This window comes from Gordonia cholesterolivorans, from assembly GCF_039531975.1.
GTDB classification, from domain to species: Bacteria; Actinomycetota; Actinomycetes; order Mycobacteriales; family Mycobacteriaceae; genus Gordonia; species Gordonia sihwensis.
The window spans coordinates 1-57128 of the sequence record NZ_BAAARB010000017.1 but is presented as its reverse complement, the minus strand read 5'-3'; the positions used below and the strand labels follow the sequence as shown (position 1 = coordinate 57128).

Genomic DNA, 57128 nt, shown 5'->3' with positions numbered 1-57128 from the left:
GGCGATCTCGAGACACTTCTCATAGTCGCCGCTGATCATCGCCTCGCGGAAGGCCTTCGAGCCGTTCGAGTTGGTCCGTTCGGCGATCACCAGGAAGCTCGCGTCCTGGTGGAACGGCACCGCGGTGTACAGCGACGAGGTCTCCGACTCGTGCTGGGGGTGGCGGGGGGCCGGGGTGACGTCCTTGACCGCCTCGGCCACCTGGCGGATGTGCTCGGGAGTGCTGCCGCAGCACCCACCGACGAACTGCAGACCGTAGTCGGCGACGAATCCCGACAGCGCGGACGCCATGTCCTCCGGGGTCAGCGGATACTCGGCGCCGTTCTTGCCGAGAACGGGCAGGCCGGCGTTCGGCATCACCGAGACCGGGATCCGCGCGTGCTTGGACAGGTACCGCAGATGTTCGCTCATCTCGGTCGGACCGGTGGCGCAGTTGAGTCCGACGACGTCGACGCCGAGCGGCTCGATCGCCGCCAGCGCTGCACCGATCTCCGAGCCGATCAGCATGGTGCCGGTGGTCTCGACGGTCACGTGGGTGATGATCGGCAGGTGGCGGCCGAACTGCTCCATCGCGCGGCGTGCCGCGACGACGGCGGCCTTGAGCTGCAGCAGATCCTGGCTGGTCTCGACGAGGATGGCGTCGGCACCGCCCTCCAACATGCCGAGCACGCATTCGACGTACGCGTCGCGGATGGCGCCGAAGGTGGTGTGCCCGAGGCTGGGAAGCTTGGTGCCCGGACCGATCGAGCCGAGCACGAACCGGTCGGTCCCGTCGGCCGACGGCCCGAACTCGTCGGCCACCCCGCGGGCGATCGACACCCCTTTGTAAGCGAGTTCCCGGATCCGGTCGGCGATGTCGTAGTCGCCCAGGTTCGACAGGTTGCAGCCGAAGGTGTTGGTCTCGACGGCGTCGGCGCCCGCCTCGAAGTAGGCGCGGTGGATACCTGCCAGCACGTCGGGACGAGTGTCGTTGAGGATCTCGTTGCAGCCCTCGAGCTGCCGGAAATCGTCGAGCGTCAGATCGGCGGCCTGGAGCATCGTTCCCATCGCCCCGTCACCGATCAGCACCCGACGCGACATCGCCTGGAGGAAAGTCGAGTCGTAGTTATCATGTGCGGTGGAGTGCGATGCCATACCTAGCAGGTTAGTTCGCGGCGAATCGACGGCCGTCGTAGGCTCGGTGGAATGAACTCCACACCGGACGGAAACGCAGCTGAGCAGGACGATTCGGCCGACCGCGCGGGACTGCCCATTTTACGCACGCCGATTTTAATTGCGGCGTTCTCCGGGTGGAACGACGGCGCCGACGCCGCCACCGCGGCGGTCGAACACCTGGCGCTGGAGTGGGACGCCACCTCCATCTGGGAGATCGAACCCGACGACTTCTACGACTACCAGTCCACACGTCCCACGATTCGGCAGCGCGGCGGCGTCACCCGGCACATCGAGTGGCCGGTGACGAGCATGTCGGTGTGCGTCCTGTCCGCGCACGACCGCGACGTGGTCCTCGTCCTCGGTCCCGAGCCGAACTACCGCTGGCGGTCGTTCTGCGCCCGCATCGTCGAACTCGCCGAGGCACTGGAGGTCGAGATGACCGTGATGCTCGGTGCCCTGCTGGCCGACACCCCGCACACTCGTCCGGTGCCGGTCTCGGGGACCGCCGAGACCAGCGACGCCGCCAAGCGGCTGGGTCTGGAGCTCAGCCGATACGAGGGACCCACCGGAATCACCGGCGTACTGTCGGACGCCTTCGTCCAAGCGGGCATCCCGTCGGTCTCCCTGTGGGCGGCCGTCCCGCACTACGTGGCGCACACCACCAACCCCAAGGCCACACTCGCGCTCCTGACGAACGTCGCGTCGGTGACCGGTCTCCCGATCCCGCTGGGCACGCTGCCGCACCGGGCCGAGGAATGGGAGCAGTCGATCAGCGAGATGACCTCGGACGACGAGGACATGGCCGCGTACGTCCATGAACTCGAGCAGGCCTCCGACGAGGATCTGGACGACACCATGCTCCGGATCGACGGTGAACAGCTGGCGGCGGAGTTCGAGAAGTACCTTCGTCGGCGGGACGACGAGGACTGACCGGCTCCCCCACGGCGAGAGTGATCAGCCGATGCGCTCGATCTCGACGACGGGCGTCGTCACCCGCCAGGTGCGCACCTCCGGGTCGTCGGCGGCGCGCACCCAGAACTGGGCGGGCTCCCCGACGCGGCAGATCTTGACGTCCAGCAGCGGGATGTCCTCCGAATCGCGCCGGAGTTCACTGACCTCCCACCGGTGATCGTCGGTGCGCCCGACGCCGGGTGCGCGCAGGAGGGTCATCTCCCCGAAATCGATGACGTAGGTGGAGGTACGCGTGACGACCGTCCACACACCCTCGGGACCGTCGATCGGGATCTGCTGAGCACGAGCCACGAGCGAACCTTAGCCGACCGGTGCGATGTCGACACCCAGCAGCGCATCGACGGCGTCGGCGACCAGCCGCGGCGCCGTGGTCGACGCACCGATTCCCAGGATCGCGTCGGCCGCCCACGCGTCCACGGCGGCCAGCGCCTTCGGGGTGTCGAGATCGTCGGCCAGATGCTGACGCAGTCGTGCGACGGTGTCGGCGGCGTCGGGCGCGGTCGCGAGCTTGGCCGCCCGGCGCCACGTCGCCAGTCGGCGCTCACCGTCGGCGAGGATGTCGTCGGTCCACATGCGGTCGGCACGGTAGTGCTGCGAGATCAGACCGAGTCGGACGGCTCCCGGATCGACGCCCGCCGCCCGCAGCTTCGACACGAGCACGAGGTTCCCCAGGCTCTTGGACATCTTCTCGCCGTCGAGTCCGATCATCCCGGTGTGGACGTAGTGACGGGCGAAGCGACGCTCACCGGTGAGCGCTTCGGCGTGGGCCGCCGAGAACTCGTGATGCGGGAAGATCAGATCGCTGCCGCCGCCCTGGATGTCGAAACCCATGCCCAGCCGTCGCAGCGCGATGGCCGAACACTCGATATGCCAGCCGGGACGGCCCGGGCCCATCGGCGACTCCCACGACGGCTCGCCGTCGCGCGCGGCGCGCCACAGCAGCGCATCGAGCCGATTGCGCTTGCCCGGACGGTCGGGGTCGCCGCCGCGCTCGGCGAAGAACGTCGCCATCGTCTGCGCGTCGTATCCGGACTCGTACCCGAACTGCGGTGTCGCGTCGACGCTGAAATAGACGTCCGGGAACTCCTCGTCGTCCACCACGTAGGCCGCGCCCCGCGCCAGCAGCTCGCCGACGGCGTCGACCACCTCGCCGATCGACTCCACGGCGCCGACGTAGTCGCGCGGCGCCAGGACTCGCAGCGCCTCCATGTCGGCGCGGAACAGATTGATCTCACGCGAGCCGAGGTCGCGCCAGTCCACACCGTCGCGTTCGGCGCGCTCGAACAGCGGGTCGTCGACGTCGGTGATGTTCTGCACGTAGTGCACGTCGTGCCCGCCGTCCCGGAGAATCCGGTTGATCAGGTCGAAGGTCACGTAGGTGGCGGCGTGGCCGAGATGAGTGGCGTCGTACGGGGTGATGCCGCAGACGTACATCGTCGCGACCTCACCCGGGCTGACCGGCTTCACCTGGGCGTCGGAGGTGTCGTAGAGACGCAGCGGGACAGCGGGCCCCGGCACGGACGGAATCTTGGGCGACGGCCACGAATGCATGCCGTCAACTGTATGTGCCCGCGGCCGGTGCCCGGCAGTCCGGGTACCCGGTCAGAAGGGCGGCCACGGGATCGCGCGGCTGTGGGGCGGCAGCGGCATCACGCCCACATCGGCGAGCGACTTCGCACGCCGCAGCAGCGCGGCGATCTCCTCCGGGGTGATCAGCGTCGACAGACGCACATGCAGCACGCTGTCCACGTCCTCGAGCACGCCGCTCAGACGCGCCAGGTCGGCACGCTCGCCGGGCGGCACCGGGGTGCCCGCCCATCCCCACAGGATGGTCCGAAGCTTGTTCTCGCTGTGCAGGCAGATCCCGTGATCGATGCCGTACAGCCGGCCGTCGCCGTCGGTCAGGATGTGCCCGCCCTTGCGATCGGCGTTGTTGAGGACGGCGTCGAGCACCGCGAGGCGGCGCAGCCTGTCCTCCACCGAATGAACGAGGATCACTTCATCGCCTCGGTGGTCGTAGGCGTTGAGGACCCCGCGATACCCCTCCGGCACCTCGCCGGCGGGCACCAGATCCACCGGGTCGAGACGGCCGTCGTCCGACGGCGGCTGCTCGATCCACCGCTGGACCATGCCCGCACCCAGATCGATGTCGGTCGGACCGTCCTCGCGCAGCACGGTCTCGGGTATCAGATCCCATCCGAGTGCGTCGCTGATGAGATAGGACGCCACTTCGCGGCCGGCGAGGGTCCCGTCCGGGAAGTCCCACAGCGGTTCCTCACCGCGTACGGGCTTGTACACGCAGCGCATGGCCGTCCGTCCGTCCGACACGGCGCAGGCCACCGTGAGGTTGCTGGCCGAGGCGATGCGGCCCAAAACGGTGAGCTCGCCGGTGGCCAGCAGCTCCAGGCAGTCGGCGTTCACCGGTGCGTGTCGTCCCCGCCCCAGTCGCCGTCGTCCGCGCCGTCACCACGCTCGTCGGTGCCGTCGTCGTCGCTGTCGTCATCAGTGTCGTCGTCCAGTACGGCGTCCTCGTCCTCGACGGTGAACGACGAGTCGAATCCGGGCACCAGCCGACTCAGACTCGCGAGCACCTCCGGGTCGACGAACTCGAGTGACCGGCTGAACTCGGCGTCGCGTTTGTAGCCGTTGCTGCGTGCGCAGATGTGCCCCGACGGATCCAGCGGCTGGTTGCACAGGGGACACAGCGGGCGGCCGGCCGCGATCACGCGCATAGAGCGGGCACTGAACTCGCGCGCCTCGTCGGCGGTCAGGAAGACGCGGACGGTGTCCGGTCCCTCCTCGGTGTCGTCGAGGATCACCGACTCGTCCAACGGCTGTTCGGTGACCGCGAGCAGTTCGATCACCACCGCGGCCGCATCGGCGTCCCAGCCCAGACCCATCGAACCGACCCGGAACTCGGAATCGATCGGGCTCTCGAGCGGCGAGACGTCGCCGACGTCCTCGGCCTCCGGTGGAATCGGCGTGCCGAAGCGCCGGCGCACCTCGTCGAGCAGATAGCTGAGGCGGTCGGCCAGGATCAGCACCTGCTGCTTCTCCAGTTCGACGCTCATCAACCGAGAGTCCTGCGACACCTGAATGTAGAAGGTGCGATCCCCCGGCTGACCGACGGTGCCCGCGACGAAACGCCGCGGACTCCGGAATTCGTGGATCGTACGAGCCATGACTCAACGGTACCCGGACGGCGAGCCGTGCTCCCGACTATGCCCCGGTGGACCCGCCCACCGTGGCGCCGGCGGCCATCGGCGGCCGCGGGAGCTCGAGCACCCCGTTGTTGTTGACGGTCTGCACGTAGGGCCGGGCAGCCGAGTAATGGATCACGCTGATCGAACCCGGATCCACCACGATCCGCTGGAACTGGTCCAGATGCATGCCGAGTGCATCGGCGAGCACCGCTTTGATCACGTCGCCGTGCGAGCAGGCCACCCACACGCCCTTCCCGTCGGGACCGCCGTGTACCCGGTCGAGTTCCCGGATCGCCCTGGTCGCGCGGCGCGACACGTCGAGCAGGCCCTCGCCGCCCGGGAACACCACCGCCGACGGCTGCTGCTGCACCACCTTCCACAGCGGCTCGCCGAGCAGTTCGGAGATCTTGCGATTGCTCCAGTCGCCGTAATCGACCTCTTCCAGATTCGGGTCGGTCAGGTGCGGCAGCTCCGGGCGCGCCGCCACGAGCGGTGCGACCGTCTCCGCGCATCGCTGCAACGGCGAGCGGACGACGGCGGTGAGGTCGCCGAGGACGCTGCCGAGCCTGACCGGGAGTTCACCGGCCTGCGTGCGTCCGTGACCGTCGAGCCCCACACCCGGCGTCCGACCCGCGAGAAGTCCCGACGTGTTGGCCGTGGAGCGTCCGTGCCGGACCAGGATCACCGTCATGTCACACAGGTTACTGCCGCACGTGAATCGGGCCCGTCGACGCGGTCACGCCGCGATCGCGCCCACCTGCAGCAGGACGATGACGAGCAGGCCGAGCGCCACGCGGTAGGTCGCGAACCAGATCATCGAATGGTGCGAGACGAACTTGAGCAGCCACGCGATCGAGACGTAACCGAGCACGAAGGCGATGAGAGTGGCCACCGCGATCTGCGAGCCGCTCGCGGCCAGGCCCTCCCCCGCGGGTTCGAACACGTCCTTGAGGCTGAACAGTCCGGAGGCGAGAACCGCCGGAATCGCGATCAGGAAGGAGAATCGGAACGCCGCCTCGCGTTCGAGGCCGACGAACAGACCCGCGCTCGCCGTCGCACCCGACCGCGAGACTCCGGAGATCAGCGCCAGACACTGCGCCGCGCCCATCACGAGGGCGTCGCGCCGGGTGATCTTCTCGAGGGGCCGCTCGCGCGTTCCGACGTACTCGGCGGCGAGGAAGACGAAGGAGAACAGGATCAGCATGATCGCCACCAGCCAGAGGTTCCGGCCTGCGGTGCGGATCTGGTCCTTGAAGACGAATCCGAGCACACCGATCGGGATGGTGGCGAGAATCACGTACCAGCCCAGCCGGTAGTCCAGACCGCGCCTCGTCCGATCCCGCAGTCCCGCGAACCACGCACCGACGATCCGCCAGATGTCCTTGGCGAAGAAGATGAGAACCGCGAGTTCGGTGCCGAGCTGGGTGACCGCGGTGAACGAGGCACCGGCGTCGTCACCGAACCAGATCTCCGAGATGATGCGCAGGTGGGCCGAGGACGAGATCGGCAGGAACTCCGTCAGGCCCTGGACCGCTCCGAGGACGATCGCCTGGAGCCATGTCATGGTCTCAGTCATGGGGGCTGATGCTACCCATCGAACGGGTCACACATCGGCATCGCGCAAGATGGTGTCATGCGCGCGCGAACCCGACTCACCGCCCTGCTCGTGGCCGTGGCCACGGCCTCCGCCCTCACCGCCTGCGGTCAGTCCGACGACGGCTCCGCACAGAATGTGCCGACTGTCACACCCGCGACACCTGCCGAATCCCCGGCCGACGCCGCCCGCCCGGCGGGCGCGGTCGTCGCCGCGGACGCCGCACGCGCCGTGGTGGCCGGGCACGGTCAGCAGTCGCGGGTCGCGCTGCTGTCGAACGACGGCCGAACCGTGCAGATCTTCACCGATCCGGGCGCCCCGGGTGCGCCCGCGCCGACCTCGGTTCCGGTGCCCGGTCTCGCCGCGCTCACCGCCTCCGGCGACGGTTTCGTCGGTGCCGGAGAGAGCGGGATCGTCCGCATCGATCCCGCCGGCTCGGTGACTGTGACGAAGGCGGATCTGCCCGGCGCACTGTCGGTGGCGACCACCGAGGACGGCCGGACGCTGGTCGGCACCGACCGCGGCCACGTGCTGGTGCTCGACCGCGACGGACAACAACAGCGCGACATCGGCGGGTTCGTCCGCGTCGACGACATCACCGTGGCACCTGCGACCGCCGGCGATCGTGCCGGGCAGGTCGTGGTCCTCGATCGGGCGCAGTCGGCGGTCACCCCGGTCGACATCGACTCGGGGGAACTCAAGGCGGCGCTGCGCGCCGGCGACGGGGCGACCACCTCCATCGTCGATCGATACGGCCGGGTGCTGGTGGCCGGTACCCGCAACAACGAGGTGTACGCGTTCTACGGGCAGCCGATCGTGATGCGCATGCGGGCTCCGGTCGCCGACAGCCCGTACGCGCTGGCCTTCGACAACCGTCGCAACCTGCTGTGGGTCTCCAGCACTGCCACCAATGAGATCGCCGCCTATGACGTCTCCACCGGAGAGGTCATCGAGAAGCACCGGTTCGCGAGCGTCCCGCAGGTCACCTCGATGGACGTCGACCCGGTCAGTGGTTCACTTCTGGCGGCCTCGGGCCGCGACGGCTCACTCCAAGTGATCGCGGCCGATGCGGTCCGGTGACCGCCCCGTACCCGACCTCGCACTCACGACGAAGGCTCTCACGATGCTCAGCACACTGAACCGGATCCTCTACCCGCTGGTCTTGAAGGTCATGTTCCTGCTCGACCCCGAGCGGATCCACGCGATCACCGCTCAGGTGATCCGCCGCTGCGGCTACGCGCCGGGAGTGCGATCGCTGATGGCGAAGCTCTTCGCCACCGATGACCCGATTCTCCGCAACGAGGTCTTCGGGGTCTCGTTCCCCGCACCGATCGGACTGGCCGCCGGCTTCGACAAGAACGCGTCGAGCGTCAACGCGTGGGGGCAGATGGGCTTCGGATTCGCCGAGATCGGCACCATCACCGGTCAGGCGCAGCCGGGCAACCCCGCTCCCCGTCTGTTCCGGCTGCCCGCCGATCGGGCGCTGATCAACCGGATGGGCTTCAACAATCCCGGTGCGGACACCGCGGCCCGCGCGCTGGCTCAGCCCCGGCCCGGACCGGTCCGGGTCCCGATCGGCGCGAACATCGGCAAGACCAAGGTGGTTCCGGTCGAGGATGCCGTCGACGACTACCGGCACAGCGCCCGGACACTCGGGCCCCTGGCGGACTTCGTGGTCGTGAACGTCAGCTCGCCGAACACTCCTGGACTGCGCGACCTGCAGGCCGTCGACTCGCTGCGGCCGATCCTCGCGACGGTCCTGGATGTGGTCGACAAGCCGGTGCTGGTGAAGATCGCACCCGATCTGTCGGACGAGGACGTCGACGCCGTCGCCGACCTCGCCGTCGAGCTGGGCGTCGCCGGCATCGTCGCCACCAACACGACCATCCGGCGCGATTCCCTTGTGACTCCGCGGGCCGAGGTCGAGGCCTGCGGCGCGGGCGGACTCTCCGGACCGCCGGTCGCCGACCGGTCGCTGGAGGTGTTGCGCCGCCTGTACCGACGAGTGGGCGGCCGGGTGGCGCTGGTCAGCGTCGGCGGGATCGAGACCGTCGACCAGGCGTGGGAACGCATCTGCGCCGGCGCCGACCTGCTTCAGATGTACACCGGATTCATCTACGGCGGACCGGTCCGTCTCCGGGAACTGCACGAGGGCATCGCTGCGCGGCTGCGCGCGGGCGGCTACTCCTCGATCCGCGAAGCCGTCGGCTCCGCGGCGCAGTGAGCCGCCCGGCGGCGCGCCCTACTCGGCGGGCTGTTCGAAGACGCCGGTGAGGATCCCGCGCGCGATCGCGCGCGAGTAGAGGTTGAAGCCGAGGAAGGCCGGAGTCGCCTCGGCGGGCAGTTCCAACGATTCGGTGTCGACGGCGTGCACGGCGAACATGTAGCGGTGCGGACCGTGACCGGGAGGCGGACCGGCACCGATGAACTGCTTGAGGCTCGCATCGTTGTTGAGCGTCACGGCACCGGCGGGCAGATCCGCCGACCCCGGCGACCCGGCGCCCGTCGGCAGCGAGGTCACCGACGCCGGGATGTCGGCGACGGCCCAGTGCCAGAAGCCGGAAGCCGTGGGAGCGTCCGGATCGAAACACGTCACGACGAAGCTCTTGGTCTCGGCGGGGAAACCCGACCAGCTCAGCTGCGGGGAGACGTCGTCTCCGCCCGCGCCGAAGATCCCCGAGACCTGCGGCGTCGGGAGGGTCTGGCCCTCGGCGAAGTCGCTCGATGTCACCGTGATCGCCGGCAACTGGGGTAACGCGTCATACGGGTCGTATGTCGTCACTATCGCATCCTTTCGACTGTCCGCACCCGGCCGTTGTCGTCAGCAGTTGCGGAGAAAATGCTCGAAAACCTTGGTACCGAACACGATCGAGTCTACGGGCACGCGTTCGTCGACGCCGTGAAAGAGCGCGGCGAAATCGAGTTCGGGAGGCAGCCGAAGCGGAGCGAAGCCGAAGCACCGGATCCCGAGCTTCGCGAAGGCCTTCGCGTCGGTGCCGCCCGAGAGCATGTACGGCACCGTCCGGCCGTCCTCGTCGTGCGCGAGGATCGCATCGTTCATCGCGTCGACGAGATCGCCGTCGAACCGCGTCTCGTAGGGATCCAGGTGGGTGATCCACTCGCGCTTCACCTTGGGGCCGATCAACTCGTCGATCGTGCGCTCGAACTCGGCCTGCCTGCCGGGCAGCACGCGGCAGTCCACGACGGCCTCGGCGTGCTGGGGAATGACGTTCGCCTTGTAGCCGGCCGACAGCATCGTCGGGTTCGCGGTGTCCCGGAGGGTGGCGCCGATGATGCGGGCGATGTTCCCGATCTTGAACAGGGCGGACTCCAGATCCGGCGTCTCGGGACTGAAATCGAGGCCGGTCTCCTCCGACAGTGCCTCCAGGAACTCCCGGACCGACTCGGTCATCACCAGCGGGAAGCGGTGCGCGCCGATGCGGGCCACCGCGGTCGCGATCTCCGTGACCGCGTTCTCGGCGGCGAGGAACGAACCGTGGCCTGCCTGCGCGTCGCAGGTGAGCCGCATCCACGACAGTCCCTTCTCGGCCGTCTCCACGAGATACAGACGCCGCACACCTCCGTCCGGGCGGTCGACGGTGAGGGAGAACCCGCCGACCTCCCCGACGGCCTCGGTGATGCCCTCGAAGAGATCGGGGCGGTTCTGCACCAGCCAGTGCGATCCCCACGTGCCACCGGCCTCCTCGTCGGCCAGGAAGGCGAAGACGATGTCGCGCGGCGGAACGGTGCCCTCACGTTTGAACTGGCGCGCCAGTGCGAGCGCCATGCCGGCCATGTCCTTCATGTCGACCGCGCCTCGGCCCCAGACGTAGCCGTCGCGGACGGCGCCGGAGAACGGGTGGACGCTCCAGTCCTCCGCCTCCGCGGGCACCACGTCGAGATGCACGTGGATCAGCAGCGCACCGCGGTCCGGATCGGCGCCCGGCAACCGCGCGAACACGTTCCCGCGTCCGGGCATGCCCGACTCCACGTATTCGGTGGCGTAGCCGACCTCCTCGAGCCGCGCCGCCACCCATCTGGCGCACTCCGCCTCCCCCTTGGTGGTCTCCGGCTGTCCGGTGTTCGACGTGTCGAATCGGATCAGCGCACTCACCAGATCGACAACTTCATCGGTCGCTCGCAAGCCTGTCACCTCTTCATTCGTAGGCGATTTGGGATACGGGGGCAACCGTGGTTATTGTTATCCCGCGCAAAGCGGTGCGGAGCGCACGAACAACAGAACAAGTCCGAGTGGCGGAATGGCAGACGCGCTAGCTTGAGGTGCTAGTGTCCTATTAACGGACGTGGGGGTTCAAGTCCCCCCTCGGACACACTGTGATGAGTCGCGACATCGTTTACACACGATGTCGCGACTCATTGCTTTTCCGGGGGTTCGCGGGTTGTCGGTGTGTTCTTGTCTGGCGGCTGGTAGTCGCGGGTGTCGTCGATGTGGTGGGTGGCGATGATTGTGCCGGTCTCTGCGTGGGTGGTGATGACGTCGTGGTCGTGGATCAGCATGAGTACTGGCTGGCCGATGTTGGCTCGGCCCATTCCGAGGTGTCGTAGGCGGCCGGCGTAGCGGAGGCTGACTTTGCCGTGGTTGTCGATCCGGTCGGTCCGGGTGCGCCACTCTGGTTCAGTGGTGGTCTGCGGATGTGCCTTCGCCAGCGCGGTGTAGGCCTGGCAGGGTGTGCGGCGGCCTAGCGAACGGTGCGGACGGTCGGTGTTGTACCAGGTGCGGAAGTCGTTGAGATGTGCTTGTAGGTCCTCGATGGTGGTGGGTCGGGGGCGGGCGCGGAGCCACCGTTTGAGGGTTTGGTGGAAGCGTTCGATCTTGCCTTGTGTCTGCGGGTGTCCGGGTGAGCCGTTCTTCTGGGTGATGTGGTGGGCTTCGAGGAGTTTCTCGAAGCCGTTACGGCCGGCGTTGCGTGCGGTGAGTCGGGTGGTGAACACCATCCCGTTGTCGGTCAGGGTCGATGACGGTGCCCCGTACTGGTTGATCAGTGCGTTCATGACGGTGACGACATCTGTTCCGGTGTATGCGTTCTGCGTGCTGATGTGGAGCAGGAATCGAGAGTGATCATCGAGAAAGTCGAGGATCTCTACCCGGTCTCCGTGGGCGAGGTACCAGTGAGTGATGTCGGCTTGCCAGCATTCGTTGGGCAGGTCGGCTTCGAAGCGGATGTAGGAACTGCGGGGCCGTTTGCGGGGTTCTGGGGTGATCAGGCCCGCGGCGTGCAGGATGCGGCGGATCGTCGAGGCCGCAGGCACCTGCAGTCCTTCCCTGTGCAGGTGCCATCCGATGGTTGCTGGTCCGGCGTCTTTGCCTTCGGCGGTCAGTTGTCGGCGCAGTGCGATGATTCGGTCGGTGATCACTGCCGGGGTCGTTCCGGGGCGATGACGGGGAGCTCGTGAGCGCGGCACCAGACCTGCGGGTCCTTCGCGGTCGTATCGCTTGAGGAGTTCGTACACCCACTGCCGGGACACTCGGTAACGCGCGGCAGCCTGTGTCGGTGTGAGGTGTTGGTCGCGGACCGCGCGGACGATCACCAGTCGTTTGTCTTCGGTTGTCATGCCCGATCGTGGCATCGGCTCACCGTCGAGGTCACTGTCAACGATGTCGCGCTGCAGGTGTCAACGATGTCCGCGGCCAAAACGTCAACGATGTCGCGCCGCAGGTGTCAACGATGTGCGCGGAAAACCCCCGATGAGACGTGTCAACGATGTCGCAGTCTCACACACCCCCTCGGACACACTTATCCGGCGGCGGCGACATCGATCGAATCGATGTCGCCGCCGTCGTTTTCGACTTCGACGGTGGTCGCGCCCGCTGCGGTTCGGCGCGACCGCGAGCGGCCGGACGACGATACAGTCATGTGCGTGGACAGGGACCCGGCGAGCAAGACGGAAGACTCCGATTTTCCCGGCACCCGCGTTCTGGTGCTTCTCACGTGTGTCGCCCTCGTCGCCGGCGCGCTGACCGGGCTGGTCGGCGGGGCCTTCCGCTGGACTCTCTCGTGGGCCGAGGAGCGTCGCGCCGATCTGGTCGACTGGTCCGGTGATCACGGACTCGGCGGCGCGCTGATCGTCATCGCCGTGGCAGCGGCCTCCGCGGCCGCCGCGGTGGCGATCGTGCGACGGATCCCCCTCGCCGCGGGCAGCGGCATCCAGCAGGTGGAGGCCGTCGAGGACGATGAAGCGCCCGCCGCGCCGTGGTCGGTGATCCCCGCCCGGTTCGCCGGCGGCGTGCTCAGCATGGGCTTCGCGGGAATGGTGCTGGGCCGCGAGGGCCCCACCGTGCACATGGGCGCGGCGATCGGCGCGGCCGCCGCACGCCTGATCCGTGCGACGTCGGACGAGATCCGGGTGATGCAGACCGCCACCGCCGGCGCCGGACTCGCCGTGGCCTTCAACGCCCCGATCGGCGGTGCGCTCTTCGCCTTCGAGGAGGTCGCCAAGAAGATCCGGCTGCGCTACGCGGTGTGGACGCTCACCGCGGTGGCGGCTGCCGTCGCCTGCAGCCGTCTGATCCTCGGCGACGCTCCCGACTTCCGGGCGGGCGGGATCGACAATCCGTCGCCGGACCGTCTGTGGGTCTTCCTCGTCTTCGGTGTCCTCGTCGGCGCCCTCGGAGTGGTCTACAGTCGGCTGCTGCTCCTGTTCGTGGATCTCGCCGCGCGCATCAGAGTGCCAGCGGTGGTTCTCGGCGCCCTCGTCGGCGCGGGCATCGGCATCCTGGCGATCACCGTGCCCTCGGCGGTCGGTGGCGGCGACGACCTCGCCCAACGGCTGCTCGACGCCCAGCGGACGGCATTCTGGATGATCCTCGCGATCATCGCCATGCGGTTCGTGACCGGACCGGTCTCCTACGGCACCGGAGCGCCCGGCGGTCTCTTCGCCCCGATGCTCGCACTGGGAGCGCTGACGGGAGCCGGCTTCGGCCGGATCCTCGAAGCGCTGTACGCGCCCTTCGGCGATCTGACACCTGCGCTGGTGGTGGTCGGAATGAGCACCTTGTTCGCGGCGGTGGTCCGCGTACCCCTCACCGCGATCGTCCTGGTGATGGAGATGACCGCGGTGACGGCACTGACGGTGCCCATGGCGGTGGCGGTGACCGCCGGTGTCGCGACCGCCTCGCTGGCCGGGTCGAAGCCGGTCTACGACGCACTGCGCGAACGATACCTGCGCGACATCGGCGTCTCGGGCGTCGCCGTACGCCCGCACGACTGACAGCGGCGCGGACGCCACCGAAGATCGGTGACGCCCGCGCCGCGTGCCGGGTCTGCCGCGGTCAGCCCTGTCTGCTGCCGACCCCGGTTCCGAGCGTGATGTCGAGCGTGTTGTCGCCGTCGGCGGTCACCGTGGTCTGCACCGCGCGCGGCTCGTACATGCTCGCGACGACGGTGAACCTGTCGTCGGTGAGACCCTCGATGCGGTAGCGCCCGTCGGCGTCGGTCCGGGCCGTGGCGACGATGGTCCGATCCGAGCCGATCGCCGACACGGTCGCTCCGGCAAGCGGAGTGCCGTCCGCGGCGCGCACGTACCCCTGGACGCCGCCGATGGCGTCGAGCACGATGTCGATCGCCGCGGCGTCTCCGGCGGTCATCAACTCGCTGCTCGCCTGGTAGCCGGGCGCCGAGGCGGTCACCGCCACGGTGTCGCCGTCGGTGAGGCCGCCGATCGAGAACTCGCCGTCCGAGCCGGCCTGTGCGGTGGCCAGCACCGAACCGGTCTGATCGGTCACGACCAGCCGTGCGGGCAGCGGGCGCTGGGCGTCGCGGACGCGTCCGGTCAGCACGGCTGCGCCCGAGAGCGAGAAGTCCCGGCGCAGTCCCACGTCCCCGACAGTCGACACACCGACGGCCTTGGGGCCGCGTCCCGGCGCGGTGGCGATGACCGTGTACGCCCCGCTCTCCAGTCCGCCGACTCGGTACGAACCGTCCTCGGCGACGGTCGCGCCGCCGGCCTGCCGTCCTTCGCTGTCGGTGACCGTGATGGCCGCCCCGGCGAGCGGCGCACCGTCCGGACCGGTCACGGTTCCGGACAGCTGAGCGCCCGACGGGGAAGCGAAGCTCTCCGACGGCGTCTCGGCGACGAGGGCGACCGGCGATCCGACACCGGCGTCTCCGGCGACCGCGGCGATCTCGGCGCCGACCGTCTCATGGCTCGCCGTCAGCGGCTTCCGGGCGCCGGTGAACACCGACGCGATCGCACCGAGCACGCAGCAGATCAGGGCGAAGGTGAACGCGGCGGTGAGACCGTCCGCGAACGGATCGCTGATCAGGTGCGGGAAGAAGTCCAGTCCGGTCAGATGCTCGACGCTGGCCTGCGGCAGTCCGTTCAGCGCCTGGCCGCCGACCTGCTGGATCGGGTTGTAGCCGAGGAACGCGGCGAACAAGATGCCCACGGTCGGCAGACCGGCGATGGCCTGCGCGGGTTGCGCGGGCATGCCGTTGGCGGTGAGACCGTCGAACATCGCCGACGGCAGCGTGCTCGAGAGACCCGCGATCATCAGCGAGAAGAACAGACCGATCGACAGGACCATCGCCGCGTTCTGGAAGGTCGTCATCATCCCGGCACCGGAGCCACGCGAGGTGACCGGCAGGCTGTTCATCACTTCGGCACGGTTCGGGGAGGCGAACAGGCCCATGCCGATGCCGTTCACCACGAGGATCACGGCGAACACCCAGTAGTCGAAGTCGACGGGGATGGCGATGAGGGCCGCGAAGGTGCCCGCGGTGATCAGCAGACCGAGGGTGGTGAACCACTTGGTGCCCAGCTTGTCCGAGAGCGCGCCCGACACCGGCGCGGAGACCAGGAAGCCCACGGTCATCGGAACCATGTAGATGCCCGCCCACAGCGGTGTCTGCGAGTAGTCGTAGCCGTGCTGCGGCAGCCAGATGCCCTGCAGCCAGATAATGAGGATGAACTGCAGACCGCCGCGCCCGATGGACGCCATCAGGTTCGCGATGTTGCCGAAGGTGAACGACCGGTTGCGGAACAGCGACAGTTCGAACAGCGGGCTGTCGACGTGCATCTCGATGAACACGAAGACCGCGAGGACGAAGGCCCCGCCGACCAGCGCGGCGAGCACCCAGGGGTTGCTCCAGCCCATGTCCGATGAGCCGTACGGCTGGATGCCGTAGGTGATGCCGACGAGGATCGCGATCAAGCCGACGGCGAAGGTGAGGTTGCCCCACCAGTCCATCTTGGCCTTGCGGCGCTCGCCGGTGTCCCGCAGCTTCAGGTAGGCCCAGATGGTGCCCACGACGCCGAACGGAACGGAGACGAGGAAGATGTAGTGCCACTGGATCGGGGCCAGCACGCCGCCGATCAGGAGGCCGAGGAACGAGCCGGCGATCGCCGCGACACCGTTGATGCCCATCGCCAGACCGCGCTGGTTGGCCGGGAAGGCGTCGGTGAGGATGGCCGATGAGTTGGCCATCAGGAAGGCGCCGCCGACACCCTGGATGACGCGCCAGAAGATCAGCCAGATGGCGGCCTGCGACCCGTCGAACCAGGTGATCGCCAGGAAGATGGACGAGACGGTGAACACCGCGAAGCCCATGTTGTACATGCGCGCCCGGCCGAACATGTCGCCGAGCCGGCCGAAGCTCACCACCAGGACCGCGGTGACGACGAGGAAACCCATCATCATCCACAGCAGGTAGCTGGTGTTCTGGGGTTCGAGGGGATTGAGGTTGATGCCCTTGAAGATGTCGGGCAGGGCGATCAGCACGATGGAACTGTTGATCGTGGCGATCAACATGCCCAGGGTGGTGTTGGAGAGCGCGATCCACTTGTAGTTGGGACCGAGTTCTTCGAGGGTCTGCTGGCGGGCACCGCCGGCCGGGCCTGTGCCGCCGGCGGTGTCTGCAACTGTTTTGGTCGACATGCGAACCTTTCAGGACTAATGCGGTGAATCAGTGCTTGCGTTGAATCAGTGCTTGCGACGGTTACGCCGAAGATCGGGTGGGCCGTGCGCCGCGGAGGCGTCGATCACGTCTCCGGCGAGCGGACGGCCTGGATGTCGAGCCGGACGCGAGCGGTGTTGCCGATCTGCGCGGCTCCGCTGACGAGTTTGTCGTCGAAGCTGATCCCGAAGTCACGGCGCCGAAGGGTCGCCGTGGCTTGGAAGCCGGCGCGGACGCCGCCCCACGGGTCCTCGGTCTGCCCGAGGAATATCAGCTCGAGCGAGACCGGGACGGCGGTGTCACGCAGGGTCAGCGTTCCCTCGAGCGTCCAGGTCTCGTCGGACGCCGGGCGCACCCGCTCGGCGTGGAAGAGGGTCGTCGGGTAGCGCTCGGCGTCGAAGAACGCATTCGATCGCAGCACCTCGTCGCGCATCCGGTTGTCGGTGTCGATGCTGGCGGTCGAGATCTCCGCCGTCACCGACGACTGCTCCGGATCGTCGCCGACGACGATGGTGCCCGTGAACTCGGTGAAACGGCCGCGGACGGTCGCGATCCCGAGGTGACGGACGCTGATGTCGATGGTCGAATGCGAGCCGTCGATCTCCCAGCGGCCGGCCTCGGGGGTCGGCGATCCGCCGACCCGGGCGAGAGTGACCTCGCCCAGACCGACCGCGCCGGGACCGGACACGACGGCGGTGCGAGCGGCCGGCCGGAAGCCGTCCGCGGCGGCGACCACGGTGTACATCCCCGCGGCCAGGTCGTCGACGCGAATGTGTCCGTCGCCGTCGGACCTGACGATCGCCGCCTGCTGTCCCTCCTGCGACATGACGGTCACCACGGCGGTGTCGATGCCGCGGCCCGCCGGAGTCGCCACGCGTGCTGTGAGCTTTGCGGTCATGGTCACCGCCCCTGCACGCCGAGGACGAACTCGTGATTGACGAATCGTCCGGCCCGGACGTCGACGGTCGCGGCCACCGGCGCGTAACCGTTGGCCAGCACCGTGTAGTCGCCGGGGGTGAGATCGGTGAAGCTGTAGCGCCCGTCCTCGTCGCTGAACACACTGGCCGCCATTGAGCCGTCGGCGGCCAGCAGCGACACCTGGCTGTGGCCGATCACTCCCCCGTGCGCGTCGGTGACCAGACCGGACAGAGCGACGGCGGAGCGCATCTCGACGACCACCGGCTGCGAGGAACCCGCGGTGTGAGCGACGGTTCTGGCGGTCGCCTCGAACCCTGGCGCGTTCACCACCAGCGTGTATCCGCCCTCGGCCACGCCGCGCAGTTCCCATCGGCCGTCGGCGCCGGCGACCGCCGTCGCGACCACGTGCCCGGACGGGGCGGTCGCGGTCACCACGGCACCGGCGATCGGTGCGCCGTCGGCGGCGCGGACGAGACCGCCGAGCGCGGAATGGGCGGACAGCACGATCTGCGTCTGGATCGGGGCACCGGCAATCATCGCCGTCACCGCCGCCGGTTCGTGCCCGGTCGCCGACGCGGCGAGCACGTACTGGCCGTCGGCCGCGACGTGGGCGGTGAACGACCCGTCGTGCCGCGCTGACGCGACAGCGACCTGACTCCCCTGCTGGTCGATCACCGTGACGGTGGCATCCGGGACGGATCCGCCGCGCTCGTCTCGGACGGCGCCGCGAATCAGCCGAGAATGTCCATCGACTGCATTCCGCACAGAGTTCCTCCCTCGTTTCTCAGGCAGTCAACGATCGGCCGGGTGCGCGGACGGCTGGGCCGCACCGGCTGTGACCAGCTCACACATCGTGTCGGCGAACAGTGCGATCGACCGGACCACCGATTCCCGTTCGCACTCCGGCAGCCGATTCAGGGCGGTCTCGTACAACGAGATCCGCTCCGAGTTGGCGTCCCGGACGTATGCCTGCCCGGCCGGCGTCAGATCGAGCATGCTGACTCGACCGTCGTGCGGGTCGGGTGTACGCGACACCAGGCCCGCGCTCTCCAGCGAGGCGATGCTCTTCGACATCGACGCCGTGGTCACCTTCTCCCGCTCCGCGAGATCGGTGGGCCGCACCGGGGCGAGCTCGGCGATGGCCCACAGGGTGGCCGCCTGCGACGATGTCAGCTGCTGCTGACCGACACCGCGCCGCACGGCGCGGGTCAAGCGGATCACCGAGAGCGACATCAGCGCACCGTCGGCGATCCGGTGCTCACCGGCCTCACGGTCCGCGCCGTTGTCCGTCACTGTTCGCACGCTCCGACATTTAGATAGTTGACTGCAGTTAAGTAATACTCAGCCAGACTAGACCCGGAAGAGGTCTGTTCAAAAAGTTCAGCGCATGTGAGATCCGCAACAAAGGCTTGCGTGATCGGGCGATTCGGACGCACGTGACATCTCGGCGCCCGCCGTCGTCTAAGCGCAAGCTCAGAGACTTAAGTTGCCAGAGATCAAGCATTCAGGCTTGAACAGCGATGAGGGCGGTCTAACAATGAGGGAGTCTCACCTGAGAATAGGGTGCGACCGACGCGCGGCGCGGGTCAGAAACCCGCGGCCCCCGCGATCCGCTCGGCTCCGAGAGTCGGAGTCAGCGTGCCCGAGAGCACTCCGGCCTCCACTTCGCGCCGTACCGCACGGACGGCCGGGTCCTCCTCGAGGCGATTGAGCATCGCCTCGCGCACCATGCTCCACATCCAGTCCACCTGCTGTTGCGCTCGGCGCCTCTCGAACTGTCCGGCGGCCGAAAGCGTCTCCCGGTGCCGCAGGATCGCCTCCCAGTACTCGTGAACGCCGGTGTTCTCCAGCGCGCTCATCGTCAGCACCGGCGGATGCCACAACACGTCGTGGGGATAGATCAGCCCCAGCGCATTGCGCAGTTCGCGGGCGGCGCCCCGCGCCTCGTTGATGTGTTTGCCGTCGGCCTTGTTGACGACCACGATCTCAGCGAGTTCGAGGACACCCTTCTTGATGCCCTGCAGCGAATCGCCCGTTCGCGCCAGAGTGAGGAAGGTGAACACGTCGACCATGTTCGCGACGCTCACCTCCGACTGCCCCACCCCGACCGTCTCGACGAGCACGACGTCATAGCCCGCCGCCTCGACGAGCACGATCGTCTCGCGCGTCGCCTTCGTCACGCCGCCGAGGGTCCCCGAACTCGGGGACGGGCGGATGTAGGCCTCCTCCGCCGCGGACAGCCGGCCCATCCGGGTCTTGTCACCGAGGATCGAACCGCCGGTGCGGGTGGACGAGGGGTCTACCGCCAGCACGGCGACCCGATGCCCCAACTCGATGAGATGCATGCCGAGGGCCTCGATGGTCGTCGACTTGCCGACACCGGGCACGCCCGTGATTCCCACGCGGAACGACTTGCCCGCGTGCGGCGTCAGGTTCAGCAGGAGTTGCTGTGCCGCCGCCCGGTGATCCGGCCGGGCCGATTCGACGAGCGTGATGGCGCGCGCCAATTGGGCTCGGTTTCCCGACAGGACGCCCTCGGTCAGCGCGTCGACGTCGATCCGGCGGCCCGCCGGGCGGTCGGCCCGGCGGGACTGCGCGTCGCTCATTCCGCTGCTGCAGCCAGTTCCAGGCCCAGCTGATCGGCCAGCTTCCGGATCAGATCCACCGCGCTGTCGGCGATGACCGTTCCCGGCGGGAAGATCGCCGCGGCCCCGGCCCGGTACAGCTCGTCGAAATCGCCCGGGGGAATGACGCCGCCGACGACGATCATGATGTCGTCACGGCCGACGTCGGCCAGTGCCTTCTTCAGCGCAGGCACCAGCGTGAGGTGGCCGGCCGCCAGGGACGAGACACCGACGACGTGCACGTCGTTGTCCGCGGCCTGGGCGGCGACCTCCTCCGGAGTGGCGAACAGCGGGCCCACGTCGACGTCGAAGCCGAGGTCGGCGAAGGCGGTGGCGATCACCTTCTGTCCGCGATCGTGGCCGTCCTGGCCCATCTTCGCGACCAGCACGCGGGGGCGTCGGCCCTCGGCCTCGGCGAAGGCGTCGACGACGGCCATCGCCTCATCGATGTTGCTCACGGATTCACCTGCCTCGTTGCGGTACACGCCGCTGATGGTCCGGATCTCCGCCTGGTGACGGCCGAAGACCTTCTCCATCGCATCGGAGATCTCGCCGCCGGTGGCCCCGTGGCGAGCGGCGTCGATGGCCAGCGCCATCAGGTTGTTGTCGAGGTCGCTGCCGCCGGGCTCGGCGGCCGCGCGCGTCAGGTTCGCCAGCGCCGCCTCCACGGCCGACGAGTCCCGCTCGGCGCGCAGCTTCTCGAGCTTGGCGAGCTGTTCGGCCCGTACCTTGGAGTTGTCGACCTTGAGGACCTCGATCTCCTCGTCCTCGTCGACGCGGTACTTGTTGACGCCGACGAGGGGCTGCTGCCCGGAGTCGATGCGCGCCTGCGTGCGTGCGGCGGCCTCCTCGATGCGCAGCTTCGGCAGACCCTCGTTGATGGCCTGCGTCATACCGCCGGCCTCTTCCACCTCGGCGATGTGTGCGCGCGCCTTCTCCGCCAGCTGGTGCGTGAGCCACTCGACGTAGTTGGAGCCGGCCCACGGGTCGATGGGCCGCGTGGTGCCCGACTCCTGCTGGAGCAGCAGCTGGGTGTTGCGGGCGATCCGTGCCGAGAAGTCGGTCGGCAACGCGATGGCCTCGTCGAGCGCGTTGGTGTGCAGCGACTGGGTGTGCCCCTGAGTCGCCGCCATCGCCTCGACACAGGTGCGTGCGACGTTGTTGAACACGTCCTGCGCGGTCAGCGACCAGCCGGAGGTCTGCGAGTGGGTACGCAGAGACAGGCTCTTGGCGTTGCGCGGCTCGAACTTCGCCACCAGCTCACTCCAGAGCAGGCGGGCGGCGCGGAGCTTGGCGACCTCCATGAAGAAGTTCATCCCGATGCCCCAGAAGAACGACAGCCGCGGAGCGAACTTGTCGATGTCCAGGCCCGCTTCCAGTCCCGCCCGGATGTACTCCACACCGTCGGCGAGGGTGTACGCGAGCTCCAGGTCGGCGGTCGCGCCGGCCTCCTGGATGTGATAGCCGGAGATGGAGATGGAGTTGAACTTCGGCATCTTGGCGCTGGTGTACGCGAAGATGTCCGAGATGATCCGCATCGAGGGCGTCGGCGGATAGATGTAGGTGTTGCGGACCATGAACTCTTTCAGAATGTCGTTCTGAATGGTTCCGGCCAGCTTCTCCGGCGGCACGCCTTGCTCTTCGGCGGCCACCACGTACAGCGCGAGGATCGGCAGCACGGCGCCGTTCATCGTCATCGACACCGACACATTGCCGAGGTCGATGCCGTCGAAGAGCTGGCGCATGTCGAGAATGGAGTCGATCGCCACGCCGGCCATGCCGACGTCACCGGCCACCCGGGGGTGGTCCGAATCGTATCCGCGGTGGGTCGCCAGGTCGAAGGCCACCGACAGACCCTTCTGGCCGGCGGCGAGATTGCGCCGGTAGAAGGCGTTCGACTCGGCGGCGGTCGAGAATCCCGCGTACTGGCGGATGGTCCACGGCTGGTTGACGTACATCGTCGGGTACGGGCCGCGGATGAAGGGCGCCGCACCCGGGATCGAATCGAGCGGGTAGCCGCCGTCCTCGGCGGCCGCGTCGCGGTCCGCGCGGGTGAACACCGGCTGCACGTCGATCTGCTCGGGCGTGCTCCAGGTGACCTGATCGGCCGTGTAGCCGTTGGCACGGGCGAGCGCCTCGGTCTGCGCCGCACCCGAACCCGCGGGCTCAACGGCGCGGTCGCCGGTCAGCGCGACATCGGCGAAGTTCGGAACTGTGTTGCTCATGCGGATACGCTCCCGCCGTCGGTCAGGTGGTCGAGAAGTTCGGTGAGGGTCGCGACCGCGTCGATGCCCACTCGCAGCGAGCCGTCACACCGGTCGGCGGCCTCCGGCCACTCACGATCGGGTCCGGCCAGCAACACGCGGTCGATTCCCGCCGCACGCGCCGCGGCCAGAGCCGCGGGACCGTCGCTCGCGTATCGCTTGGCCGTGCCGCACAGAACGGCGACCGTGGCGGCGTTCTCCGCAGCGAGGCCGGCGATCTGGTCGGGTTCGATCGGACCCGGATTGACTGCCGAGATCCCGCCGGCTGCAAGCAGATTCGCGACGAAAGTGGTGCGGCCGTTGTGCTCGGCGACACTTCCGAGCGGAAGCAGCAGGACGCTCGGGCGCGTCCGCTCCGCGTCGGCCCGGTCGCGGAGCGCCTCGAACTGTCGCGCCACGCGAGCGAGCTTCGGCGTCGCCGTCGCGAGGTCGACGGTCTGCGCCGTGCCCGCCGGGCGGGCGGCCTCGTCCAGGTTCGGAAACTCGCTGACACCGGTGAGCGGCGCTGCGCGGTGCGCGACTCGCAGGTCGCGTGCTGCGAGGGACTCGGCGATCTGCTCGCCGATCCACCCGTCGGACAGGGCCGTCTGGTACCCGCCCCGGCGTTCGACCTCCGTGAAGACGTCCCATGCCGACGCGGCGAGATCGGCGGTGAGCGACTCGACGTACCACGAGCCACCCGCCGGATCGAGAACACGGCCGAGGTTCGACTCCTCGAGCAGAAGCAGCTGGGTGTTGCGGGCGATCCGGTGGGAGAAGGACGCGCTGGAGGACCGTTCGCCCGCCGGAAGCGCGGCGTCGTAGCCGAGGACGGTCACCTGGTCGGCGCCGCCGACGCCGGCACCGAACGCCGCGACGGTGGATCGCAGCATGTTGACCCACGGGTCGCGCTGCGTCAGCATCGCCAGGTCGGTCACCGCGTGGGTCACGGCGGCACCGGCGTCCGGTTCGCCGAGCACGTCGGCCACCCGAGCCCACACGGTGCGCAGTGCCCGCAACTTGGCGATGCCGGCGAACTGGTCGTCGTCGACCGAGACCCCGAAGCTGATCTGTCCGAGCGCCTCGGCCCGGCTGCGGCCGGCCGCGACAAGGTCGCGGACATGTGCCACGGCCGCGGCCACCGAGAGCCCGAGTTCCTGCGGGTTGTTCGCTCCCGCCTGACTGAAGTCGGTGCCGTCGACCCGGAAGGCGCGTACTCCTTCCGGAGCGTCGGCGGCCAGCGCGGTCGCGGCGTCGACGTCGACGGTGGCCCGTTCGGAGAACTGCGCCGTGTACGGCGACAGCCCCAGGCTCTGCACGTTCGCGATCGTGGAGGGCGCGGCCTGCGGCGCCACGGGTGCCGCGACGCGAGCTTCCAGATACGCCCGAGCCGCCTCGATCCCCTCGGCGCCGGCGTCCAGGGTCACCGGCATCAGGTCGAGGTACACGCCGCGCAGTGCCGTGGCGATCCCGTCGGCGCCGATGCCGCCGTCCACCTTGAGCCACAGCCCGCTGGTCCCATTGCCCGCGGCGTCGAGAATCTGCTCGTTGACTTCCTCGGCGCTGCCGCCCTCGTCGCCGAAACGCTCGGTCACCCGCCAGCCGACGTTGACGTCGCGCACCGGATCGGCGCCGCGCACGAACGGGAACTGTCCGGGCAGTCCCGACTCGGCGACCTCGTCCTTCCGGGTGTAGAGCGGGCGGACCACGGTGCCGTCGCCCGTCGTGGTGGACAGCAGGGCCTCCGCGGTGTCGGGGAGTTCATCCGCCGAGACCTTGCGTGCCTTCGCCAGCACACCGGCGGCCGCTTCGGACCATTCGTCGTACGCCTGCCGCAGCGCGTCGGCGCCGCGCGGCGCCGCGGGGTCGTCACTTGCCGTCATCGGCTCGCCTACCTCCAAAGCTCGACCATCTGAAGTTTCGTCGTAGGGAACGATAACCGATCAAACGCTCGGGCGAACCTGGGGGATGTGATCTGACCCGTAAACTACTCCCTCGTGCGCATCAATTCACCGCGGTCCGCCGCTCCGGTCGAACAGCCGGTGTCCCTCGATGGCACGACCGCCGAGGCGCGCCGGGACCGGCCGGCCCGCAGGCGGACGGATGTCACCCGGACAGCGCTGATCCGCGGCGGGATCGTGATGGCCGCGGTGGTGGCGATACTGGTCGCCGCGTACTTCATCCCACTGCCGTCGATAGCGACCGCGCGCGCCTGGTCCGAATCGCTCGGGCCGTGGTTTCCGGCGCTGTTCTTCCTCGCCTACGCGGTGGTCCCGATCGGTCCGGTTCCCCGGACGGCGTTCACCGTGACGGCGGGTGTGCTGTTCGCGCCGGCTCTCGCCTTCGCCGGAGCGACGGTGTCGTCGACGATCGCCGCCGTCGCCGCCTTCCTGCTCGCGCGGCGGCTGGGACGGGAACGGATCCGCCCGTACCTGCGCCATCCGGTGATCGCCACCGTGGAGTATCGCCTCGAGCGCCGCGGCTGGCTGGCGGTCGGGTCTCTGCGCCTGATCGCGGTGTGTCCTTTCTCACTGCTCAACTACCTCTCGGGGCTGTCGAGCATCCGACTCCTCCCCTACACGGCCGCGACCGTGATCGGGATGACTCCGGGCAACGCGGCCCTGATCTTCCTCGGCAATGCACTGACCGGCGAAGGCAGCCCGATCAGCCTGGTCTTCTCCGCGGTGCTGTTCTCTATCGGTGTCATCGGGTTGATCGTCGACACCCGCATGCCCGTCAACGGGTCACAATCAAGCAAAAACACTTGATTCTCCCAGTTTCAAGCCTTTATGCTTGATGGATTCGTCGCGCGCCCACGCCAAGCGGACTCACTCGGGAGGTGACCGTGTTCGTTCTGACCGCAGATCAACGGGGCAGCCGTACCGGACGCGATCGGGTGCCCGAGGTGCTCGCCCGCTCCGGCCCGGGCATGATCCGACCGTTCGAGCGGACCGCGGGCGATGAAGTGCAAGCGGTGTTCGACTCCCCCGGTCACTTGGCTGTGCTCGCCGTCGACCTCGCCGCCTCGGGCGACTGGAGCGTCGGCATCGGGGTGGGCACCCTGGAGGCTCCGCTGCCGCCGCAGACACGCGCGGGGCGCGGGCAGGCCTTCCTCGACGCCCGTGACGCCGTGGAGGCGGCGAAGAAGAACCGCTGGCATCTGTGCGTTCGCGGGGTCTCGCCGTGGTGCGATCATGCCCAGACCGCCGCGTGGCTCCTGCTCGACGTCCTGCTCGACCGCTCCGAGGCCGGCCGCGAGGCGGTGTCCCTGGTCGCGGCCGGGTCGAGCCAGTCCGCGGCGGCGGATGCCCTGGGCATTTCGCCGCAGGCCATGTCGCTGCGACTGCGGCATGCGCGCTGGGATGTGCAGCGTCCGGCGGAGGAGCTGTTCCGCCGACTGCTTCAGACCGCAGACGGCGTCAGCCCGCTGCCGGAGGTGAGTGAATGATCGCGATCATCGTCCTGCTACTGCTCGCGATCGCGGTGTCCGCGGGCACCTCGCTGGTTCGGCGCCGCCTCGTCGACGACCCCGAACGGTCCGACTCCGCCGTGCTGGCGACCGATGTGATCGCGGCGGCGGCGAGCGCGGCGCTCATCGCCGCGGCTGCCGTCGTCGCCGCGGTCGGCGCGCCGTCGTCCGGCGCCGGGCTGGTCGCCGTCCACGTCGTGGCGGTGATCGCCGCGGCGACCACCGGATCGAGCGCGGTCCGCGTCGTGCTGGCGCTCGGCGGGATCCCGACCCGGGCCGACAACCACGACGACGAACCCGAGGCACCGCTGCGCGGCGGCCGGATCATCGGCATGCTCGAACGCACGGCGGTGGCGGCGTCGCTGCTTCTCGCGTGGCCCGCCGGCATCGGGATCATCCTCGCGGTGAAGAGCCTGGCCCGGTTCTCCGAACTCCGCGCTCCGCGTGCCAGCGAACAGTTCATTCTCGGCACGTTCGCCTCTGTGCTGTGGGCGGCGGCGTTCGCGGGAGTCGGCTGGCTGGCGGGCGTCTGAGCGGTCAGCCGGCGCGGAACCGGTAATCGGCGATCAGTGTGTTCACCGCCGCCGACCGCGCTCGGCGCGCCAGCGCCGACAGACCGCGCAACCGCTCGTCGGCGGTCGCCAACTGCGATCCGGAGTCGCCCAGTTCCCCCGTTCCCGTCAACGACACGATCGCGTCGATCTGTGCGGCGCTCGCCAGCACCCGGTCGACACGGGGGTTGTCGTGCGGCGGCAGATCGATGGTCGACGCCGAGACCCGAGCGGCCAGCGCATCGCGCAGGTCGGCCGGCGAACCACGCCTGCCGCCGAGTGCGGCGATCGAGGTCGCGGCCTCGGCGACCGCGCTGCGCAGTTCGTACTCGACCTCCCCCAGCGGGCTGTCGGAGAGCAACGCCCCGACCGCCACGTCACGGTCGTAGCGCATCGACTGCCATCGGCAACGCTCGGCCGTGCCGATCGGGACGAGCGCGAGCGCACGCATCGCTCCGGCGGCGGGCGTACTGGGACCTTCGGGTTCGCGGTCGTCGATCAGAATCACCTCACCCGCCGCCATCGCGGCATCGGTGGGGCGTCCCGGCGGCAGTCCCTGGGCATCTCCGGGCGCGGGCAGTCGCACGCACATCGCGTTGGCGCCCGACACCGCGCCGAGCAGGTCGAGGATGTCGCCTCCGGGGTCGAGCTCGTGCACCTGCGCGTAGTCGTGAAGGGTGTGCAGGACGTCGTCGGCCGAGCAGCGGCCGGCCTCACGCGCGGCCGCCCACACCGCCAACGCGCTCGCCGGCCACGACCGCAGCATCAGGGAGGAACTGGTCATCCAAGCCAGAATACTCGGCGACTCGGCGGTCACCGGAGCGTCGCGCCCGCCGATCCCGACGCCGGCCCCTACCCTTGGAATCCGTGTTCGATGATCGATACGGCCGCGACGTGCTGTCCTCGCCCCGCAAGACCAAGCCGAAGGCCCCCGAAGTGGCCGCCGAGCGCGATCTGGTGGTCGAAGACGCGGCGACCGGATTCTGCGGCGCCGTGGTGGGTCTGGAGAAGAGTCACGCCGGCGACATGGTCCGGCTCGAGGATCGCCGCGGGCGGACCCGCGTGTTTCACATGTATCCGGCCGCATTCCTCATCGACGGCAAGCCGGTGACTCTGGTCCGGCCTCGCGGGCGCGGCCCGGTCCAGCCCACGCGGACCGCCTCCGGCTCGCGCGCGGCGCCCAAGCAACGGGCCCGCACAGCGCGCTCCAGCCGCATCTTCGTGGAGGGGGTGCACGACGCCACGCTCCTGGAACGGGTCTGGGGCGACGACCTCCGGGGCGAGGGCGTCGTCGTGATCAGTCTCGACGGCCTCGACAACCTCGACGACGCGCTGGCCGACTTCGAGCCCGCACCGCATCGAAGGGCCGGTGTGCTGGTCGACCATCTGGTCGCCGGCACGAAGGAGGCCAAGCTGACCGCTGAGGTGGGTCCGCACGTCCTCGTCTGCGGCCACCCCTACGTGGATGTCTGGCAGGCCGTGAAGCCCGCGTCCGTCGGCATCGACGCCTGGCCGGTGATCCCGATGGGCACGGACTGGAAGACCGGCATCTGTTCCGAACTCGGCTGGGGCACACCGCAAGACGGTTGGCGGCGCGTTCTGGCGGGCGTGTCGAGTTTCCGGGATCTGGAAGTCCCGCTGCTGCGCAGCGTGGAAGAGCTGATCGACTTCGTGACGGTGGATCCGAGCTAGCCGGACATCACGGCCGGCTGCTCGGCCGCCGCGCGGGAACACAGCAGTCGGGCCGGCACAGCGCACCGTTGTCGCCACAGCCCATCGCGGTGACGTCTCCCCCGCCGTCCGCATACCGCTCGATCAGGTCGACGATCATCGAGAGGAAGACGGGGTCGGTGCCGACCGTCGGTACGCGCACGTATCCCATGCCGAGCTCGGCTGCCAGTTCCCTGGCCTCGGAGTCCAGATCCCAGATCACCTCGAGGTGATCGGAGACGAAGCCGATCGGCATCACCGCCACATCGGTGACGCCGCTCTCGCGCAGCTCTCGCAGATGATCGCAGATGTCCGGCTCCAGCCACGGCACCTGCGGCGGACCGGATCGCGACTGCCACACCACGTCGTACTCCTGCAGGCCCACCGAGTGCGCCACCGCCGCGGCGGCGGCCTTCACCTGCAGCGAGTACAGGTGTCCGCCCTCGGCCGCGGGCCCGGCGTTCCGGTCGGCGGCCGCAGGAATCGAATGCGCGGTGAACACCACGCGTGGCGCCGTGCCGAAGGAACCCAGGGCCGTGCGCAGCGCATTCGCCGAGGCCTCGATGAACTTCGGCTCGGCGCTGAACTGCGGCAGCTTCCGCAGTACCAGCCCGGAGTCGTCCAGCCCCGTCGCCGACAGCGCTCCCGCGATGTCCTCGTGGTACTGCCGGCAGCCCGAATACCCGCCCCACGCCGAGGTGGGGAACACGAGTACCCGCCGGTGCCCGTCGTCGTACATCCGGCGGGTGGTGTCGGCGACGAGCGGATGCCAGTTGCGGTTGCCGAAGTAGATCGGCAGGTCCCGGCCACGTCGCCCCAGCTCGGCGCGCAGCGCCTCGATCATGTCGAGGTTGAGACGGTTGATCGGCGAGACCCCGCCGAAGTGCAGGTAGTGCTCCACCACCTCGTCGAGGCGTTCGCGCGGCACGCCGCGGCCGCGCGTGACGTTCTCGAGGAAGGGCCGCACATCCGCCGGCTTCTCCGGCCCGCCGAACGACAGGAACAGCAGCGCATCGAATGCGCCGCCGTCCTCCGATCCGTGCATCTCAGCCGAGGAAGTTCTCGGGGAACCAGGTGTTGTGGCTGGCTCCGCCGTCGACGTAGATGATCGATCCCGTGGTGCCCGGGAGGAAGTCCGACAGCACGGCGCACACACTGGTGCCGACCACGCCCGGGTCGTCGACGTTCCAGCCGATCGGCGAGGCTCCGTCCCAGTACTCGTTGAGCATGTTGAGCTTGCGCGCATCGTCGGTCGCGGTGCCGGAGATGGCCTTGGCCGCCAGCGTCTTGATCGGTCCGGCCGCCACGAGATTGGATCGGATGCGCTTGGCCTCCCCCACCTCGCGCGCCACGTAGCGGTTCACCGATTCGAGGGCGGCCTTCGCAACGCCCATCCAGTTGTAATCGGGCAGTGCCGTGCGCGGATCGAAGTCCATGCCGACGATCGAGCCGCCCTCGTTCATCACCGGCAGCGCGGCGCGGGCGAGCGAGGCATAGCTCCACGCGGAGATCTCGAACGACTTCGCGACGTCCGGGCCCGGCCCCTCGAGGAAGGGCAGCGCATCCGGGCCCATGAGCGTCTTGGGCGCGAACGCGATCGAGTGCACGAGACCGTCGATCCCCTGGGGCGCGAGCTCGCGCACCTTGTCGGCGAGGGCCCCGAGGCTCTCCTCGTCGGTGACGTCGAGCGGGATGGCCGGCGGCACCTCCTGCGGCAGCCGCTTGGCGATCCGGTCGATGAGGCGCAGCCGCTCGGGGATGCCCGTGATGATCACGGTGGCACCCTGCTCCTGGGCGACCTTGGCGGTGTGGAAGGCGATCGATGCATCGGTGATGATGCCGGTCACCAGAATGGTCTTGCCTGCGAGGATTCCGCTCACGAAAAGCTCCTGTGGGGGGTGAGTGAAGAAGTGTGGAAGGCGGCGCCGGTACCCGGCTCGTCAGTGGCCCATGCCCATGCCGCCGTCGACCGGGATGACCGCACCGGTGATGTATCCGCCCTGATCGGACGCCAGGAAGCTGATGGCCGCCGCGACATCCTCGGGCTTGCCGGTCCGGCCCAGCGGAATGGCCTGCTTGGCCATCTCGATGTACCGGTCCTCCATCGCGGCGGTCATGTCGGTCTCGATGAATCCGGGAGCGACGACGTTCGCGGTGATGTTCCGCGACCCGAGTTCGCGCGCGATGGAGCGAGCCAGGCCGATCAGGCCGGCCTTCGACGCCGCATAGTTGGCCTGTCCCGGGATGCCGGAGGTGGCCACCACCGAGCCGAGGAAGATCATGCGACCGAACCGCGCGCGCTGCATCCCCTTGGTCGCGACCTTCGCGCAGCGGAAGGCACCGGTCAGATTGGCGTCGATGACCTTCTCGAAGCTCTCTTCGCTGAGCCGCATGAGCAGCATGTTGTCGGTGATGCCCGCATTCGCGACCAGCACCTCCACCGGCCCCTGATGCTCAGCGACCTCGGCGAAGGCCCGCTCCACCGACTCGGTGTCGGTCACATCGCACTGCACGCCGAACAGGCCCTCGGGCGCCCCCGAGCCGCGGTGGGTCACCGCCACCTTGTGCCCGTCGGCGGCCAGACGCTGCGCGACGGCCAAGCCGATGCCGCGGTTGCCGCCGGTGACGAGCACCGAGCGCGGGGTCTGGGCGGGAATCGATGAATGCTCTGCCATGGTTGATCAACCTATCTCAGGGGAGGCGCCGGTTCAGGAGCAGGGCGGCGAATGTGCCTGCGACCGCCAGCAGCGTGCCCGCGATCAGCCAGGGCCTCGAATTGTCGCCGCGTTCACGCTCGTAACCGATCTGTTTCTGCAGCGTGGAGTACACCTTGTTCAGTTCGTCGAGGCTCGAGGCGGTGAAGAACTCGCCGCCGGAGAGGTTCGCGATCTTCCGCAGCGATTCGTCGTCGACCGGGACCGGCACCCGCTCCACGCCTCCGCCGGGAGTTTCGAGATCGACGGTGCCGGTCAGGGTTCCGAAGGAGATGGTCGACACCGGAATGCCCTCCTCCTTGGCCTTGCGCGCGGCGGTGAAGCCGCCCCGGGGGTCGTCCGGGCTCTCGGGGACGGTCTGCTTGCCGTCGGAGAGGAGGACGATCCGTGCCGGTGGAGCACCCTCGGGCCCGCCCAGCACCGCGTTCAGTGTCTGGATCTGCTGCAGCGCCGCGAAGATGCCTTCTCCGGTCGCCGTCTTGTCAGCGAGTTTGAGCCGGTCCAGCGCGTTCTTGGTCGCGGCGTGGTCGGGTGTCGGCGAGACGAGGGTCGACGCCGTGCCCGCGAACGAGATGAGCCCGAGATTGACTCCGTCGGTGAGTTCGTCGGCGAACCGTTTACCTGCGGCCTGAGCCGCTTTGAGCCGCGACGGCGCCACATCGGTGGACTTCATCGAATTCGACACGTCGACGACGAGCATGACCGTCGCACGGTTGCGCGGCACGTCGCGCTCGGCCATCGGTCCGGCCATCGCGATCGTCAGCAGCACCAGACCGGTCAGCAGCACCGCGACCGGCACATGGCGGAAGCGGTCCTGGTTCTTCGGAGTCACCGACCGCAGGAGGTCGAGGTTCGCGAAGGCGAGCGCCCGCGCCCGCCGCCGTCGCATCACGTAGACATAGGCGACGATCAACGCGACCACCAGCAGCGTGGAGAACAGCCACCAGGGGTGGGCGAACAGATCGCTCATCAACGCACCCCCGCCGCCATCGTCCGGCGGCGCATGCCGACGAAGCGGACGGTGTCGGCGATCCAGTCACGGTCGCTGCGCAGGGACAGCACCGGGCCGCCCGCGCTGCGGAAGGTCCGCAGCACCTCGGCCCGGTGTTCGGCGGCGGCCCGCGCGTAGTCGGCCCGCACCTGCGCGGTGACGTCGACGTCGACCACCTCACCGGATTCGGCGTCCCGGAGCGTCACCGGTCCCACCGGCGGCAACTCCACATCACGCGGGTCGAGCACCTCCACGCCCAGCAGGTCGTGATGCGCGCCGATCGCGCGCAGCGAGCGGGCCCAGTCGATCTCGCCGAGGAAGTCGCTCACGACCACCGCCAGTCCGCGCCTGCGCAACGGGCGGCGCAACGCCTCCAGTCCGGTGTTCAGATCGCCGCGCACTCCCGGAGCGCTCCGCCGAGTGGTCGCGATCGCCTTCAGCAGGGCCTGGTCGTGAGCGCGGCCGGCACGAGCCGGTATCCGCACCACGTCGTCGCCCGTCACGATGATCGCGCCGTGCCGATTACCGCCACCCGCCGTCAGATGCACGATCGCGGCCGCCGCGGCGATCGCGATGTCGCGTTTGGCCCGCCCGACGGTCCCGAAGTCGAGGCTGGCCGAGGCGTCGACCACGAACCACGTCTCCAACTCCCGGTCGGCGATCATCTGCCGTACATGCGGAGTACCGGTGCGGGCTGTCACCGACCACTCCATCCGCCGGATGTCGTCGCCGGGCTGATACTCGCGCGCCTCGCCCGGTTCGGATCCCGGTCCGGGGATCAGGCCCAGATGCTCGCCCTGCAGCACACCGTCGAGCTTGCGCCGGACGGTGAGCTCGAGAGACTTCAGCGAAGCCGTCAACTCGGGGTCGGTCAGTGTTCCCGCCGCGAACGACGGCAGCCCGTCAGTGGCCGGCATTGCCCGGCTGAACCGTCGGCGACTGCTGGGCGGCCGGGGCCTGCGCCGCGGGAGCCTGCGGACCCGACTGCTGCTGGACGTGCGCCTGCTGCACGGGCTGCTGCGCCGCATGCGGCTGCTGGACCGGCGGGCTCTGGACCGGCTGGGCCGGCGCCGCGGAGACCTGCGGGAGACCGATGGTCTGCAGCACCCGAGTGATGATGTGATCGGGCGTCACCTCGTCCGCCAGCGCGTCGTACGACAGCACGAGGCGATGCCGCAGGACGTCGGGAATCACCTCGACGACATCCTGCGGGATCACGTAGTCGCGCCCGTGGATCAGCGCGAGGGCGCGAGCGGCGGCGACGATGCCGAGCGTCGCGCGCGGGGACGCACCGTAGGCCAGCCACTGGTCGACCTCGCCGAGCCCGACCTCCGCGGGCCGCCGGGTGGCGTTGATGACCCGGACCACGTAGTCGACGAGCGCATGATGAACGAAGACGTTGGCCGCGAGCTGCTGCAGTCGGATGGTCGCCGCCGGGTCGAGGATCTGCGACGCCGTCGGCGGGACGTTGCCCATCCGATAGACGATCTCGCGCTCCTCCTCCACCGACGGGTAGTCGACGAGGACCTTGAACAGGAAGCGGTCGCGCTGCGCCTCCGGCAGCGGATAGACGCCCTCGTTCTCGATGGGGTTCTGCGTCGCCATCACCAGGAACGGATCGGGCATGGGGTAGGTGGAGCCGCCGATCGACACGTGCCGCTCGGCCATCACCTCGAGCAGCGCCGACTGCACCTTGGCCGGGGCGCGGTTGATCTCGTCGGCCAAGACGAAGTTGGCGTCCACCGGGCCGAGCTCGGTGTCGAATTCCTCGCGTCCCTGCCGGTAGATGCGGGTACCGATCAGGTCGGAGGGCACCAGGTCGGGAGTGAACTGCACGCGGGAGAAGCTGCCGCCGATCACCGTGGCGAAGGTCTCGACCGCCAGCGTCTTCGCGACGCCGGGCACCCCCTCGAGCAGGATGTGGCCGCGGGCCAGCAGACCGGTGAGGATGCGCTCGACCAGCTTGTCCTGGCCGACGATCACCCGCTTGACCTCGAACAGAGCGCGTTCGATCAGTTTCGCGTCTTCCGGGGTGAAAGACAGTGTCCCGGCGGCGGATCCCTCCGTCGCCGCGCCGCTGCGGTCCTGTCCGCTGCTGCCTGTTGAAGTCAAGCCGATGCTCCTACCGGTCGAGGCCTGCGATGTACCGACACCCACACTAGCGGGGCGGGGAGTATCGGGACCGCGCACGTGTCAGAGGAGCCGGACCACGTACGGCATGGCGCCCGCGGTCCGCACCGGCGAGATCTTCACGACGTCGCCGGACTGCGGCGCCTCGATCATGGTCCCGTCACCGAGGATGAGCGCCACGTGCTGGCTGGCGTTGGGCCCGTAGAAGATCATGTCGCCGCGCCGCATCTGCGACAGCGGCACCTGCGGTCCCGAGGTGTACTGGTAGCCGGTGTAGTGCGGAAGGTCGATGCCCACTCCCGCGAAGCCGTAGATCATCAGACCCGAGCAGTCGAAGCCGACCTTGCGGTAATCGCCGTAGCTGTCGGCGACGCCGCCGTCGCGGATGCCGAGGGTGGGGCCGTTCGCGTCGCCGCCGCCCCAGGCGTACGTGACGCCCAGCTGCGACTTCATCCGGTTGACCACGAGTTCGACGGCCGCCGGGCCGCGCAGCCCGGGCTGCGAGGGCCCTCCGCCACCGCCGGGGACCCCGGACTCGGGATTGGTCAGCAGCGGACCGAGCGAGCCGTTCTGGAGTCGGCCGTAGGTGCTGTCCTGGCCCTCACCGAACGGATACGACCCGCCGATGCCGAGCAGATCGAACAGTTCCGAATGCGGAATCTGGAGTTTGCCGATGGCGCCGGCCAACAGCGCCTGACCGGTCTCCATCGCGAGCTTCGCGGCCGCCTGGGCGGCCTGGGCCACCAGATCATCGCCCTCCACGGGCTTGGCCGGAATGCGGTCGAGCACCTTGCCCGCCACGTCGGCGACGGTGCCCGGCGAGGCCTGGGCGTCCACCTCGCTCTTGGGGGCCGACTTGCGCAGCTTCTCGAGCTTCGACGCCAGCGACGTGCGCTGGGAGACCAATTCGTTGCGTTTGGTCTGCTGAGTGCGGACCGCGTCCTGGGCGGCCTTGACCGCGGCGATCGCCTCATCGCGCCGGGCCGACGCGTCCTTGGCGGCCATCGCCGTCTGCTGGCGGGTGGCCTCGGTGGCCGCCACCCGGTTGGCCTGCTGGTTGCGTGCCACCTGGAGTTTGCGGATGGTCGCCTGCTGCTGTCGCGTGACTTGGTCGACGGCAGACATCTGGTCCAGGACCTTCTCCGGATCGTCGGACGCGACGTACTTGGTCATCGCCCCGCGATTGTTGCCCTGCCGGTACACCGACCGGACGAAGGCGTCGAAGTCCTTCTGCGCAGCCTCGACCTTCGCGCTCACCTCGCCGAGCGAGTCCTTGGCGCTTCGGCTGGCCGCGGCTGCGACCTGCTGAGCCGCGAGCGCGTTCTGGAAGTCCACCAGCGTGCGGTTGACGTTCTCCTGCTTCGCCGCGACCGCGCTCGCGAGGTCGGACAGATTCTGATCGACGTCGGCGATCTGGTTGATCAGCGATGCCACGGGATTGGCGTTGTTGGGGTCACCGAGGGCCGGACCGGCTCCGAGAACGCTCACGAGCATCACGGCACCCACGGTGGTACCTCGCGCCGCCCAACGTGCGCCGTTCTTAGCTGGCTTCAAGTCGAGAACTCCCTCGCAACATCTATCCCCCGTGCACCATAAAGTGTCTTCTGCACCGTACGTCACATCAGTCCCTGTGAGAACCTGAAGCCCTGAATTACAAATAGGTGATTACCTGCGGAAACACGCGTCATCAGCGCAAAGACGGAACCTTAGAGTCCTGTCACAGTTGGATAACGCACGAATCGTGACGCGTCAGAAGAAAAGCGGCGTCCGCGACGAGCGCGGGCGCCGGACGGCGGGACCCCGAGGGGTCAGTCGGTCCCGGCCGGACGGCGGCCGTCAGGATCCTCGTCGCCCTCCGCAGTCGCCGGGCCGGAGGCGTCGCCGTTCTGCCCGACTGCGGCCGGCTCGGCCGTCGTCCGCCGGCGCTTCATCCGCCAGCGGGCGATCACCGCGCCGATCACCACGAGGACGATGAGGCCGATGGTGACGCCGTTCCAGTTCACGTTGGGATCGACGGCCTTGTGGTACATCTGTGCGGCGGCCTGGGAGGCCGTGGCCCCCTTGGAGACGTCGTTCGAGGCGTCTTCGAGCTGAACTCGGCTGAACTCGTCGGACGCGGTGCCGCTGCCGGACGGGCCGAAGACCAGCACCGTCCCGCCGACCTCCGACTGCAGGTGGGTCGCGATGTCCCGGTAGGCGGTGAACTTCGGGTACGACTGGTCCAGTACCACCACGTGCAGGCTGTGCCCGTCGGCCGCCGCCTGCTTCACCAGCTGCTTGAGCGCGGGCTGCTGGTCGGCGGGGGCCCACACTCCGGAGCCGGTGAGCGCGTCGGTGATCGCAGCCATGTCGAGGTTCGACCACACGTCGGCCGGCGGCTGGGACGCGGGCTCGGCGAGAACGAACGCGGATGGGCCCGGATTCATCAGATGTGGCTCCCTGAACGGTTGCTGACTCGACATGGCGGGGTGCGCGCAGAAGCCGGCTGGCCGCTGGCGACGGGTGGCACTCGGCGCCCAGGATACGACAGCCGCACGCCGATACGGCCGAGCGACCCGTACTGCCCAACCAGTACGCGCGTACTGCTATGCTGGAGAGGTAGCACCGCGGCCGCAGCCCGCCGCATGCTGCGACGCTTCTGACGAACTCCCGTCGGCGCAGCCCGTCGGCGGAACTTGCACGAAACGAGTGGAGCACACGTGAGCATCAATTCCTTTGACTCCCGCGGCACCCTGCAGGTCGGTGAGAACTCCTACGAGATCTTCCGCCTGTCGGCAGTGCCCGGCACCGAGAAGCTGCCGTACGCGCTGAAGGTCCTCGCCGAGAACCTCCTGCGCACCGAAGACGGCGCCAACATCACCGAAGATCACATCAACGCCCTCGCGAACTGGGATCCGTCGGCCGACCCGAGCATCGAGATCCAGTTCACCCCGGCCCGCGTCCTGATGCAGGACTTCACCGGTGTGCCCTGCGTGGTCGACCTCGCCACCATGCGCGAGGCCATCACCGCCCTCGGCGGCGACCCCAACAAGGTGAACCCGCTCTCCCCCGCCGAGATGGTCATCGACCACTCGGTGATCCTCGACGTCTTCGGCCGCGCCGACGCATTCGAGCGCAACGTGGAACTCGAGTACGAGCGCAACGGCGAGCGTTACCAGTTCCTCCGCTGGGGCCAGGGCGCCTTCGACGACTTCAAGGTGGTGCCCCCGGGCACCGGCATCGTGCACCAGGTCAACATCGAGTACCTCGCCCGCTCGATCATGGTCCGGAACGGCCAGGCGTACCCCGACACCTGCGTCGGCACCGACTCGCACACCACGATGGAGAACGGCCTGGGCGTCCTGGGCTGGGGCGTCGGCGGCATCGAGGCCGAGGCCGCGATGCTCGGCCAGCCGGTCTCCATGCTGATCCCGCGCGTCGTCGGCTTCAAGCTGACCGGCGAGATCAAGCCGGGTGTCACCGCCACCGACGTGGTGCTCACCGTGACCGACATGCTCCGTCAGCACGGTGTGGTCGGCAAGTTCGTCGAGTTCTACGGCAAGGGCGTCGCCGAGGTCCCCCTCGCCAACCGCGCCACCCTGGGCAACATGAGCCCCGAGTTCGGTTCCACCTGCGCGATCTTCCCGATCGACTCCGAGACCATCAACTACCTGCGCCTGACCGGCCGCGACGACGACCAGCTCGCGCTGGTCGAGGCCTACGCCAAGGAACAGGGCATGTGGCACGACCCTGACCACGAGCCGGCCTACTCCGAGTACCTGGAGCTGGACCTGGGCACCGTGGTCCCGTCGATCGCCGGCCCGAAGCGTCCGCAGGACCGCATCCTGCTGTCGGAGTCGAAGGTGGCCTTCCGCAAGGACATCCACAACTACGTCGAAGAGCAGCATCCCGCCGCGCACACGCAGCTCGACGAGGCCGTCGAGGAGTCGTTCCCGGCGTCCGATCCGGCCGCGCTGTCCTTCGCCGACGACGGAGCGGTGAAGGTCCAGTCGGCGGCCAACGGCGCCGAGGGACGCCCGAGCAAGCCGATCAAGATCGTCAGCGAGGAGCGCGGCGAGTTCGTCCTCGATCACGGCGCCGTCGCCGTCGCGGGCATCACCTCGTGCACCAACACCTCGAACCCGTCGGTCATGATCGGCGCCGGCCTCCTCGCCCGCAACGCGGTCGAGAAGGGTCTCACCAGCAAGCCGTGGGTCAAGACCAACATGGCCCCCGGTTCGCAGGTCGTCACCGACTACTACGAGAAGGCCGGCCTGTGGCCGTACCTCGAGAAGCTCGGCTTCTACCTCGGCGGTTACGGCTGCACCACGTGCATCGGCAACACCGGTCCGCTGCCGGAGGAGATCAGCAAGGCGGTCAACGACAACGATCTGACCGTCACCGCGGTCCTCTCGGGCAACCGCAACTTCGAGGGACGCATCTCCCCCGACGTGAAGATGAACTACCTGGCGTCGCCGCCGCTGGTCATCGCCTACGCGCTCGCGGGCACCATGGACTTCGACTTCGAGACCCAGCCGCTCGGCCAGGACACCGACGGCAACGACGTCTTCCTGAAGGACATCTGGCCGTCGGCCCAGGAGATCGACGACACCATCAAGACCGCCATCAGCCAGGACATGTTCCGCAAGTCCTACGCCGACGTCTTCGCGGGCGACGAGCGGTGGCGCGGACTGAGCACGCCGGAGGGCGACACCTTCGCGTGGGACGAGAAGTCCACCTACGTTCGCAAGGCACCGTACTTCGACGGCATGACCCCCGAGCCGGCGCCGGTCGAGGACATCAAGGGCGCCCGCGTCCTGGCGCTGCTGGGCGACTCGGTCACCACCGACCACATCAGCCCGGCCGGACCCATCAAGCCCGGCACCCCCGCCGCGCAGTACCTCGACGCCAACGGTGTGGCCCGCAAGGACTACAACTCGCTGGGCAGCCGTCGCGGCAACCACGAGGTGATGATCCGCGGCACCTTCGCGAACATCCGCCTGCAGAACCAGCTGCTGGACGGCGTCTCGGGCGGTTACACCCGTGACTTCACCCAGGAGGGCGGTCCGCAGTCGTTCATCTACGACGCCTCGGTCAACTACAAGAAGGCCGGCATCCCGCTGGTCGTCCTCGGCGGCAAGGAGTACGGCTCCGGCAGCTCGCGCGACTGGGCGGCGAAGGGCACGGTGCTGCTGGGTGTCAAGGCCGTCATCACCGAGTCGTTCGAGCGCATCCACCGCTCCAACCTCATCGGCATGGGCGTGGTCCCGCTGCAGTTCCCGGAGGGCGAGAGCGCCAAGACGCTGGGACTGGACGGCACCGAGGTCTTCGACATCGAGGGCATCACTGCGCTCAACGAGGGCGTGACCCCGAAGACGCTGAAGGTCACCGCGACCAAGGAGAACGGCGACAAGGTCGTCTTCGACGCCGTGGTGCGCATCGACACGCCCGGTGAGGCCGACTACTACCGCAACGGCGGCATCCTGCAGTACGTCCTGCGGAACATGATCAAGAGCTGATTCATGCCACGGGTCAGCGATGACCGTCTTGCCGCGCGTCGTCGAGAGATCCTCGACGGCGCGCGGCATTGTTTCGCCGAATACGGTTACGACGGAGCGACGGTCAAACGTCTCGAAGAGGCGACCGGCCTCTCCCGCGGTGCGATCTTCCACCACTTCAAGGACAAGGAAGCCCTGTTCTTGGCGCTGGCACGCGAAGACGCGGAGCGGATGGCCGAGGTCGCCTCGCACGAGGGTCTGGTCCAGGTGATGCGCGACATCCTCGCGCGGCCGAAGGACTTCGACTGGCTGAGCACGCGGCTGGAGATCGTGCGGAAGATCCGCACCGATCCCGGCTTCCGTGAGGCCTGGGAGGCGCAGAGCGCCGACCGCGAGGCCGCCACCCTCGCCCGCCTGGAGCGCAAGCGCCGTGCGGGCAGTCTCCGCAAGGACGTCCCCCCGGAGGTGCTCGTCACCTACCTGGACGTCATCCTCGACGGCCTGGTCACACGGTTGGCCTCGGGTCAGTCGACCGACGATCTGCATGCCGTCCTCGACCTCGTCGAGGCCTCGGTCCGCGTACCCGCGGGCGAGTGACCGGCGCAACGGGCCCGGACCTTCGACCGCCGAAGGTCCGGGCCCGTTGCTGTGCGCGGCCGTGGTGCTCATGACGTCCGTGCCCGTCGCGCCGACGGGCGTAATCGGCGGTACTCGGCACCCCCGACGTGTCCCATCTCACGCATGGGCTAGCCTTCTCTCGCACTCTCGAGGAATTCACAAGGAGGGGTCGACCCGACATGGGCCAACACCGAAACGCCGCGCGTCCCGCTTCCGATCCACCGCGGGAGTCCGCCGGGAGCCGCCGGCGACGGCGCCCCGGCACCCGCGCGCGGGTCGGGCTCTCCCTGGTGCTGGCCGCGCTGCTGGCGGGCGGAGTGTACGCGGTCTGGCGGGGCGGGCACGGCGGCTGTTCTCAGGTGCGACCGGTGTCGGTCATCGCCGACCAGGACGTCGCCGACTACGTCACCGCCCTGTCGAAGCAGACCGAGGCGGACAGCTGTTTCGACTTCACCGTGCAGGCCGTGCCGCCGAGCCACACCTCCGAACGCCTCACCGACCGGAACGCACCGCAGATCTGGATCGCTGAGTCGCAGGCGCGCGTCCGGCAGGTGCGCGCCGCACTCGGCCGGACGTGGGCCGACGTCGGACCGTCGCTCGGCGTCTCCCCGGTGGTGGTGGCCGGCCGTGAACTCCCGGCGATGCCCGCGTGGACCGACGTGCTCACCTCGCCCGGACTGCGAGTGGCTCCGCCGGCCCGCAGCGACGTCAGCAACGCCGCGGTGATCGGAGCGCTCTCCGAGGTGTCGTCGGGCTCGCTGACGCACCGGGAGCTGGTGGAGTTCCTGACCAAGCGGGCCCTGATGATGAACGACAACGACGCCTCCCCCGATCTCGCGCAGACCGCCGCCGCTCCCGCGCCGACGGCCACCCTCACCACCGAACGCGCCTACACCGAGTTCAAGCGCGCCCATCCCGCGTCCGATCTCGAGGTGGCCGTGCCGCGGTCCGGCACGGTGGCCCTGGACTATCGGGCCGCCAATGTCGCGCAACCCGACGATCAAGCGCTGGCCGGCGACGCGATCGACGCGCTGGTGGCCACCCTGCAGACCGACAGTGGTCGCCGGATCCGGGAGGAGATGGGCATCCGCTCTCCGGACGGCGAGCCGCCGGCCGACGGAACCGGCGTCCAGGACGTCACCGTGATCAAGCAGCCGGCCAGGGAACTCGTCGACAACATCCTGCGGAAGTGGACCGCACTCACCCAGCCGATCCGGGCGCTCGTGGTGCAGGACGTGTCCGGCTCGATGGCGCTCGACGCCGGAGGCCGTTCGCGCGCGGCCTTCCTCCGGGAGGCCTCGCTGTTCGGACTGGGCCGGTTCCCCAAGAACACCGCGCTGGGCTACTGGGAGTTCAGCATCGACCGCGGCGGCCCCGGCCAGGACTATCGGGAGGTGATGCCGATCGCGCCGATCTCCGAGATCGAGGGAGGCCGCACCAACCGCGACCGCCTCGCCGACTCCATCCGCGACACGCTGGGGCACGTGGGCGGCGGCACCGGTCTCTACGACACCGCGCTCGCGGCCTTCAAGACCGTGTACGACTCATACGACCCCGCGTACTCCAACAGCGTGATCATCATGACCGACGGCCGCAACGAGGATCGCGACAGCATCACGCTGGGGCATCTGGTGTCGGAGCTGAACATCATGAAGAACCCCGCGAGGCGCATCCCGATCATCGCGGTCGGCATCTCGGAGGACGCCGACGCCGGTGCGCTCAAGCAGATCGCCGAGGCCACCGGCGGCAGCTCGTTCATCGCACGCGACCCCAAGGATGTGGGCGCGATCCTCCTGCAGGCGGTCTCCTACCGCGTGGAAGCGGCGTGACGGCAAAGCACTCCTGAGCGAGCGATTACTCGGTACGGTCGTCGGTGAGACGTCCCTCACTTCAGGAGTGCCCGTGTACCCAGGAACCTTCGCCGCGACCACACCGGACAAGCCTGCGCTGATCCGCCCGTCGACGGGTGAGCGCGTCACCTATCGAGAGCTCACGGACAACTCCACCAGAATCGCCAATCACCTGCGCGACCTGGGAATCGGTCGGGGCGACACCATAGCGATCGTCTCCGACAACGATCTGCGCGTCTTCGACGTGTACTGGGCCGCGGTCCGCTCCGGCATGTATGTCACCGCCGTGAACCACCACCTCACCCCGGCGGAGGTGAACTACATCCTCGACGACTGCGATGCGCGCGCGGTCTTCGCCTCGGCCGCGGTGGCGGGCGCCGTCTCCGAGGCCCACCGCATCGAGGCCCTGTCCGACGATTCCCGGCGGGTGGCCTGGGGCGGGCCGGTCGACGGTTTCCTCGACTACCCGGAGGTGCTGGCCGCTGCGTCGGACGCCCCGCTGACCGACCAGCCCCGCGGCGCCGACATGCTCTACTCCTCGGGAACCACCGGGCGGCCCAAGGGAATCAAGCCGTCGCTGCCCGGCGTCCAGATCGACGAGGCCCCCGACCTCATATCGCAGGTGTTCGGCCCGGTGTACGGATTCGGCCCCGACACCGTCTACCTGTCGCCGGCGCCGCTGTACCATGCCGCTCCCCTGCGGTACTGCGCGATGACGAACGCTCTGGGCGGGACGGTGATCGTGATGGACCACTTCGAGCCGGAGACGGCCCTGCGGTACATCGACGAATACGCCGCGACGCACAGTCAGTGGGTGCCCACCATGTTCGTCCGGATGCTGAAGCTGCCGGACGAGGTCCGCGACCGGTACGACGTCTCGAGCATGAAGGTCGCCATTCACGCCGCCGCTCCGTGTCCGGCGGAGGTGAAGCGCAGAATGATCGACTGGTGGGGACCGGTGATCAACGAGTACTACGCGGCCACCGAAGCCGCGGGCGTCACGCTGATCGGATCGGCGGACTCGTCGACCCACCCCGGCTCGGTCGGCAGAGCCGTCCTCGGAGTGGTGCACATCTGTGGTCCCGACGGTGAACCGCTGCCCGCCGGAGAGGTCGGGACCGTCTATTTCGAGCGCGACGAGATGCCCTTCGTCTATCACAACGATCCGGCGAAGACGGCGCAGGCGCAGCACCCGGGGCATGCGAACTGGGCGACCACCGGCGACCTCGGTTACGTGGACGACGAGGGCTTCCTCTACCTCACCGACCGCCAGGCCTTCACGATCATCTCCGGCGGCGTCAACATCTACCCGCAGGAGTCGGAGAACGTCCTCATCAACCACCCGGCGGTATACGACGTCGGCGTGATCGGCCTGCCCGACGACGATCTCGGAGAGCGACCGGTGGGCTTCGTCCAACTGGTCGACGGCGCCGAGGCCTCCGATCGCCTCGCCGCCGAACTCGTCGACTTCGCGAAGGCCGAACTCGCGTCGTTCAAGGTCCCCAAGGAGATCCGCTTCGTGGACGACCTGCCGCGGACCCCGACCGGCAAGCTGGTCAAGGGCGAACTCCGGAAGCGGGTACTGGAGTCATTCAGCTGAACGACTGACGTCTGATCCTCGTTAACGCCGCGTGCGCGGACCCGATCTCACCAGTGTCGGGGCACGCACAGCGGCCGCACAGCAGGTGCGGCCACGCGCACAGCGAGGAGCCCACATGAAGATCCATCGGGCGGCGGCCGCAGTCGCGGTCGCCGCCGCGCTCGCCCTCTCGTCCGGATGCTCGGCGACCTCCGACCGGCAGGCACCCACCTCCGGCAGTGCTCAGGCGAATCTGCCCGCTCCGGTGTCCGCCCGCTCGGACGAACCGTCGTCGCCGACCCGGGTCACCGTCGACGGTGCGACGGCGCCGACCGACGCGGTGGCCACGGACACGGCAGGGGTTCTCCTGCCTCCCCAGGACGTCCACCGCCTCGGCTGGTGGGTCGACTCGTCGCTGCCCGGGTCCGGCTCCGGGACCGTGGTGATGACCGGGCACGTCGACGACGTGAAGCAGGGAAAGGGCTTCGCCGCACGGTTCTCCGGCCTCAAAACCGGTGAGGCCGTCGACGTCACCACCGCGGACGGACACCGGCACGTCTACCACGTCACCCGGTCGGTCCTCGCCGACAAGGAGTCCACCGGCCGCGACGGACTGCCGGTGGACGAACTCAATCGACGGACCGGCCCGGAGACTCTCGCACTCATCACCTGCGGCGGCCCGTTCATCGGCCCGCCCCTCGGTTACCGCGACAACGTCGTCGTTTTCGCCGCACCCGCGTGACGCGGACCGCTACCGACCATTCACACACTCATCAGGAGACCACCATGAAGATCAACCGCCGCGGAGTACCCGCGATCCTCGCCGCCGCCGTGATGTGCGCGGCTCTCACCCCGGCCGCCGCCTGGGCGGACGTTCCCGCCACGGAGTCCGCGCCCACCACGGCGCAGACCACTGCCGAGACGGCCGCTCCGACCGAGGTGACGTCGAGCCCCACGGAGACCTCGACCCCCACCGGCAGCCCGACCGAGAGTACGACGCCGCCCTCGTCCGACACCGGGACGCCGCCCAGTGAGACGAGCACCGCGCCCCCGACCACCCGGCCCGAGAAGAAGACCGGGGTGCTGGTGGTCTGGGCCGACGACGTGCAGGCCGGACTGATGGTCCCGGGCGCCGTCATCCGGTTCGACGCCCCGCGGCACCATCCCGGCACCGTCACCACCCCCGCGCAGGTGACTCTGCCCGAGGGCTACTACCGGTTCACCGTCGTGGCGCCACCGGCCGGCTACCATCTGCTCGAGCCCGCCGACGACTTCGACGGCGTGATCGTCGCCGGTCGCAATCTGGAGCGCCGGATCCGCGTCGCCAAGGACCAGCAGGAACCGACCAACGGTGTCCTCGGGGTCACCAAGCGCGACCGCGTCACCGGGGAACCGTTGCAGGGAGCGAAGTTCCGGGTCGTCACGTGCAGCGGTAACTATGTCGCGGCACTCACCTCCGGCGATCAGGGAACAGCGTTCCGCGGTCTGGATCCCGGCTGCTACGACCTCCTCGAGGACGCGGCCCCCGCGGGATACCAGCTCGACCTGACACCGCACCGGGTGTGGATCAAGAAGGGCGAGGAGACCGACCTCACCGTGTACGACATCCCCGTCGACTATGTGGCACCGCGAAACCCCGCCGACCGGGTGCCCCTGCGGTCGGTCCCCTCGGGGCGCATCGACTGAACCCGGCGCACCGGGGGCGCGTCCGCTCAGGCGAGCTCGATGAGCTCCTGGTATTCGTCGGACCAGTGGTCCTCGGTGCCGTCGGGCAGGAGGATCACCCGCTGAGGCTCCAGAGCCTCCGCGGCACCGGGGTCGTGCGTCACCAGAACCACGGCCCCGGTGTAACTGCGCAGTGCCTCCAGCACCTGCTCTCGGGAGACCGGATCGAGGTTGTTCGTCGGCTCGTCGAGCAGCAGGACGTTGGCGGCCGAGGACACCAGCCCGGCGAGCGCCAGACGCGTCTTCTCACCGCCCGAGAGCGTCCCGGCCGGCTGGTCCAGCTGCGGACCGGTGAACATGAACGCTCCGAGCAGCCCCCGCAGATCCTGCTCGCCGGCGTCGGGCGCCGCGTGCCGGATGTTCTCCCAGACCGTCGCGTCGTCGTCGAGGGTGTCGTGCTCCTGTGCGAAGTACCCGATCTTGAGGCCGCGACCCGGCTCCAGTTCACCGAGGTCGGGTTTCTCCACACCGGCGAGCAACTTGAGCAGCGTGGTCTTGCCCGCGCCGTTGAGGCCGAGGATCACCACCCGGCTCCCCTTGTCGATCGCGAGGTCGACGCCGGTGAAGATCTCCAGCGAGCCGTACACCTTGGTCAGATTCGACGCCATCAGCGGCGTCTTGCCGCACGCCGCCGGCTCCGGGAACCGGATGTGCGCGGTCTTGTCGGCCACCCGCACCTCGTCGAGCTCGTCCATCATGCGCTCGGCACGTTTGAGCATCTGCTGCGCCGCGGTGGCCTTGGTCGCCTTGGCCCCCAGCTTGGCCGCCTGGACGCGCAGCGCCCCGGCCTTCTTCTCGGCGTTGGCCCGCTCGCGCTTGCGGCGCTGCTCGTCGGTCGCGCGGGCGTCCAGGTACCGCTTCCAGCCCATGTTGTAGACGTCGGCCTCACCGCGGACCGCATCGAGGAACCACACACGGTTCACCACGTCGGCCAGCAGGTCGACGTCGTGGCTGATGACGACGAGGCCGCCCTCGTGGTTCTGCAGGAACGTGCGCAGCCAGGCGATCGAGTCGGCGTCGAGGTGGTTGGTCGGCTCGTCGAGGAGCAGCGTGGTATCCGACTTGCCCGAGCCGTCCGACGCCGCGAACAGGATGCGCGCCAACTCGATCCGGCGACGCTGACCGCCGGAGAGGGTACGCAGCGGTTGCCCGAGCACACGGTCGGGCAGACCGAGGCTGTTGCAGATGCGGGCGGCGTCGCTTTCGGCCTCGTAACCGCCGAGCGCCGAGAACCTCTCCTCGAGACGGGCGTACTTGGCGATCGCACGGTCGCGGACCCTGTCGTCCGCGGCCTCCTCCATCAGCGCCTGCTGCTTGCCCATCGAGGCGAGGATCTCGTCCAGTCCGCGCGCGGACAGCACGCGGTCCTTCGCGAGGACGTCGAGGTCGCCCTCCTTGGGATCCTGCGGCAGGTAACCGACCGGGCCGGAGGTGCGGACGGTTCCGGCGTACGGCTGCGTCTCGCCGGCGAGGATGCGCAGCGAGGTGGTCTTGCCCGCACCGTTGCGGCCGACCAGCCCGATGCGGTCGCCCGGCTGAATGCGCAGGTGGTCTCCGGGCGCCGAAAGAAGAGTCCTCGCGCCCGCTCGTACTTCCAGGTCGGTCGCGGTGATCACGTCGATCCAGTCTACCGATGACGGGCCCGGTCCCCGAATCGGTTCTCGGCGCATGGACGGCTGCGGACTCGGACCCGCGCCCGGACTACCGTTGAGCCATGACTGATACTGCCTCCACCGATCTCACCGGCCGTTCCGCGCTCGTCACCGGCGGCAGCCGAGGCATCGGGTACGCCATCGCCCTCGAACTCGCGCGCCGCGGTGCCGCGGTGGTCGTCACCGGCCGCAAACCCGAGCCCCTGGACGAGGCGGCGGCAGCGCTGCGCGACGCGGTCCCCGGTTCGGTGGTCACCGCGGTCGCGGGCAACACCGGCGATCCCGAGCACCGCGCGGACGCGGTCGCGGCGGCCGTGGCGAACGGCGGTATCGACATCCTCGTCAACAACACGGGGATCAATCCGACCGCGGGTCCGCTCATGGACGCCGATCTCGGTGCGGTGCGCAAGACCTTCGACACCAACGTCGTCGCGGCTCTCGGCTATGTCCAGGAGGCGTACCGAGCGGGAATGAAGGACTCGGGCGGTGCCGTCGTCAACATCGCGTCGATCGCGGGCCTGCGGCCGACCGGGTTGATCGCGGCCTACGGCGCGTCCAAGGCCGCGCTGATCCACCTCACCGAGGAGCTCGCGTGGCAGCTCGGTCCGTCGATCCGGGTGAACGCCGTCGCCCCCGGCGTGGTGAAGACCAAGTTCGCCGACGTTCTTCTCGCGGCCGGTGAGGACGTCGTAGGGCAGACCTACCCGATGAACCGGGTGGGCACTCCCGAGGACATCGCGGCCACGGTGGCCTTCCTGGTGAGCGACGCGGCGTCGTGGATCACCGGTGAGACGATCCGCGTCGACGGCGGCAAGCTGGCCACCGGCGGGATGTGACCGCGCCCGTCGAGGGGCCCGCCGCCGACGTCATCGTCGTGGGCGCCGGGCCCGCGGGGCGCTCGCTCGCGTACCGCGCCGCCGCGGCGGGGCTGCGCGCGACGCTCGTCGACCCGGCGCCGCACCGAGTGTGGCGGCAGACCTTCGGCATGTACGCCGACGACGCACCGGCCTGGCTCGACCCCGGGGCGGTGGCCGCCCGCAGCGCCGAGTTCTGCGTCTTCACCCCGCAGCGGCGGGTGGTGGACCGCGGGTACCTGGTGCTCCACTCGGAGCGGTTCCAGCAGTCCCTGTCGCTGTCGGAGGTGACGGTCGTGGCCTCGTCGGCGACCGCTCTCACCGCGACGTCGGTCACGCTCGCCGACGGCTCCGTACTCGCCGGCCGACATGTGGTCGACGCCCGCGGCACCGCCGGGCACCGCCGAGCCGACACGCCGCGCCAGACCGCCGTCGGATTCCTCGCGGGCCGGGTCGGGGCGACGGACGGCGACGACCCCGACACCACCGTGCTGATGGACTGGCGGCCCGCCGATACCGGGCCGAACGCCGTCTCATCGAACCTCACCTCATCGGACCCGGCCTCGTTCAGCTACCGGATCGACACCGCTCGCGGACGCCTCGTCGAGGAGACCTGCCTGGCCGCCCGCCCGCCCCTGGGCATCTCCGAACTGGCCCGTCGAGCGCGCCTGCGCCTGCGTCTGTCCGCGCCGACCGGCGACGAGGAGGTTCAGCACGGTGGGATGGACGAGATCGTCGATTTTCCGATGTACCCGAACGCACGACCGTGGCGTGGCGACGGCGCCCTGGCGATCGGCGCGGTCGGCGGTCGGATGAATCCGGCGACCGGATACAGCGTCGCGCAGTCTCTGCGCGCCGCCGATCTGGTCGTCGAGGCTGTCGCCGGCCGTCGGGATCCACGCGCCGCGTTGTGGCCTCGCGCCGCTCGTATCGCGTTCACGCTCCGACTGCTGGGACTGCTGGTCCTCATCCGGCTCAGACCGGCCGAACTCGTCGGCTTCTTCGACGCCTTCTTCGGCGTCCCGGTTCCGCTGCAGCGCGCCTATGTGTCGTCGCACGCCGACGCCCCCGGCGTGCTGCGCGCGATGGCGGCGGTGTTCCGGCGGTGCCCGCCGCGGCTGAAGGCCCGCGTCGCCGTCGCCTCGGCCCGCGCCGCCGTCGAAGTGGTCCGCCTCATTGTCGTCGGCGCGTCGGGGTCGGCTGAGGAGGGCTAGAGCTGTTTCAGCAGCAGGTACTGCGCCGAGATCTTCTGCTGCGCCTCATGCAGATCGGAGCCGTCCGCCTGGGCCGCGTAGCTGCCGTAGGCGACGAAGCAGGTCGCTTGATCGTCGCCGAACGAGGACTTGCTGGTCTGACACACCGCCGACGGCAGATCCTGCGGGCTGTCGGCCTTCTTGGCGGTCGGATCGTCGGAGTCGTCGGAGAGGGTTTTGAGCAGTTCTGCGGCCTGGTCGTCGCCGCCGGAGCGGAAGACCAGGGAGCCCCCGACCGCGGCCTCGGTGACGCCGGTCTTCTGCAAGTCGGCGAAGGTGGCGGTCGACTTGCTCGCCAGCTGCGAGATGGCCCGCGGTCCGGCGACCGAGCCGGAGAAGGCGGAACCGCCGTTCGACTCCGTCAGCAGCACGGCGCGCAACAGGCCGTTCGGGTCGATCCGCTTGTCGTCGCTGATCGGTTTCATCGCATCGAGCAGGGCTTTCTGCTTCGTGAAGGCAGACCGCACCGCGGCGAGAGTCCATCCGCCGTCGTCGGCGTCGGCCCAGGTGTAGACCACCTTCTCTGCCACCGGGGTGAACGCCACGGTGATCTGACCGCCGCCGCTCGACTTCCCCGTGAGCGCCACCGTCTCGGCGGGCATCCCCGGGACGTCGGTGCGCCGCATCGGTGAACCGTAGGTCTTCTTGAGCATCTGGCCGGACATCGCCGACACGGCCTCGCCGGCCGTCTCCGCATCGGGATACACCAGCACTGCATGATTGAGCCCCTGATGCAGGTTCTTACCGTCGCTGTCGTCCGGCGCCCCGCCGGCCATGGTGAAGCCGTAACGCAGCTTCTGCGAGACCGGCAGGTCGGCCGCATCGGAGAAGACGCCCCGCAGTCCGCTCGCGCCGGAGATCGGGTAGGTCGGCATGCTGAACTTGGTCAGCACCGGATCGACCTCGTCACGGAACGCGATGTCTTCGCCCAGCCGCATGGCCCGCAGCCGGTTCATCTCCGACTCCGTATCAGCGGTCCCCGCAGCAGGCTGCAGACTGGTCGCGTACTTCCCCGTATCGAGCTGGATCGGTCCGCGCGTCGCGGTGCCGTCCACGGTGCACGCGGTGACCGCCGAGAGGCTGACGACTGCTCCGGCGGCCGCGGCCGCTCGTTTCCACTGCATAGGCAGATCCTAAAGGGCCCGGCCCGGACCCACGAACAGCACTACGCCCGGCGAATGACACCGTCACTCGCCGGGCGTGGCACCCGTGTCAGTCCCGACCGGTCACTCCTGGCCGCTCTCCTTGAGGGCCTGCTCGACGTCGAGTGCCTTCACCTGGTCGATCAGGCTGTCGAGCGCCTGGGGAGGCAGCGCACCGGCCTCGTTGAAGACCAACCGACCCTGCTTGAACGCCATGATGGTCGGGATGGAGCGGATGCTCGCGGCCGCCGCCAACTGCTGCTCGGCCTCGGTGTCGACCTTGCCGAAGACGATGTCGTCGTGCTTTTCGGAGGCCGCTTTGTACGTGGGTGCGAACTGCCGGCACGGGCCGCACCAGCTCGCCCAGAAGTCCACGAGGACGATGTCGTTGTCGACGATCGTCTGCTCGAAGTCGTCACCGGTCAGATCAATTGTTGCCATGTCTGTATCTAACCGGATCCGCCGCCGTGCTATTCCTGCACGCGGCACTTCTCCACGCGGGGTTCCGCGCCGACGGCCCGCCGGACCGCCTCGTCCACGAGGTCGGCGTTGATCGCCGCACCCGCCGCCACCCCGGACGCGGCGGCCGCGCCCACCATCGCCATCGGGTCGCGCGCGTTGCCCGCCGCCCACACTCCGTCGACTGCCGTCCGGCCCGTCGCATCGGTCTCGATGTACGTTCCGAACGGGTGGTCCGACACGCGGCCGCCCAGGGTCTGGAACAGCTCTCCCCGCGCGTGTACGCGGGTCGCCACCGCGACGGCGTCCACCTCGTACGCCGCACCCGCGATACGGACGGACCGGACTCGTTCGCCGTCGGTCAGCACCCGGTCGACGCGGCCGTCGACGATCGGGACGTCCATCGCCGTCAAGCGTTCACGCGCTTGCGCACCGAGGACGGATTCGTGATCGAAGACCGTCACATGCTCGCTCAGTTGCCGGAACAGCAGCGCCTGATGTTCAGCCATCGGGCTCGTCGCGACCACGCCGATACGCCGTCCGCGAACCTCCCAACCGTGGCAGTACGGACAGTGCAGCACTGTCCGCCCCCAACCAGCGGCCAGTCCCTCGATCGCGGGCAGTTCGTCCACCGCTCCGGTCGCCAGGAGCACCCGGCACGCACCGACCGTCTCCCCGGACGAGAGGCTCAGCGTGAACCCGCCGGAGATGCGCTCGGCACTGAGCACGGTTCCCTCGAACATCTCGGCGCCGTACCCGGCCGCCTCGGCTCGACCGGCCGCCAGCAGATCGGTGGGTGCCGTACCCTCGCGGCCCAGCACGTTGTGCGCAGCCTCGGCGGGCCGATTGCGCTGTTCACCCGCGTCCACCACGAGGACGGTCCGCAGTGAGCGGCCCAGGGTCACCGCGGCGCCGAGTCCCGCCGGTCCCCCGCCCGCGATGAGCACGTCGTACTGCCGGTTCGGGCCGGCCTCCCGTGAATTCGTCATGGATCGACCGTATGCGCGGTATTGCAGATAACGCATACACTCTTGCGCATGACGCAAGAACTCGATCGCCGTTCCGATCCCGACCTGGACGCCCTGGTGCGGAGCCGGATTCGGAGTCTTCGGCTCGCCCGCGGATGGACCCTCGACTCACTCGCCCGCCGATGCGACATGAGCGCGTCGACGCTCTCCCGGATCGAGACCGGCGGGCGCCGCGTAGCCCTCGACCAACTGGTGCCGATCGCCCGTGCGCTCGGGGTGTCTCTCGACCAGCTCGTCGAACCCGTCTCCGATGAAGACGTGGTCATCCGGCCGGAAGCCCACTCCTCCGGAGACGCGATCACGTGGCTCCTCTCGCGCGATCGCGCCGATGCCGGCGTCGTCGTCGCCAAGATGCGGCTCCAACCGCCGGCGCAGTGGCCCACACCTCGCGTGCATCCCGGTCATGAGTGGTTCACCGTGCTCTCCGGCAGCGTGCGGCTGGCTCTCGGTGAGCGGATCATCTACGTCCAGGCCGGCGAGGCAGCCGAGTTCTCGACGATGACGCCGCATGCCTTCGTCGCCCACGGGACCACCGCCGAGATTCTGACGATCTTCGACCGGGACGGCGAACGCGCTCACCTTCCCGAGTAATCGTCCCTTCCCAGTGGAAGGCGAGCAGTCGCAGCGGAGGCGACGGAGCGGTGAATCCAGTCGCTCGAGCGGTGTCCGGTCAGACCGTGAAGCCGAGGGCGCGCAACTGCTCGCGGCCGTCGTCGGTGATCTTGTCGGGCCCCAGGCGGGGATCCAGACCCAGTTGGGGGAACCTCCTTGGAGCTGAAACACAGCTCTGACCAGGAGTTTAGCGCCCTCCGAGCGGCCCACTATGGGGTGAATTACGCACAAAACTCCGCACAATTTTTGGGCATCCACGAGGCCAGGGACCGGTCAGGGGCACGGGGGGTGACCCTGGGTGCTAGCAGTAACCGAACCGATGGGCAATCAGGCACGGCCCACGCGTTTGCGGGGCTATTACCGGATCGCGGGCCCGCAAGCGGTGCCGGCCGATCAGCAGCAGTCCGTTGGTCAGCGACCGTCAGCTATCTGCGCGGTTCGACTTGTGTGCCTCGAAACGGGCGGGCAGTAGCGCGCTCGCGTCGCTGATCACTGTGGCCGATCTCGAGCGCCCAGTGCGCTGCCGAGGCTGCTGGACCGATAGGTGCCAATTGGGTGCCGCGCGCCGCATGTGGCGGGCTCGCCAAGGCGGCGCGTGAGGACGACGCTGAGCCCCAACGAGGCGGACGCTGCCACCGCCAGCCCACGGAGCTCGGAGATGACCACCAGCAGGTCCGATGGGTCTGGTCAACAACGAACAACAACCGAGGCGACATCTGCCACACGGATAAGACTGGCCGCACCTCGCCTGACTGCCGTCATCCCGGACATTGCTTGCGGCATAGGCGAGTAGGGGCGATCGACGTTTGCAATGGTCAGACGCCTGCGCAGATGCCCGGCTCACCGTCCTGCCCGGCATGCGGATCACACCTTCGATCCAATCAGCGATCGATCGACGTTCCGGCAAGTGTCTCGAGTCCCATTTGGATTGCTGTCAATGATGATTGGAGAGGTAAGTCGACTGCGGACAACGAGCATGTGAATCACGGCCACCTGAGGGTCGCGCTACAAATTGCTGGCGGATGCCTTCCGCCTCGCGTCAATCCACTCCGCGCGCAGATCGAACCCGGTCTCCTTCGCCGCCGACGCGGTGCGCTTCGGAAGATCATTGGTGCGACTAACGGAGACAGCCTTATCGTCGTATCGGACGGCGAGGAACCAGCCGAAGCTGCACTGATCTGAGGTCAAGTACGACGTCAGCTGCTTCTCAAGCCCGTTCCAGTAGTCGGTGTTGGTCATCTTCTTGATCTCGAGCAGTCCTCGCTCGAACGCCGACTTGGTGAAGGCGAAGTCGACTGGCCCCTTCCCGAGGTACACCTCGCGGTCGACTCGCACGCCGTTGGCCAGGCAGTAGTGCTGCACGATGCCCTTGAAGAGGAGCTGGACCGACTCCTCGCGCTTGGGCTTGTTCGTGTCGTCGTTGTAGAGCAGGGGCCAGCCACGCTCGTCTCGATGTAGTGCTTGACGGTGGCGACCACTCTGCCCACGAAGTTGTGGACCGATTCGCCATCCTGGGCGCTGATCGGGTGGGAGGAGACGAAGCTGGCCGCGAGCCTGTTCCAGTTGTGGAAGCCCTTCGGGTCCCGGTCGAGGTCGTACGGCCGCGCCGCCTGCCGCTCCCGATCCTTTGTCCACTCTCGGATGAGCTCCGCCCGAGGCGTGCGAGCCTGACGATCTCCTTGGAGTTGACGTTCTCCATCACCGTGAGGTTCAGGTCGTCGCGGAGCGTGGTCTCGCTGTAGTCGAACCAGTCTTCGGGGTTCAGCGTCGGCAGCTCTCGCAGAAGCCGCTTCGGGACCAGGAGCACGGCCTTGCGCGTGAACGGGTTTCGGGGCAGGTCGAAGGTACCTGTGACCCAGCGCTTCCTCATCGGGTCGTAGTCCGAGTTGGCCACCTCCAGCGGCTGGAGCTCCAGTCCGAGTTCGCCTGCGATCTTCTGTGTGTACTCGATGAACCGTGGCTTAAGGATCGACAGGGTCATGTCGGAGATGCGATCCCTGTTGATCCGTTCCACGAGCACGCCCAGCTCCTCGAAGTGCGCCATCCCTTCGTCCAGACCGCGCTTGACCGCCTCTCGCATCGCCTCCGTGATCTGCTTCGCCAGGCCGGTACCGGCACCAGAGCCGCTCGTGCCGGTTGCGACGTAGCCCAGGCAGAATTCCTCCGGTTCGTGGAACTCCATCAACGTGACGACCCGCTTGTACTGCAGGCTGCTCCGGTTGTCCTCGTGCCCGGAGAACAGTTTGAAGGCCCGGTCGAAGTAGCCGATCAGCTCCTCATGGCGGTCGACCAGGGCCCATCGGACTCCTTGAAGATCAGGAACGGGTCGACGAACAGCCGCGTGTCTGTGTCGAGGATCGGGTCGAACCAGTCGTCGTCATCATCGACGGCGACATCAAAGTACTCGCTGAACTGCACCAGCCGCTCCTCCCGCGGGCAGACGGCACCGATCTGGTCGACCGATGCGCTCAAAGCCGGAACTACTTCATTTTTAGTCCAAATTAGCGCATCAATCCTTCTCTCCGTGCACTCATGACGCGAGTGTGCTTTACTATCGGCATGGATCATGCGCAGATGGCAGCACGGGAGACGCTAAACATTGTTGCCGACACATGCGAACGCAGCGGGCTCGTCAATACTTGGCGCGCGCTCGTGCAGGACGTCTACGCGAGCAACCTCGACAGGTACGAGCCGGACGAGCTTGGCGACACCGTGATGTCGTTCGGGATCCAGTGCTACGAGAACCTGAAGACGCGAGCTCTCCGAAGGTTCCGGCATGACGATCTCGAAGCCGCCGACTCCCACTGGAATGTCGAGGGCCTCCATGTTGGCACTCCCGGGAACGTGCTCACCTTCAACTTCGCAGGCGCGCGTTTCGTCACCATGAAGGTGCCGTTCTCGGAGGGTCGCTCGCCGAACTGGGACCGCAGCGGCGACTGGGACCAGGACAGCCAGGTCAGGTCACAGCTCGCCAACGAGAACTCCGATGCGCTGCAGTATCAGACCCACGCTGCCGGAGCGTCGCCACTCTTCCCGCACCCGGGTTCGCCCGGGGATGTCCGCAGCTTCATGCTCCTCTGGGCCGGCGAGTCGGACGCGGCACTGACTGCTGGGTGGCTGGGCGTTCCGATACTCGGCGACACGCCGTTCATCGCACACAAGCAGCTTTGGCGGGACACCGAACCAGACACGCGAGCCACGCAGAAGTCGACACCCGATCGTGGCCCGAGCTTCGACGAACGCCCCGCTGCCCGACCCGCGGTCGCCCTCAAGAAGCAGCGCCGGGACGGTCAGGCGTGAAGCGCACATCGCAATCCCCCGCCGCCGGCACCGATTTCGACGGCACCCGCCTGACCGTCGCGAGAAGGCTACGACGCAAGACCAAAGCCACCCTCGCACGCGAGGTCGGAGTCACGCCGACAGCCATCGGTCAATTCGAGAAGAACCTCTCGAACCCGACCCAAAGCGTCCTCGCTCAGCTCTGCCTGCAACTCGGCCTCCCGCGAGACTTTTTCGGTGCGGGCCGGCCTCTCGCACTGCTGCCGGCGTCCGGTGCCCATTTCCGATCGCTCCGTTCGACGTCCGCCGCAGCACGAGAACAAGCCCTCGCCTACGGGGAGCTGTGCCTCGAGCTGGTGGACCTGATCGGGGCGTATGTGGATCTGCCTCCGGTGTCACTGCCCGAATTCGAGCTGCCGGAAGAACTATCCGACGATGACATCGCCGAAGCGGCTCGCCTCACGCGCCAAGCCTGGAGCATCGAGCCCGGGCCCATAGCCTCGGTAGTCCAGGCTCTCGAAGCTCACGGAGTCATCGCACTGCGCCTGCCCGAGCGGACCGATGCCGCCGTCGACGCGTTCTCCACCTACTCCGGTAGCCGACCACTCGTCTTCCTCTCACCGACCAAGGACGACAAGGCCCGCAGCCGGTTCGACGCCGCTCACGAGCTCGGACACCTCGTGCTTCACCCCGACACCGAGCCAGGCTCGAAGCTGGTCGAGCAGGAGGCCAACCGGTTCGCGGCAGAATTCCTCATGCCCCGAGACGAAATCATTGACGACCTGCCACGCCGCATCGACTGGCCGACATTCCACGATCTCAAACGCCACTGGGGCGTCAGTCTGCGCGCGCTGGTGTTCCGCGCCCACACTCTCGGCCGACTCTCCGACGCCTCATATCGTCGCGCCAATCAGCAGCTCTCCATCTGGGGCTTCCCCGAACCAGGGCCGCTCGGGCCTGCCGAATCCCCACAGGTCCTCGGCATGGCGCGACAACTGATCACCGACAGCGGCTACGACTTCGCCGACATCATGGCCGCCGGCCGCGTCGCCCCGGAAGTCGCAGAATCGGTCATGGACGCCGCATCGAACGACCGACCGAAGCTGCGCTTCGTCTGAAGACATGACGCCACACATTCAGGTGGTCACCGCCCCAAGCCGCACAGCCGCGCCACCACGCGGACCCGCGTGACCCGATCCTGCGATTCTCTGCCTACCCTTGACCCGAGCCCCCAGGGGAAAGTCGTCCGGATAGGGGTTGGCATACGAACTCACGAATAGGTGCGGGCGGTGTCAACTCGTGGAAGCAACGTTGTCCTTCAGTAGGCGTTCGAAGACTTCCCGTGGAGTGTAGAAGCCCAGGCACTGCCGTGGCCGCTCGTTGAGCTCGCGGGCGATCGCTTCGAGGTACAG

At 68.6% G+C, this 57128-nt stretch carries 51 protein-coding genes, 1 tRNA gene and 2 pseudogenes (1 of these 54 running past the window's edge); 20 read left to right on the top strand and 34 right to left on the bottom strand.

What is annotated here, in order from left to right:
• Positions 1–1134 carry the 5' portion of a methionine synthase gene (gene metH, locus ABFX36_RS14675; protein WP_045539072.1) on the bottom strand. Its footprint begins 2448 nt before the window's first position, so 1134 of the gene's 3582 nt are visible here — the first part of the coding sequence; it begins with the start codon at positions 1132–1134; its stop codon lies off the left edge, out of view.
• A 51-nt stretch (positions 1135–1185) separates the two neighbouring features.
• Between metH and ABFX36_RS14670 the strand changes: the two genes are divergently transcribed.
• On the top strand, positions 1186–2085 hold the full coding sequence (locus ABFX36_RS14670) for a PAC2 family protein (protein ID WP_045539073.1): 900 nt from the start codon (positions 1186–1188) through the stop codon (positions 2083–2085).
• 24 nt (positions 2086–2109) lie between these two features.
• On the opposite strand, the gene ABFX36_RS14665 is transcribed toward ABFX36_RS14670, so the two are convergent.
• Genes ABFX36_RS14665 through ABFX36_RS14640 form a run of 6 tightly spaced genes read right to left on the bottom strand, consistent with a single transcriptional unit; the run spans position 2110 to position 6906 of the window.
• A complete protein-coding gene (locus ABFX36_RS14665; RefSeq protein ID WP_006894919.1) occupies positions 2110–2418 on the bottom strand; it encodes a hypothetical protein in 309 nt (102 codons plus the stop codon).
• Positions 2419–2427: 9 nt separating this feature from the next.
• A complete protein-coding gene (gene mshC, locus ABFX36_RS14660) occupies positions 2428–3678 on the bottom strand; it encodes a cysteine--1-D-myo-inosityl 2-amino-2-deoxy-alpha-D-glucopyranoside ligase (protein ID WP_346076969.1) in 1251 nt (416 codons plus the stop codon).
• Positions 3679–3729: 51 nt separating this feature from the next.
• Positions 3730–4548, bottom strand: coding sequence for an SCO1664 family protein (locus ABFX36_RS14655; RefSeq protein ID WP_052692428.1), 819 nt, complete (start codon positions 4546–4548; stop codon positions 3730–3732).
• Entirely contained in the window at positions 4545–5309 is a 765-nt protein-coding gene (locus ABFX36_RS14650; RefSeq protein WP_045539078.1) for a DUF3090 domain-containing protein, read from the bottom strand. Before ABFX36_RS14650 ends, ABFX36_RS14655 begins: the two co-directional genes overlap by 4 nt.
• Before the next feature lie 37 nt (positions 5310–5346).
• A complete protein-coding gene (locus ABFX36_RS14645) occupies positions 5347–6021 on the bottom strand; it encodes an MSMEG_4193 family putative phosphomutase (protein ID WP_006894915.1) in 675 nt (224 codons plus the stop codon).
• A 45-nt stretch (positions 6022–6066) separates the two neighbouring features.
• Positions 6067–6906, bottom strand: a complete 840-nt coding sequence (locus ABFX36_RS14640) for an undecaprenyl-diphosphate phosphatase (protein WP_346076966.1) — start codon at positions 6904–6906, stop codon at positions 6067–6069.
• 57 nt (positions 6907–6963) lie between these two features.
• Between ABFX36_RS14640 and ABFX36_RS14635 the strand changes: the two genes are divergently transcribed.
• Positions 6964–8004, top strand: a complete 1041-nt coding sequence (locus ABFX36_RS14635) for a YncE family protein (RefSeq protein WP_062367487.1) — start codon at positions 6964–6966, stop codon at positions 8002–8004.
• Between the two features lie 43 nt (positions 8005–8047).
• On the top strand, positions 8048–9148 hold the full coding sequence (locus ABFX36_RS14630) for a quinone-dependent dihydroorotate dehydrogenase (protein WP_278127329.1): 1101 nt from the start codon (positions 8048–8050) through the stop codon (positions 9146–9148).
• Positions 9149–9166: 18 nt separating this feature from the next.
• Here the strand turns inward: ABFX36_RS14630 and ABFX36_RS14625 are convergent, their stop codons facing one another.
• Both ABFX36_RS14625 and ABFX36_RS14620 read right to left on the bottom strand, forming a co-directional pair.
• Complete coding sequence (locus tag ABFX36_RS14625) at positions 9167–9706, bottom strand: YbhB/YbcL family Raf kinase inhibitor-like protein (RefSeq protein WP_006894911.1); 540 nt, start codon at positions 9704–9706, stop codon at positions 9167–9169.
• Positions 9707–9745: 39 nt separating this feature from the next.
• Positions 9746–11077, bottom strand: coding sequence for a M20/M25/M40 family metallo-hydrolase (locus ABFX36_RS14620; RefSeq protein WP_006894910.1), 1332 nt, complete (start codon positions 11075–11077; stop codon positions 9746–9748).
• Between the two features lie 92 nt (positions 11078–11169).
• On the opposite strand from ABFX36_RS14620, the gene ABFX36_RS14615 reads away from it, so the two are divergent.
• Positions 11170–11255 (top strand) — tRNA-Leu (locus tag ABFX36_RS14615).
• 43 nt (positions 11256–11298) lie between these two features.
• Here ABFX36_RS14615 and ABFX36_RS14610 read toward each other — a convergent pair.
• Positions 11299–12498 carry an IS481 family transposase gene (locus tag ABFX36_RS14610; protein WP_346076962.1) on the bottom strand — a complete coding sequence of 400 codons (1200 nt, stop codon included), beginning with the start codon at positions 12496–12498 and terminating at the stop codon, positions 11299–11301.
• Between the two features lie 300 nt (positions 12499–12798).
• Here ABFX36_RS14610 and ABFX36_RS14605 point away from each other — a divergent pair, with 300 nt between their 5' ends.
• Positions 12799–14154 (top strand): ClC family H(+)/Cl(-) exchange transporter, encoded by a 1356-nt coding sequence (locus ABFX36_RS14605; RefSeq protein ID WP_346076960.1) that lies wholly within the window; start codon positions 12799–12801, stop codon positions 14152–14154.
• Between the two features lie 61 nt (positions 14155–14215).
• On the opposite strand, the gene ABFX36_RS14600 is transcribed toward ABFX36_RS14605, so the two are convergent.
• The 7 genes from ABFX36_RS14600 to ABFX36_RS14570 all read right to left on the bottom strand — a co-directional run bounded on the left by ABFX36_RS14600 (position 14216) and on the right by ABFX36_RS14570 (position 24506).
• Positions 14216–16819, bottom strand: a complete 2604-nt coding sequence (locus tag ABFX36_RS14600; protein WP_346076958.1) for an MFS transporter — start codon at positions 16817–16819, stop codon at positions 14216–14218.
• 104 nt (positions 16820–16923) lie between these two features.
• A complete protein-coding gene (locus tag ABFX36_RS14595; RefSeq protein ID WP_346076957.1) occupies positions 16924–17736 on the bottom strand; it encodes a YceI family protein in 813 nt (270 codons plus the stop codon).
• 2 nt (positions 17737–17738) lie between these two features.
• Complete coding sequence (locus tag ABFX36_RS14590) at positions 17739–18521, bottom strand: carboxypeptidase regulatory-like domain-containing protein (RefSeq protein WP_346076955.1); 783 nt, start codon at positions 18519–18521, stop codon at positions 17739–17741.
• A 27-nt stretch (positions 18522–18548) separates the two neighbouring features.
• Entirely contained in the window at positions 18549–19058 is a 510-nt protein-coding gene (locus tag ABFX36_RS14585; protein ID WP_231650322.1) for a MarR family winged helix-turn-helix transcriptional regulator, read from the bottom strand.
• A gap of 284 nt (positions 19059–19342) precedes the next feature.
• Complete coding sequence (meaB, locus tag ABFX36_RS14580; protein WP_045540132.1) at positions 19343–20362, bottom strand: methylmalonyl Co-A mutase-associated GTPase MeaB; 1020 nt, start codon at positions 20360–20362, stop codon at positions 19343–19345.
• Complete coding sequence (gene scpA, locus ABFX36_RS14575) at positions 20359–22605, bottom strand: methylmalonyl-CoA mutase (protein ID WP_045540130.1); 2247 nt, start codon at positions 22603–22605, stop codon at positions 20359–20361. The genes meaB and scpA overlap by 4 nt, the downstream gene beginning before the upstream one ends.
• The gene (locus ABFX36_RS14570; RefSeq protein ID WP_045540128.1) at positions 22602–24506 is read right to left on the bottom strand and encodes a methylmalonyl-CoA mutase family protein; all 1905 of its coding nucleotides are present in this window, start codon (positions 24504–24506) and stop codon (positions 22602–22604) included. The genes scpA and ABFX36_RS14570 overlap by 4 nt, the downstream gene beginning before the upstream one ends.
• Positions 24507–24620: 114 nt before the next feature.
• Here ABFX36_RS14570 and ABFX36_RS14565 point away from each other — a divergent pair, with 114 nt between their 5' ends.
• The 3 genes from ABFX36_RS14565 (at position 24621) to ABFX36_RS14555 (ending at position 26625) form a co-directional block, all read left to right on the top strand.
• Positions 24621–25391, top strand: a complete 771-nt coding sequence (locus tag ABFX36_RS14565) for a TVP38/TMEM64 family protein (protein WP_006894898.1) — start codon at positions 24621–24623, stop codon at positions 25389–25391.
• A gap of 77 nt (positions 25392–25468) precedes the next feature.
• Positions 25469–26071: a hypothetical protein gene (locus ABFX36_RS14560; RefSeq protein WP_045540133.1), complete on the top strand. Its 603-nt coding sequence runs from the start codon at positions 25469–25471 to the stop codon at positions 26069–26071.
• Positions 26068–26625: a hypothetical protein gene (locus ABFX36_RS14555; protein WP_346076952.1), complete on the top strand. Its 558-nt coding sequence runs from the start codon at positions 26068–26070 to the stop codon at positions 26623–26625. Before ABFX36_RS14560 ends, ABFX36_RS14555 begins: the two co-directional genes overlap by 4 nt.
• A 4-nt stretch (positions 26626–26629) precedes the next feature.
• On the opposite strand, the gene ABFX36_RS14550 is transcribed toward ABFX36_RS14555, so the two are convergent.
• A complete protein-coding gene (locus ABFX36_RS14550) occupies positions 26630–27427 on the bottom strand; it encodes a hypothetical protein (RefSeq protein WP_045539278.1) in 798 nt (265 codons plus the stop codon).
• An 83-nt stretch (positions 27428–27510) separates the two neighbouring features.
• Between ABFX36_RS14550 and ABFX36_RS14545 the strand changes: the two genes are divergently transcribed.
• Positions 27511–28335: a DUF3097 domain-containing protein gene (locus ABFX36_RS14545; RefSeq protein ID WP_045539274.1), complete on the top strand. Its 825-nt coding sequence runs from the start codon at positions 27511–27513 to the stop codon at positions 28333–28335.
• Positions 28336–28342: 7 nt separating this feature from the next.
• On the opposite strand, the gene ABFX36_RS14540 is transcribed toward ABFX36_RS14545, so the two are convergent.
• The 8 genes from ABFX36_RS14540 to ABFX36_RS14505 form a co-directional block, all read right to left on the bottom strand.
• On the bottom strand, positions 28343–29398 hold the full coding sequence (locus ABFX36_RS14540; RefSeq protein WP_045539272.1) for a ferrochelatase: 1056 nt from the start codon (positions 29396–29398) through the stop codon (positions 28343–28345).
• Between the two features lies 1 nt (position 29399).
• Entirely contained in the window at positions 29400–30233 is an 834-nt protein-coding gene (gene inhA, locus ABFX36_RS14535; RefSeq protein ID WP_006894888.1) for an NADH-dependent enoyl-ACP reductase InhA, read from the bottom strand.
• Positions 30234–30293: 60 nt separating this feature from the next.
• Entirely contained in the window at positions 30294–31028 is a 735-nt protein-coding gene (gene fabG1 / locus ABFX36_RS14530; RefSeq protein WP_006894887.1) for a 3-oxoacyl-ACP reductase FabG1, read from the bottom strand.
• 16 nt (positions 31029–31044) lie between these two features.
• Positions 31045–32037 (bottom strand): VWA domain-containing protein, encoded by a 993-nt coding sequence (locus ABFX36_RS14525; protein ID WP_006894886.1) that lies wholly within the window; start codon positions 32035–32037, stop codon positions 31045–31047.
• A complete protein-coding gene (locus ABFX36_RS14520) occupies positions 32037–32975 on the bottom strand; it encodes a DUF58 domain-containing protein (RefSeq protein WP_006894885.1) in 939 nt (312 codons plus the stop codon). The genes ABFX36_RS14525 and ABFX36_RS14520 overlap by 1 nt, the downstream gene beginning before the upstream one ends.
• A complete protein-coding gene (locus ABFX36_RS14515) occupies positions 32962–34101 on the bottom strand; it encodes an AAA family ATPase (RefSeq protein ID WP_051999593.1) in 1140 nt (379 codons plus the stop codon). The genes ABFX36_RS14520 and ABFX36_RS14515 overlap by 14 nt, the downstream gene beginning before the upstream one ends.
• Before the next feature lie 150 nt (positions 34102–34251).
• Positions 34252–35682 (bottom strand): NlpC/P60 family protein, encoded by a 1431-nt coding sequence (locus ABFX36_RS14510; protein ID WP_081598057.1) that lies wholly within the window; start codon positions 35680–35682, stop codon positions 34252–34254.
• Positions 35683–35996: 314 nt separating this feature from the next.
• Positions 35997–36614, bottom strand: a complete 618-nt coding sequence (locus ABFX36_RS14505; RefSeq protein ID WP_062367492.1) for an Rv1476 family membrane protein — start codon at positions 36612–36614, stop codon at positions 35997–35999.
• Between the two features lie 273 nt (positions 36615–36887).
• Between ABFX36_RS14505 and acnA the strand changes: the two genes are divergently transcribed.
• The 6 genes from acnA (at position 36888) to ABFX36_RS14475 (ending at position 45398) form a co-directional block, all read left to right on the top strand.
• Complete coding sequence (gene acnA, locus ABFX36_RS14500) at positions 36888–39686, top strand: aconitate hydratase AcnA (RefSeq protein WP_006894881.1); 2799 nt, start codon at positions 36888–36890, stop codon at positions 39684–39686.
• A 3-nt stretch (positions 39687–39689) separates the two neighbouring features.
• Positions 39690–40262, top strand: coding sequence for a TetR/AcrR family transcriptional regulator (locus tag ABFX36_RS14495; protein WP_006894880.1), 573 nt, complete (start codon positions 39690–39692; stop codon positions 40260–40262).
• 200 nt (positions 40263–40462) lie between these two features.
• Positions 40463–42112, top strand: a complete 1650-nt coding sequence (locus ABFX36_RS14490; protein WP_006894879.1) for a substrate-binding domain-containing protein — start codon at positions 40463–40465, stop codon at positions 42110–42112.
• A gap of 73 nt (positions 42113–42185) precedes the next feature.
• On the top strand, positions 42186–43733 hold the full coding sequence (locus ABFX36_RS14485; RefSeq protein WP_222110804.1) for an acyl-CoA synthetase: 1548 nt from the start codon (positions 42186–42188) through the stop codon (positions 43731–43733).
• A 115-nt stretch (positions 43734–43848) separates the two neighbouring features.
• Positions 43849–44454 carry a class F sortase gene (locus tag ABFX36_RS14480; protein WP_346076946.1) on the top strand — a complete coding sequence of 202 codons (606 nt, stop codon included), beginning with the start codon at positions 43849–43851 and terminating at the stop codon, positions 44452–44454.
• 44 nt (positions 44455–44498) lie between these two features.
• Complete coding sequence (locus ABFX36_RS14475; RefSeq protein ID WP_346076944.1) at positions 44499–45398, top strand: MSCRAMM family protein; 900 nt, start codon at positions 44499–44501, stop codon at positions 45396–45398.
• Between the two features lie 26 nt (positions 45399–45424).
• Here the strand turns inward: ABFX36_RS14475 and ABFX36_RS14470 are convergent, their stop codons facing one another.
• Positions 45425–47053 carry an ABC-F family ATP-binding cassette domain-containing protein gene (locus ABFX36_RS14470; protein ID WP_045540187.1) on the bottom strand — a complete coding sequence of 543 codons (1629 nt, stop codon included), beginning with the start codon at positions 47051–47053 and terminating at the stop codon, positions 45425–45427.
• Between the two features lie 98 nt (positions 47054–47151).
• On the opposite strand from ABFX36_RS14470, the gene ABFX36_RS14465 reads away from it, so the two are divergent.
• Positions 47152–47925 carry an SDR family oxidoreductase gene (locus ABFX36_RS14465; RefSeq protein ID WP_062367495.1) on the top strand — a complete coding sequence of 258 codons (774 nt, stop codon included), beginning with the start codon at positions 47152–47154 and terminating at the stop codon, positions 47923–47925.
• Positions 47922–49157 carry a lycopene cyclase family protein gene (locus tag ABFX36_RS14460; RefSeq protein ID WP_346076941.1) on the top strand — a complete coding sequence of 412 codons (1236 nt, stop codon included), beginning with the start codon at positions 47922–47924 and terminating at the stop codon, positions 49155–49157. The genes ABFX36_RS14465 and ABFX36_RS14460 overlap by 4 nt, the downstream gene beginning before the upstream one ends.
• Here the strand turns inward: ABFX36_RS14460 and ABFX36_RS14455 are convergent.
• From ABFX36_RS14455 to ABFX36_RS14445, 3 genes are all read right to left on the bottom strand, one after another.
• Positions 49154–50320, bottom strand: a complete 1167-nt coding sequence (locus ABFX36_RS14455) for a DUF7373 family lipoprotein (protein ID WP_346076939.1) — start codon at positions 50318–50320, stop codon at positions 49154–49156. The two genes, ABFX36_RS14460 and ABFX36_RS14455, sit on opposite strands and share 4 nt — an antisense overlap.
• A gap of 102 nt (positions 50321–50422) precedes the next feature.
• Entirely contained in the window at positions 50423–50779 is a 357-nt protein-coding gene (gene trxA, locus ABFX36_RS14450) for a thioredoxin (protein WP_062367498.1), read from the bottom strand.
• Positions 50780–50808: 29 nt separating this feature from the next.
• Positions 50809–51786 (bottom strand): NAD(P)/FAD-dependent oxidoreductase, encoded by a 978-nt coding sequence (locus ABFX36_RS14445; protein ID WP_346076936.1) that lies wholly within the window; start codon positions 51784–51786, stop codon positions 50809–50811.
• A 48-nt stretch (positions 51787–51834) separates the two neighbouring features.
• On the opposite strand from ABFX36_RS14445, the gene ABFX36_RS14440 reads away from it, so the two are divergent.
• Complete coding sequence (locus ABFX36_RS14440) at positions 51835–52416, top strand: helix-turn-helix domain-containing protein (RefSeq protein ID WP_278127312.1); 582 nt, start codon at positions 51835–51837, stop codon at positions 52414–52416.
• Between the two features lie 79 nt (positions 52417–52495).
• Here ABFX36_RS14440 and ABFX36_RS14435 read toward each other — a convergent pair.
• The 3 genes and pseudogenes from ABFX36_RS14435 to ABFX36_RS14425 all read right to left on the bottom strand — a co-directional run.
• Positions 52496–52581 (bottom strand): annotated as a pseudogene (locus ABFX36_RS14435) (metal-sulfur cluster biosynthetic enzyme); the annotation flags it as partial.
• 861 nt (positions 52582–53442) lie between these two features.
• Positions 53443–54072: a hypothetical protein gene (locus ABFX36_RS14430; protein ID WP_346076934.1), complete on the bottom strand. Its 630-nt coding sequence runs from the start codon at positions 54070–54072 to the stop codon at positions 53443–53445.
• A 633-nt stretch (positions 54073–54705) separates the two neighbouring features.
• On the bottom strand, positions 54706–55005 hold the full coding sequence (locus tag ABFX36_RS14425; protein WP_346076932.1) for a hypothetical protein: 300 nt from the start codon (positions 55003–55005) through the stop codon (positions 54706–54708).
• Between the two features lie 84 nt (positions 55006–55089).
• On the opposite strand from ABFX36_RS14425, the gene ABFX36_RS14420 reads away from it, so the two are divergent.
• Positions 55090–55737, top strand: coding sequence for a hypothetical protein (locus ABFX36_RS14420; protein WP_346076930.1), 648 nt, complete (start codon positions 55090–55092; stop codon positions 55735–55737).
• The gene (locus tag ABFX36_RS14415) at positions 55734–56834 is read left to right on the top strand and encodes an XRE family transcriptional regulator (RefSeq protein ID WP_346076928.1); all 1101 of its coding nucleotides are present in this window, start codon (positions 55734–55736) and stop codon (positions 56832–56834) included. The genes ABFX36_RS14420 and ABFX36_RS14415 overlap by 4 nt, the downstream gene beginning before the upstream one ends.
• 174 nt (positions 56835–57008) lie before the next feature.
• On the opposite strand, the pseudogene ABFX36_RS19075 reads toward ABFX36_RS14415, so the two are convergent.
• A pseudogene (locus ABFX36_RS19075) lies at positions 57009–57128 on the bottom strand (IS30 family transposase); the annotation flags it as partial.

Coding starts and splice junctions, on each gene's coding strand:
- ABFX36_RS14670 (WP_045539073.1), top strand. CDS start 1,186: ATGAACTCCACACCGGACGGAAACGCAGCTGAGCAGGACGATTCGGCC.
- mshC (WP_346076969.1), bottom strand. CDS start 3,678: ATGCATTCGTGGCCGTCGCCCAAGATTCCGTCCGTGCCGGGGCCCGCT.
- ABFX36_RS14650 (WP_045539078.1), bottom strand. CDS start 5,309: ATGGCTCGTACGATCCACGAATTCCGGAGTCCGCGGCGTTTCGTCGCG.
- ABFX36_RS14645 (WP_006894915.1), bottom strand. CDS start 6,021: ATGACGGTGATCCTGGTCCGGCACGGACGCTCCACGGCCAACACGTCG.
- ABFX36_RS14640 (WP_346076966.1), bottom strand. CDS start 6,906: ATGACTGAGACCATGACATGGCTCCAGGCGATCGTCCTCGGAGCGGTC.
- ABFX36_RS14635 (WP_062367487.1), top strand. CDS start 6,964: ATGCGCGCGCGAACCCGACTCACCGCCCTGCTCGTGGCCGTGGCCACG.
- ABFX36_RS14630 (WP_278127329.1), top strand. CDS start 8,048: ATGCTCAGCACACTGAACCGGATCCTCTACCCGCTGGTCTTGAAGGTC.
- ABFX36_RS14610 (WP_346076962.1), bottom strand. CDS start 12,498: ATGACAACCGAAGACAAACGACTGGTGATCGTCCGCGCGGTCCGCGAC.
- ABFX36_RS14605 (WP_346076960.1), top strand. CDS start 12,799: ATGTGCGTGGACAGGGACCCGGCGAGCAAGACGGAAGACTCCGATTTT.
- ABFX36_RS14600 (WP_346076958.1), bottom strand. CDS start 16,819: ATGTCGACCAAAACAGTTGCAGACACCGCCGGCGGCACAGGCCCGGCC.
- ABFX36_RS14595 (WP_346076957.1), bottom strand. CDS start 17,736: ATGACCGCAAAGCTCACAGCACGCGTGGCGACTCCGGCGGGCCGCGGC.
- meaB (WP_045540132.1), bottom strand. CDS start 20,362: ATGAGCGACGCGCAGTCCCGCCGGGCCGACCGCCCGGCGGGCCGCCGG.
- scpA (WP_045540130.1), bottom strand. CDS start 22,605: ATGAGCAACACAGTTCCGAACTTCGCCGATGTCGCGCTGACCGGCGAC.
- ABFX36_RS14570 (WP_045540128.1), bottom strand. CDS start 24,506: ATGACGGCAAGTGACGACCCCGCGGCGCCGCGCGGCGCCGACGCGCTG.
- ABFX36_RS14555 (WP_346076952.1), top strand. CDS start 26,068: ATGATCGCGATCATCGTCCTGCTACTGCTCGCGATCGCGGTGTCCGCG.
- ABFX36_RS14550 (WP_045539278.1), bottom strand. CDS start 27,427: ATGACCAGTTCCTCCCTGATGCTGCGGTCGTGGCCGGCGAGCGCGTTG.
- ABFX36_RS14540 (WP_045539272.1), bottom strand. CDS start 29,398: ATGCACGGATCGGAGGACGGCGGCGCATTCGATGCGCTGCTGTTCCTG.
- fabG1 (WP_006894887.1), bottom strand. CDS start 31,028: ATGGCAGAGCATTCATCGATTCCCGCCCAGACCCCGCGCTCGGTGCTC.
- ABFX36_RS14525 (WP_006894886.1), bottom strand. CDS start 32,037: ATGAGCGATCTGTTCGCCCACCCCTGGTGGCTGTTCTCCACGCTGCTG.
- ABFX36_RS14520 (WP_006894885.1), bottom strand. CDS start 32,975: ATGCCGGCCACTGACGGGCTGCCGTCGTTCGCGGCGGGAACACTGACC.
- ABFX36_RS14510 (WP_081598057.1), bottom strand. CDS start 35,682: ATGCTCGTGAGCGTTCTCGGAGCCGGTCCGGCCCTCGGTGACCCCAAC.
- ABFX36_RS14505 (WP_062367492.1), bottom strand. CDS start 36,614: ATGAATCCGGGCCCATCCGCGTTCGTTCTCGCCGAGCCCGCGTCCCAG.
- ABFX36_RS14495 (WP_006894880.1), top strand. CDS start 39,690: ATGCCACGGGTCAGCGATGACCGTCTTGCCGCGCGTCGTCGAGAGATC.
- ABFX36_RS14490 (WP_006894879.1), top strand. CDS start 40,463: ATGGGCCAACACCGAAACGCCGCGCGTCCCGCTTCCGATCCACCGCGG.
- ABFX36_RS14480 (WP_346076946.1), top strand. CDS start 43,849: ATGAAGATCCATCGGGCGGCGGCCGCAGTCGCGGTCGCCGCCGCGCTC.
- ABFX36_RS14475 (WP_346076944.1), top strand. CDS start 44,499: ATGAAGATCAACCGCCGCGGAGTACCCGCGATCCTCGCCGCCGCCGTG.
- ABFX36_RS14465 (WP_062367495.1), top strand. CDS start 47,152: ATGACTGATACTGCCTCCACCGATCTCACCGGCCGTTCCGCGCTCGTC.
- ABFX36_RS14455 (WP_346076939.1), bottom strand. CDS start 50,320: ATGCAGTGGAAACGAGCGGCCGCGGCCGCCGGAGCAGTCGTCAGCCTC.
- trxA (WP_062367498.1), bottom strand. CDS start 50,779: ATGGCAACAATTGATCTGACCGGTGACGACTTCGAGCAGACGATCGTC.
- ABFX36_RS14445 (WP_346076936.1), bottom strand. CDS start 51,786: ATGACGAATTCACGGGAGGCCGGCCCGAACCGGCAGTACGACGTGCTC.
- ABFX36_RS14440 (WP_278127312.1), top strand. CDS start 51,835: ATGACGCAAGAACTCGATCGCCGTTCCGATCCCGACCTGGACGCCCTG.
- ABFX36_RS14425 (WP_346076932.1), bottom strand. CDS start 55,005: ATGATCCATGCCGATAGTAAAGCACACTCGCGTCATGAGTGCACGGAG.